Genomic DNA, 55563 nt, shown 5'->3' with positions numbered 1-55563 from the left:
GAGCGACGATCCGGGGGAGAAGCCGCAGGCCCGCCTCCTGACCTCGGATGCCGAAGCCGCGGACGGTGCCCGATGAGCGCCGCCCGCACCCTCTGGGTTGCCCTGGCAACCGGACTGGTCCTCGCAGGCCCGGCGCTGGCCGAGAAGCCGGCCCGCAAGGACTCGCCCTTCGGCAATATCGGCGGCGGCGGCAAGGACCCGATCAAGATCGACGCCGACCGGCTCGACGTATTCGACCGCGAGAACAAGGCGGTCTTCGCCGGCAACGTCGTGGCCGTGCAGGGCGACAGCACCATCCGCTGCTCGACCATGACGGTGACCTACAAGCGCGGCAAGGACGCGCCCGGCAAGGGCGCGAAAGGCGACGCCAAGGGTGAGGCGAAGGACGAGGGTGCCGACGCGGCCCCGCGCAACCCCGCCGAGAACGGGATCCAGAAGGTCGACTGCGCCGGGCCGGTGACGGTGGTGCAGAAGGATCAGGTCGCCACCGGCGATCACGCGGTGTTCGACCAGGATGCCAAGCGGATCGTGCTGACCGGCAACGTCGTCCTGAGCCAGTGCCAGAACGTCACCCGCGGCCAGCGCCTCGTCTACGACATGAACACCGGGCGCGCGAACATGGACCCGGTGGCGGGCGGCCGAGTCTCCGCCCTGTTCGTGCCCGGCGAGAAGTCCGACGCCAAGGACGGCAAGGCGAAGGGCTGCACGCAGCCGCCGCCCAGGCCGAAGGCGCAGGTCGATTGAGCGGCGCCGTGGCGTTCCAGGCGGGCCCGCAGGAGCCGGCCCGGACGGGCTGGCTCGGCCGCCTGTTCGGCCGGCGCGCGCCCCGTCCCGAGGCCGCCGACGGCTGGTCGGCGGCGGAGGAGGGCGGCCTCGGCATCCTCAGCGTGCGCGGCCTGCGCAAGAGCTACGGTGCCCGCACGGTCGTGCACGAGGCGGGGCTGACGGTCCGCACCGGCGAGGCCGTGGGGCTGCTCGGACCGAACGGCGCCGGCAAGACCACGATCTTCTACATGATCACCGGGCTGGTGGCGGCCGATCGCGGCCACATCACCCTGGACGGACTGCCCATCACGCACCTGCCCATGTACCAGCGGGCCCGGCTCGGGATCGGCTATCTGCCGCAGGAGGCCTCGATCTTCCGCGGGCTCACCGTGGAGGACAACATCCGCGCGGTGCTGGAAGTGGTCGAGCCGGACCGCAAGACGCGCGCCCGCAAGCTCGACTCGCTGCTGGAGGAGTTCGACATCGCGCGCCTGCGCAAGTCGCCCTCGATCGCGCTCTCCGGCGGCGAGCGGCGGCGCTGCGAGATCGCCCGCGCGCTCGCCTCGTCGCCGACATTCATGCTGCTGGACGAGCCTTTCGCGGGCATCGACCCGATCGCGGTCGGCGACATCCAGGACCTGGTGAAGCACCTGAAGCAGCGCGGCATCGGCGTGCTGATCACCGACCACAATGTCCGCGAGACGCTGGGCCTGATCGACCGCGCCTACATCGCCCATTCCGGCCGCATCCTGACGGAGGGCACGCCCGAGGAGATCGTGGCGAACCCGGACGCGCGGCGGCTGTATCTCGGCGAGGATTTCCGGCTCTAGGGCCGTTGCCGAACGGGTTGGGCGACGGGCGAGCGCTCACCCCTTCCAGTTCTTCAAAGCCGCGAACGGGCTGTCCGAGCCGGCCGGCTTCTCCGGGTTCAGCACCGGCTCCACCTGGGCGATCGCGTCCGCCATCGAGAAGGCCGAGCCGCTCTGGAGCCGGCCGCCCGCCGCGTCGCGGTGGCCGCCGCCGCGGAACAGGCGGGCGCCGTCGAGGGCCGTGCCGTCGTTGGACCGGAACGACAGCGTGCCCATCCGCTGGACGTTGACCACGCGCTTGGCGCGGCCCGCGTCCATGATCAGGTCGGAGACCCGCTGGAAGGTGCCCGAATCGAGGGCGAAGGACAGGAGCGTGCCGTCCTTCAGCGGGCGGAACAGGGAATCCGAGCGGGCGAGCGCCCGGGCGAGCCGCATGCGCGTCGTCAGCGCCGGATCGTCGTCCGGCGCGTCGCGCAGCAGGGTGTCGACGACGCCGGCCCGGATCGCCGAGGCGCGTCGCTCCAGTTCGGCCGGGCTCGCACCGTCCCGGAGGGCCGCGGCGGCCGCGAGCAGGATCTCGGACACGAACCGGTCGTGCCAGGGATGTCCGACCGGCACGTAGCTCGACACGGCCTCCCAGAACAGCTCGTCCAGGGCGAGGCCGCCCCGGAAGGCCGGGCTCTCCTTGCGCCAGAGGTCGAGGGCATCGACCGCGGTCAGCAGGCTCGACAGGTCGGTCGCGGGCTCGTGCGCGGCGAACAGGGCCCGGTGCTCGAAGGTCATCCGCGTGGCGCAGATGTCGTCCTCGATCAGCACGGCGATCTCGGGGTCGCCCAGGTCGATCCGGTGGAGCGCCGGCCGCTCGGCGTTGGGCGCCGCCTCGAGGCCCAGGCGCCGCATCTGGTCGAGGGACGAGGCGTGGTGGTCGAGGACCACGAGGCGGTGCTTCTGACCGTCCGCGCGGCGCCGGTTCATCGCGGCGAACTTCTTCAGGCCCGCGATCGTCTGCTCCTCCAGGCCGAGGTCGGTCATCAGCAGCACCTCGCGCTCCGCCGCGCGGCTGAGGCGCTTGATCTCGTCCTCGAAGACCGGGCCGACATCGCTGTAGCGGGGCACGTGGACGACGCGCTCGACCGTGGCGCAGGCGGCGGCAACCGTCGAGGCGCCGTAGCCGTCGAGGTCGTGGTGGGTGATTTGGATCAGGCGCAACGGGCGGACTCGAAGGGTGACGGAGCGGCCCGTCTACGACGCCCGGCGCCGCGAGGCGAGGGGCGGCGGGCCTTCCGTCCGGCGGCGTTCGGTGCAGAATGGTCCCGGGCCGCCACGAGTCGCGAAGGACCGACCGGCCCCGGAGACCCCCAAGGGGCCCGTCATCCCGGGAGGACACGATGGCCCTGGCCGCAACGCCGCGCGTGCGCCGCATCCAGACGATCTCGCTCGCCCTGCTCGTGACGGCGGGCGTCGTCAACTACGTCGACCGGGCCACCCTGGCGGTGGCCAACCCGCTGATCCGCGAGGATCTCGGCCTCTCGATCCCCGACATGGGCCTGCTGCTCTCGGCCTTCCTCTGGGCCTACGCCTTCGCGCAGCTGCCCGCCGGCGCGCTCGCCGACCGGCTCGGCCCGCGCCTGACGCTGACGCTCGGCCTGACCTGCTGGTCGTTCGGCCAGATGCTCGGCGGCGCGGTGACGTCGTTCTGGCAGTTCGTGAGCGCGCGGATCGTGCTCGGGGTCGGCGAGGCGCCGCATTTCCCGACCTGCGCCCGCGTCTCCCGCGACTGGTTCAACATCCGCCAGCGCGGCACCGCCACGGGGATCTGGAACTGCGCCTCCTCGCTCGGCACCTTCCTCGCCCTGCCGCTGCTCACCTTCCTCATGGTGAGCTTCGGCTGGCGGGCGATGTTCGTCATCATGGGCGCGGCCGGCCTCGCGCTCGCCGCGGTCGTCTACCTCGTGTTCCGCAACCCGCAGGAGACCGACCTGACGCCGGGGGAGCGGGCCTTCCTGGAGGAGGGCGATGCCCCGAACGCCAGCCGCGCGGTCACCTGGGGCGCGTGGCGGCGGCTCTTCGGGTTCCGCACCAGCTGGGGGATGATCGTCGGCTATTTCGGCTGCATCTACATGACGTGGCTCTACACCGCGTGGCTGCCGAGCTACCTCGAGATCGAGCGGCACTTCACCCTGCAGAAGACCGGCCTCGTCGGCTCGATCCCCTTCGCGTTCGGCGTGCTGGGCGGGATCCTGGGCGGCCGCGTCGTCGATCTCCTCGTCCGCCGCGGCGTCGACCCGATCCGCAGCCGCAAGATCCCGATGGTCGGCTCCCTGGTGGCGACTGCCGCCTTCACGGTGGTGGCGGCCCTGACGCCGAGCGACACCCTCGCGATCGCCTGCATCTCGGCCTCGCTGTTCCTGGTCTACATGAGCTCGTCCTCGGCCTGGGCGATGGCCTCCGTGGCGGCGCCGGCCAGCTGCACGGCGTCGCTCGGCGCCATGCAGAATTTCGGTGGCTACATCGGCGGCGCCCTGGCGCCGACCGTGACCGGCTTCATCGTCGGCGGCACGGGCCACTTCTCCGTGGCCTTCATCACCGGCGCCGCGATCGCCCTGGTGGCGGCCCTGGGCTACTGGACGCTGATCCAGGATCCCATCGCCGACGAGGGGCCTGAGAGCCCGATCGTCGGCGCGCTCGGGGCCGCGCGCTAGGCGGGCCGATCGCGCCCTCTCGCGTCACCCCCGCAGGTTCGGCGCGGCCAGGATCAGGTCGCGCAGATGCGTGCGGGCCGTGAAGCTCCGGCGCATCAGGTCGACGAAGGTGGCGGCCGGCCCGTCCCAGTCGTGGCGCGCCGCGTGGGCCCGCGCGGCGTTCGCGTCGAAGGGCAGCCGCCCCTCGATCGCCGCCGCCATCAGCTCGGCGAGCCGCTCGACCCGGTCGGGTGCGTCCGGGTCGAAGTAGCTCGCCGCGCTGCCGCCGGCTTCCGGGATGGCCGTCAGGCTCGAGGCGATGACGGGGGTTCCCCGGGCGAGGCTGTCGAGCACCGGGATGCCCCAGCCCTCGCCGCGGCTCGGGAAGACCAGGGCGGCGGCCCGGGCGTAGAGGTCGGACAGGCCCCGGTCGTCGATGCCGGCGATGTGCACCGCGTCCGGCGTCCGGGCGAGGCGGTCGAGGGTCTCGGGCCGCTCGCCGTCGCCCTTGCCGACCACGATCAGCCGGGCCGCGCCCTGCGGCAGCCGCGCGAAGGCGTCGAGGACGAGGCCGAGATTCTTTCGCGGCTCCAGCCGGCCGACCATCAGCAGGTAGGGGCGCCCGTCGGCGAGCGGCGTCCGCTCCGTGACCGCCTGCGGCGGCGTGGAGCCGCAGCGCACCTCGGCGATGCGCTCCCGCGCGATGCCGTAGACGGTGGCGATGGAGTCCCGGCTGTAGTCGGAGATGGTCAGGACCAGCTTGGCGCGCCGCGCCGAGAGCCGGGTCAGGATCTTGTTCCGCCAGCGCATCGACCAGGGGAAGAACTCGGGATGCGTCTCGAACAGGATGTCGTGGACCACCACCACCTGCCGGTCGCCCGGCACCAGCGGCGGGGCGATGTAGGTGGTCAGGAGCGTGTCGAGCCGGTCGCGCAGGAACAGCCACGGCCAGACCAGGGTCAGCCGCACGGTCGCGGGCACGCGCGGCAGCCGTTGGTGCTCGATGTTGTCGCCCGAGACGATGCGGGCGCAGGCCTCCGGGTCGCCGGAATAGACCACGTAGGTGGCGTCCGGGTGGCGGGCGGCGGCCCGCCCGATAATGTTCACGAGCCAGGTCCGGCTGCCCTGCGGCTTGCCGGTGAGCACGTGCGCGTCGATGCCGATGCGAAGCATGTTACGGGCTCCTGTAGGCGCCGAAGGTCGGGGCCTCGCCGGGGGCGTAGGCCCGGCCGGCGATGTCGCGGGTGGCGCCGAGCGGGATGCCGGCGCGGGCCGGGGGCGCCGTCAGGGCGAGCCCGCCGGCCATGGGGTTGGCGGGATCGCGGAAGGCGGGCGTGCCGGTGAGGTCGGGACCCTGGCCGTTGAGCGGCAGGCTCGTCCCGTCGCCGGTGGCCTGCGTGCCCCAGCGGTAGAGCGGGGCGCCGACGGCGCTGCCGAGGAAGTTCGGCCCGATCGCGTTGTTGTTGTCGGTGGTGGTCGCCTCGACCACGATCGCGGCCACGTTCGGCCGGGTCGCGTAGGCGATGTTGTTGAGCACCCGGTTGCTCGACGTGCGGTCGACCCGCTTGGTGTAGTCGGAGGCCAGCACGATCTCGCCGCGATAGACGTGCTTGCCGCCGGAATCGCGCATGTTGCCGGTGGTCGTGTTGTTGACCACCGTGTTGGAGCCGGCGTCGAACAGGTTGATCCCGGCCCCGTCATTGTCGGCCGCGACGTTGAACTCGACGACGTTGCCGTCGCACCACTGGTCGATCTGGATGCCGTTGCCGTCCTGGCCGGTGGTCTCCTTCTGGCCGGTGACGATGTTGTACCGGATGATGTTGCGGTCGCCGGCGTCCTGGGCGGCATCCTTGGCGTAGACGTGGATGCCCGAGGTGCCCGACATGCCCACGCCGTTGCCCGAGACGCGGTTGCCCTCCACGACGTAGCCGGAGCCGTTGATCTCCATCCCGTGGATGCCGTTGCCGGTCACGGTGTTGTCGAGGATGTAGCTCGGATCCTCCGCGGGCGCGTTGATCACGTCGACGGCCACGCCGTGGGTCTGGTTGTCGGCGAGGGTGTTGCCGGTGATGCGGTGCCCCGCCCCGGCGCCGTCGCCGATCCAGATCCCCAGGCCGGAGCGGGACACGGTCGAGCCCGCGACCGTGACGTGGCTCGATCCCCGGCGGATGATGAAGCCGGAATTCGCCGCGCCCTGGACGGTGAGGCCCGTGACCGTGACGTAGGCGGCGTTCTCGAACACCACCGAGTTGGAGAGGCGCGGCTGCGTGCCGGGTTCGGCCGCCACCGTCACGGGCGCCGCCGCGGTCCCGCGGGACCCGACGAACACCACGTCGCCGTAGCTGCCGCCCCGGACCAGCACGCTCGAGCCGGGACCGAGCGCCGCGAAGGGCACGTCGGCGAGCCGCGCCACCGTGGTGTAGCCGGGTTTGGTGCCGCCGGCGGGGTCGACCAGGATGCTCTGCTGCACCTGCGCGTCGGCCGGCCCGCAGGCGGACAGGACCGGCAGGACCAGCGTCGACAGGGCGCCGCCGAGGACCGTGCTGGATCGCCTCATGCCGCGAGCGCCCGGGCGATGGCGAGGCGCTTGCGCCGCTGGAACAGCCGGCGCCACACGCTGCGACCGGCTTCGGGGCTGATCCGCGTCAGCGCGCGGGCCGCCATCTGCCAGCCGGGCAGGAGCGCCTGCGGCATGGCGAGGTCGGCGACCCGGTGGCGCGCCGCCGCGCCGAGCGGCGGCGGCCCGACGAGGCCGAGGCGGCCGAGATCCGCCACGAGGTCCGGGCGCTTGCGGTACCACAGCACCAGGGCCGCGCCCTCGCGCTCGGCGATCCGCAGGTAGGCCGCCTCGTCCAGGAGGTGGTGGTGGTAGCCCAGCGCCTCGGCGGCGTAGAACAGGCGCATGCCGCGCCGGGCCAGCCGCTCGCCGAGCTCGATGTCCTCGTGCCAGAACAGTTTCGGGTCGAAGCCGCCGGCCGCCTCCAGGAATTGCCGGTCGACGCTGACGTTGCAGGTCAGGAACGCGTCCCAGCCGACCTCGTCGCGGCCCGCAAGGGCGTCGTAGGACGCGTCGTGGTGCAGCGCCGAGAACGGCGAGAACGGCAGGGCGGGATCGATGGTCATCCGGCCGAGGATCGCGGTCTCCCGTCCGCCGCGCCGGGCGTGGGCGAGCCGGTGCGCCTCGACGAGGCTCGGCACCGGGATGGTGTCGTCGTTGACGATCAGGAGGCGATCGCCCCGGGCCGCCGCGATGGCGCGGTTGCGGGCGGCGTTCGCCCCGGCATTCTCCTGGCGCAGGTGCACCACCGGGACCCGCGCGGTGGCGACCGCGCGGCTGACGACCGTCCCGGTGTGGTCGGTCGAGCCGTCGTCGCAGACGACGATCTCGAAGGGCGCCTCCGTCTCCTGCCGGTCGAAGGCCCGCAGGCACAGCCGCAGCGTGTCGGCGCGGTTGTAGGTCGGGATGATGACCGAGAGCACGGGTCGATCGCTCATGACGAGGCTTCCGGAAGCGGGAGGGGGAGGGGATCGGTCGGGGCACGGCGCAGGCACAGCCACCCCGCGAAGGCGCTCGCGAGCACCGCGACGGCGGGCACCGCCACGGGCGCCAGGGCGGCGGGACCGGCCCCCCAGGCGAGAGCGGTGAGGAGGGCGGGCGCGGCGAGGGTCGGCATGTCGGCCAGGGCGAGGGGCGGCCCGATCTCCCGCCAGAAGGCGTGGGCCAGGACGAGGAGCATCGCGGCCTCGGCGAGCAGCGCCGCGAGGCCCGCGCCGAGGAGCGGATTCCAGGGGATCAGCAGCGCGCAGACGATGAGGTTGGTAGCGCAGGCCGCAGCGCTCCCGCGCACCGCGAAGCCGGTCCGCCCCAGGGGGACGAGGCCCGCGAACAGGATCGTGGCGGCGATCAGCAGGACGCTCATCGCGGTGGCGACGCGCAGCACCGGGACGGCGCCGCCGAAATCCGGGCCGAAGGCGAGGCGTACCAGGGACTCCGCCAGGGCGCAGGCCGCCACCGCGCCGGCGCAGGACGCGGCGAGAATCGGGACCAGCGCGCCGCGGACCCGCGCGCGCAGGGCGGTCGTGCCNGGCCCCTGGGCGACGGACGGTCGCGCGCAGGGCGGTCGTGCCGGCGCGCGACCGTCCGTCGACCAGGGGCCCGACGGCGCGCCCGAAGACCGGCACCAGCGGCGCGCACAGGGTGATCGCCACCGCGGCGCCCAGCTCGAAGAACCGGAACCCGGCCGTGAACTGGCCGAGCTCGGCCGCACCCGCGAAGGCGGCCAGCATCATCAGGCTGATCCGGCCGTTGAGCGAGCCGAGGGCGTTCGAGACGCCTACCCCCGCCGCGGCACGGATCGTCGCGAGCGCGTGCGGCAGCGATGCGGGACGGGCGGGCACGAGGCGCAGCGCCAGCGCCAGCCCGACCGCGCCGTACGCGATGCCGGCGGCCACCGCCACGAGGCTGAGCGCCGCCTCCGGAAGCTGCCACCACAGCGCGAGTGCCGTCCCGCCGATCAGCAGGGCGGCGTTGGCGAGCGACGGCCAGACGGACCAGGCCGGCCGCCCGCAGACCTGGAACAGGGCGTCGAGGAAGCGGGCGGCCGCGAGCGGCATCAGCGCGGCGGCGAGCGCCAGCGCGGGCCGGATCGCGTCCGGCAGCACCGGCAGGACGCAGAGCAGTACCGCACCCGTGCCGAGGCCGAGGACGAGGCGCGCCGACAGCATCCGGCCGAACTCGGCCGCGCGCATCTCCGGCCCGAGCGCGCCGATCCGCGCCCCGAAGGTCAGCGTGGTGCCGAAATCCGCCGCGATCAGCGCCACTGCGAGGATCGCCAGGGCGAGGCCGTAGCGGCCCAGCGCCGCCGGGCCGGCGAAGTGGCCGACCATCACGAAGGCCGCGAAGCCCGCCGCGAGGTAGACGGCGCGTCCCGCCGCCTGCCCGAGCAGGTTCGCGCCGTAGCGCAACCCGCCGGCGCGCCTCCGTCCCGACAATCGGTTTACCAAGCGAAGCATCTCTCGGTGAAGCCTGACTGAAAACTGCGACCTACGATTGCATCGTGGCAGGCTGCGTATGGCTTGCAACCGCAGTCTCAATTTATGGTTGCAGAGTTATCGCGTTTGCAAAACCGGAGGACTGCGTATGGGCGAGACCGCCGCTGGGCCGGAGCTGTGTCTCTCGCGCGGAACGGACGCCGAGCCGGGGCGGCGCCCGAGGTGGGGGGAGGTTCGGACTGCCCTGGCCGCCGACCGGGCTCACTGGCGCCGGCGCGGGGGCGGGCCGGCGATCCTCCGCCGGGGCTATCACGCGGTCTGGCTCTATCGCCTGTCCCGCTACGCCCACGAGCGCGGGTGGCGGATGGCGGCGTGGCTTCTGTGGCTGGTGAACGGCTGGTGGACGGGCGCCGACATCCCGCCCTCCAGCCGCATCGCCGGCGGCCTGTTCCTGCCGCAGCCCTACGGGACGGTCATCGCCGGCGCCGTGGGCCGCGACGCCGCCTTCGGGATCCAGGCCTCCATCGGCGGCCTGCTGAAGGAGCCGGATCAGGATATCGGCGGCGGTCCCGGCCTGCCGGTGCTGGGCGACGACGTCGTTCTGGAGGCCGGCGCGATCGTGCTCGGCGCCGTCGCGATCGGTGACCGGGCCCGGATCGGCCCGCGGACGACCATCCTCAAGGCCGTCCGGGCCGACGAGGAAGTCATGCCGCAGCCCTGGCGACCGCTCCCCGGCCGGGGCGTCGCGGCGTGAGCGGCGCGATGACGGATCACGTGACCCTGTCGGGGCTGCGGCGCCTCCTGGCGGCCGACTTCGCCCGCGTCCTGCACCAGACCACGGGCGGCAAGCCGACCTCCCGGCTGCGCCGCCTGATGCACCTCACCCTGCCGGCCATGCAGGTGGCGATCCTCCACAGGACCGCCCACCTGCTCCACGGCCGGGGCTGGCGCCGCTGCGCCGCCCTGGTGGCCGACCTGTCCCTGCGGCTGACCGGCGCCTGCCTGCATCCGGGTTCGCGCGTGGGACCCGGGCTGTTCGTACCCCACCCGGCCCGGGTCGCCTTCTGCGGGACCGGAGGCGCCGACCTCACGCTCCTGCCGGGTACCCTGGTCGGGCCGCGGGACTGGGTCTTCCCGAACCAGCCGTTCCCCGCCGACGGCCCCAGCCTCGGTGACCGCGCGGTGGTCGGCGCGCACGCCGCCGTGCAGGGGGCGGTCGCCATCGGCGCGGGCGCGACGGTCGGCATCGGGGTCTGCAGCCTCCGGGACGTCCCGGCCGGCACCGTGACGATGCTGGCCCAGCGGCAGGTGCGCAGCGGGGGGCTGGGCCCGGAGGCCGGCCATGGCCGCTAGGACCGGCCGCGCGCCGCAGGTGCCTGCCTCACGCGGGCCNAGGTGCCTGCCTCACGCGGGCCCGCGCTCCCGGCGGACGGCCCGCGGTGCCGGCCGGCCCGCCCCCTCGGGCGCGAGCTGGCGGCGCAGGACGCGCTCGTAGGCGTCGAAGATGCCGCGCCACGTGAACGCCTCGGCGTGGCGGCGACGGGACGCCTCGCCCATTGCGGCGAGACGGCGCGGCCCGGCCCGCACCAGGCCCAGGATGCCCTGCCGCAGCTCGGTCTCGTCGCCGAAGTACAGCGCCTGCGGCCCCGCCACCCAGCGGTTGAACGGGTTGTCGTGGGCGAGGATCGGCGAGCCCGCCCCCAGCGCCTCGACCAGCGACGGGTTGGTCCCGCCCACGGTGTGGCCGTGGATGTGGAAGCGGGCGTGGAAGCGGAGAGCGCCCACGCGCTCGGCCTCGTAGATCGCGCCGGCGAAGATCACGTCCGGCCCCCCCGCCGCCCGGACGGTGCGGTGGTACGGGTCGGATTCCGCGAGCTTGCCCAGCACGAGCAGCGGCAGGCCCGGCCGGACCTCGCTCCAGGCCCGGACGATCTGGAGGACGAGATTCTCGGGCACCACCCGGGCGATCAGCAGGCCGTAATCGCGCGGGCGCAGACCGAATTGGGCCAGCGGCTCGGTCGAGGCTTCCAGCACCGGGTCGGCACCGTACGCGATGGTGGTGATCCGGGTGGCCGACGTCCCGCGGGCGAGGTGCCGGGCGATCTCCGGGTGGTCCGCCACGAGGTGGGTCGAGAACAGGCTGCCGAGCCGCTCGTTCAGCCAGAACCAGGCCTTGGCGGGCCTCGACCAGCGGTCGCGCTTCCACTCGATGCCGTCCATGTTCATGACGCTGCGCTTGGCCGTCAGCCTGTAGAGCAGCGAGAACACGGCGGTGTTGTAGCCGAGCACGAGGGGCAGGGCCGGCCGGAACGCCGCCCGCAGGGTGCATTTCAGGTCGAACACGATCGTCGAGACGGCGCCGTCGCCCCGGACCGTGACCGGGATCAGCGTGATCCCGCGCCAGACCGTCGGCGGCGCCGGCTCGCGCACCTGACAGTAGACCTCGACCCGCCAGCCGCGCCCCACGAGCTCCAGCGCGAGGCGCTCCGCCAGCGTCTCGAACCCCCCGTGCGCCGCCGGCACCCCGCGGGTGCCGAGGATCGCCACCGCCGGGCGCCCGCCCGAGCCCCCGGATTTCACATGCGCCGTCGGCGCGGCACGTTCAGAGGAGCCTGAGGCATGGTCACGGTCGAACAGCGTCTGTTCCGGGAGATGGGCGCCGGGGGCTATTCCCGGCACGACCACCGGATGGAGTACATCGTGCGCGTCAACGCGCTGCTGCGCCCGGACATGCGGGTGATGGAGTTCGGCGCGGGGCGCGGCAAGTGGAGCGATGATCCGGTCCCACTGCGGCGGCACCTCGGCGACTTCCGGGGGCGCTGCGCCCAGGTCGTCGCCTGCGACGTCGACGAGGCGGTCCTCGGCAACCGGTCGGCCGACGAGGTCCGGCTGATCGGTCACGACGGGGTGCTGCCATTTCCGGACGGGAGCTTCGACCTGATCTCGGCCTTCTCGGTCCTCGAGCATATCGAGCATCCCGAGGTCACCGCGGCGGAGCTCGGCCGGGTGCTCGCCCCGGGCGGCTGGCTCTGCGCCTGGACGCCGAACCGCTGGGGCTATGTCGGGATCGGGGCGCGGCTCGTGCCGAAGCGGCTGCACGCGCGGGTGCTGCGCCTCGTCGAGCCGCGGCGGGTCGAGATCGACTCGTTCGTGCCGCTCTACACGATGAACACGGAGGCGGCGCGGAAGCGGCTTTTCCCAACTGACCGGTTCGAGCACTTCACCTACAGTTTCGACGGGCAGCCGTTCTATCATGGCGAGAACATCGTCCTGGGCAAGTTCTGGGAGCTGCTGTTCCGGCTCACGCCGGGTCCCTTCAAGGGCTACCACATGGTATTCATCCGCAAGCGCCCGTGACGCTTCATCGCGGTCAGAGACGAAGACTGCGCAGGTGGCCGGCGAACCTGCGCATGTCCTCGGCCTTGCGGGCGAGGTCCGGCTGCCGGCGCAGCCGGGCCGCGAGACCGTAGGCCAGGGCCCGCAGGATGAAGCCGAGCCGGAGCGGGGCCGCGAAGAAGGCCGGTGACGACAGGGGCCGGCCGGCATTCCGCAGGCTGTAGATGGCGGCCAGCCCGTCGAGCCAGCGGGCCGAGCGGGTGCTGCCCGAGCCGCCCTGGAGGTGGGTGACGGCGATGTCCGGGCGGTAGGCGACGCGCCAGCCGGCATCGCGCAGGCGGCAGCCCCAGTCCACGTCCTCGCCGTAGAGGAACATCGGGCTCTCCAGGCCGCCGATCGCGGCGATCGCCGTGCGGCGCAGGAGCAGGCAGGCCCCGCAGATCCAGTCGACGTCGCGGGCCCGCGCCCCCCTGGCCTGGCGGCCGGCGAGGTAGAGGCCGCGCAGTCCGAGGCGGCCCGACAGGCCGGCGGCGTGCACCAGGATCGCGCCCGGGCGCGGCTCGTAGCCGGCGTCCCCGACCTGGTGCGCCCCGTCCGGGAAGGTCAGGCGCGGGCCGACCGCCCCGACCTCCGGATGCGCGTCGAGATGGTCCAGGAGGCCGGAGAGCGCGTCCGGGTCGTGCAGGAACGCGTCGGGGTTGAGGAGCAGGATCGCGGTGCCCCGCGCGTGCTCCAGCGCGCGCGCGTTGCCGCCGGCGAAGCCGTGATTGGTCAACTCGGCGATGACCCGCACCCAGGGAAAGGCCCGCGCGACGCGCTCCGGCGTCCCGTCGGTCGAGGCGTTGTCGACGAGGATGACCTCGTAGGGGCGTCCGACCCGGCTCGCCGCCAGCAGGTCCAGGCAGGTCTCGATGTCCCGGCCGGCATTGTAGGTGACGATCAGGACACTGAGGCTGACGGCGCTCACGGACGCTCTCCGTACGCTGCGAGGGAGGGGCGACGCCCGGACGGCGCCGGGATCCGCTCCGGTCGGGCGGGCGCGGCGCCGGTCCGACCCGGGGACGCGACCGCCCGCGACGCGTCGACGGCGCCCTGCGCCGCTGCGCCGCCCGCACCCCGGCGATCAGCCCGAGGCCGGCGTAGAGCAGTTCGGCGATGCCGAGATTCAGGCGGAAGCCCGGATCGACCAGCCCGTGCAGCAGGTGCGCGATCAGGCCGACCGCGCAGGCGGCCGCGATCGCCGCGAGCGGATCGCCCACCGGCGCGCGGCGGGCGGCGCGGAAGCCCCGGGCGATGCCGGTGCCGAAGACCAGCGCGAAGGCCGCGTAGCCGACGACCCCGACCTCGGTGAGGATCAGGATGTGCAGGTTGTGCACCACGTGGTTCGACCGGTCGAACAGGCCGGCGAGCCGGGACAGGCCGGTCCTGTCGAGGACCGCGAACTGGTTGCCGAAATTGTTGAGGCCGACGCCGAAGATCGGGAACTGCTCGAACAGCGCGAGGGCTGCCGCGTTCAGCGGGCCGCGCTGGGCGGCCGAGCCGCCGTCGTCGGCGGTGAGCCGCTCCCAGATCAGCGGGCCGGCGTAGAGCGCCGCGACGGCGCCGGCGACCGCCAGCAGGCCGAAGACGATCAGGCTCGTCCGGGTGAACAGGCGGTCGCGGTAGACCAGCAGGATCAGGAGGGCGGCCGAGACCGGGAAGGTCAGCCAGGACGCGCGCGACAGGGTCAGGACCACCCCGACCAGCGCCGAGGCGGCGCCCGCCGCACCCGCGAGGCGCAGGAGGAGCGGCCCGCGCGACAGGGCCAGCGCCAGGGCGAGCGGCCAGACGAACTCGTAGTAGTAGCCGAGGATGTTCGGGTGAACCTTCAGCCCGCCGGCGCGGCGCTGGGCCGAGAAGTTGATGTTCTCCTCGACGATCTGCTCCTCGCCCAGCACCGACAGGCCGAGTTCCGAGCCCGAGACGTATTGCAGGCCCGCCACCGCGGTCTGGACGAGGCAGAGGGCGCAGATCGCCAGCGCCAGGGTCCGGATGTCGGACTCGGACAGGTTCGAGACCGCGACCGAGACCAGGAGGAGTCCGGCGAAGCGCCACGTGTCGAACCAGAGATAGGCCGGGTCGGTGGCGTTGGAGAGCGAGAGCAGCCCCGCGATCAGGAAGCCGAGCTGCGTCAGCACGAGGGGCCGGTCGAGCCGCAGGCCCGGGGAATCCTCCCCGAGGCCGGTGAGCTTGGCGACGATCAGCGCCAGCGCCACCAGCAGGGCGACGCTCACCGTCAGGCCTGCGCCGCCGCCGATGCTCGGCAGGTACTGCCCGACGGCCTCGAAATGCTGGAGGAAGCTGACGTCGAGCTTGACCGTCAGCCCGACCGCGAGGGCGACGAGCAGGAGCGGCGTGAGGCGATAGAGCCGCCCGACGATCAGGGCGCCGACCCCGCCGAAGGCCGCCGCGAGGCCGACGACGGCGAATTTCAGCGGCGCCGCGCTGAGGGCAACGGCGCCGGCCGCCGCCGCGAAGCCGATCCCGGCGAGCGGCAGGACCCGCAGCGCGCGGACCGGGGCCGCGCTCACCCGAGCCACCGGTAGAGCCATCGCGGGATCGGCCGCCGGGTGCGGTTGAGGACGACGCCGAGGGGCGCCCCGCCGGCGGCCTTGAGGTCCGCGAGGGCGCGCTGTGCCACCGCCCGGCGGGTGCGCTCGGCGCCGATCACCACGATGAAGCCGTCCACGAAGGGCGAGAGCGCGGCGGCGTCGCCGATCTCGGTGATCGGCTCGCAATCCACGATGGCGATGTCGAAGCGGTCGTCGACCAGCGCGAGGAAATCCTCGACGCGGCCGTCGTCGAGGGTCGCCTCGCGGATGGCCGACGGGCTGCCCGCCGGCACGACGCTCAGGTTCTCGGCGACCGCGTGGACGCCGCGGCTCGGGGCGACCGCGCCGGCGACGATGTCGGCGAAGCCCGGCCGGCCGACCAAGCCGTACGCCTGCGCCAGCGACGGGCGCGACCAGTTCGCCTCGATCAGCACGGCGCTGCGGCCCCGCCGGGCGCAGGCGCCGGTGAGTTCGCGGGCGAGGGTGCTCACGCCCTCGCCGGGCTGGACCGCGGTGAGGCCGACCCGGCGCACGCGCGCCTCGTGCCGGGTGAGCTGGACGAGGGCCGGCTCCAGGATCGCCGGATCGATCTTCGGCGCGATGGCGGCGGCGATCATGCGGCGGCTCCCGTCTGCAGCGGCACTGCGGCCAGCACCGGCACCCGCAGCGAGCGGGCGACCTCCGACGCGCTGCGGTAGGTCTGGGCCAGGATCTCCGCGAGGGCGACGTAGGCCAGGGCGGCCAGCAGGCCGAGGCCGGCCGCGAGCCCGAGGATCAGCGGCCGGTTCGGGCCGGAGGGCAGCCGCGGCGGCACGGCGCGCGCCACCAGGGCCGAGGAGGTGACGGCCTGCGCGTCGAGACCGGTGCCGGTCTTCAAAGCGTCGATCCGCTTCTGGGTCTCGGCGATCTCGTCGGTGAGCAGGCCCCTCTGCTGGGTCAGCCGGCCGTAGGCCAGGGCGGCGTCGCTCTGGCCGATGGCGGCCCGGCGGCGGGTCTGCTCGATCCCCGTGATGCTCTGGATCTTCTCGGCGAGGACGGCGAGCTTCGCCGCGTCGGCCGCGAGGAGCGCCTGGTACTTCTGCCGCGCCAGGGCGGCCAGGTCCCGATCGAGGCTGACGAATTCGGGGGCGGTCGGCCGGAACCGCACCGCCAGCTCGGCGCGCTTCGTCCGCAGGTCCGCCCAGCGCTGGTCGAAGGCCGTGACCGTCGGGTCCGCGTCGGGGGGCGTCGGCTGCCAGCGGTCCGGTCCGGCCTCGCGGGTGCGCTTGAGCCGGGTCTCGACAACCTCGCGCTCGATCTGCGCCGCCGATTTCTGCTTGGCGAGGTCGGCCAGGGTGCCGAGGTCGTTCTGCTGCTCGATCTCGAAGCTCGCGGTGTTGTTGCCCTTGAGGTAGGTCGAGAGCTGCGCGTCGATGGCGGCGAGGTCGGCCCGGGCGCGCTCCAGCTTGCTCTGGTAGAACGAGGCGGGAGTCTCGTCGGCGTAGACCTCGACGTGGCGGCGCTTGTAGGCGTCGAGCAGCCGGTTCAGCGCCTGGGCGGCGAAGTGCGGGTCCGTCCAGGTGAAGCCGGTGAGGATCACGTCCGTCTCCTTCACGAAGACGACCTTGAACGCCGCGAGATAGGCCTCGTAGAGCTTCTCGTCCGGGTTCAGGTGGCGCAGCAGGCCGACCGCCTCGAACGGGATCCGCGCCGTGTCGACCATCCAGGTCTTGATGGCCTTGGCGCCGCGCACGGCCTGGCGGCCCTGGTAGATCAGCCAATCGATCCAGTCCGCCGGCGGCGGTCCGAGGTCGCCGGTCGGGGTGATCGCCTTCAGCGCCGCGAACTCGTCGCGCACGATGCTGGGGTCGCGCAGGATCTCGATCTCGTTGTTCACGTTCTGCGCGCGCTCGGAGAACATGTAGTTCTGGTTGGCGCCGCCCTGCAGCGGGGCGCCCGCCTTCTCCCGGCCGAGACGGATGATCAGCTTGGCGTCGGCCGTGTACTCGGCCGGCGTCAGCAGGAGGTAGATCCCGGCGCCGAGGATCGCCGCGACCAGGATCAGCAGAGCCGGCCGGATGTGCCGGAACAGGGCCGCGAGGGCGTCGCGGAGGTCGAAGGCCGGGCCCTCGACCGCGTCGGCGGCGGTCAGGTCGCTCTGCCTCACGTGCCGGACCTCACGGTGGCGCTGGTGGAGGTGCTGGCGGACGGGCCGGTGATGTAGTTCACGCCGAAGCCGGTCCCGTTGAAGAGCAGGATCTGGCGCACCACGAGGTCCACCGCGCGGGCGGTCTTGGCCAGCAGCGAGGGCGGCACGTAGACGGTGGCGTTGGGCGGCACGACGATCGAGTCCGCGAGGCCCGGCTGGCCGATGTCGACGATGCGCACGCTGCCGGCCGCCTCGGCGTCGAAGCGGATGATGCGCACGGCCTCGCCGGCCGCGGTCGGCAGGACGCCGCCGGCCGAGCCCAGGACCTGCGCCAGCGTCCGCGGCCCCTGCAGGGTGACGGGACCCGGCGCGCGGACCTCGCCGAACACCATGGTGTTGGCCGGGACGAGGCTCGCGAGCCGGACGCTGGTCGTCACCGAGGCCAGCTGGTGCTTGTAGGCGGCGTTCAGGCTGCCCATGACCTCGTGGACGGTCCGGCCCGCCGCCTGCACCGGCGGCACCATCGGCAGGTTGATCTTGCCGTCCGGCTCGATCGCCAGGACCTTCACGCGGCCCATGTCGGCCCGCTGGGTGAGGTCGCGGAAATCGTCGGTCACGGTGCGGAACCGGCGCAGCATCAGGGTGACGACCGGATCGATCAGCACGTCGTCGTAGGTGCTCTTGATCAGCGCGGCGGCCGCCTCCGGCGACAGGCCCGCGACCTTGATGCCGTTCTTGCCCGGCAGCGAGATCCGGCCGTCCGGCCGGACGATCACCGTACGGTTGTATTCCGGGTGGGTGCGGAAATCGACGTCGAACTCGTCGTTCGGGTTCAGGCGGTAGGTCGGCTGGACCACGCTGGAATCGATCAGGAACGAGACTTCGAGATTATCGCCGACGTTGAGCCGGTAGTTCGCCAGCCCGAGGCGCATGGTCCGCCCGACCTCCTCCTGGGCGGCCGCGACCAAGGCGGCCGGGAGGCCCTCGGTGACCGAGCCGGTCTGCGTCACGTCGAGGCCGGAGCGCGAAGCGCTCTGCGGACGGCCGGAATTGCAGCCGGCAAGGAGCGGCGCGCAGGCGACGAGCGCGAGCGCCGCGGAACCGGACGGCCGGCCGGCACGCCGGCGCGAGACGCCGAGGAACGCAGACAGGGAAAACGCCATCGACCTTCAGCCGCATCCTGCTCGACTGCGCTCACCCCATCACAACTCGTGATCGAACCGCGCACCGCGATACAATCACCAAGCTTGGTTAACGAGGCTTGAACCCGGCTCCCGGCAACTCTATCAGAAGTTGTGATTGGCGAGCGGTGGCAAAGTGCTGAGCCGCGGGCGCTCTCGCCGTGATGCGCCAAGCTCCGGCGCGGGTCGAACGGCGTGCCCGGCCGCGGCGGCGTCGATCCCTGCACCGGTCGGTCAATGTCGGTATCCCGATGCGGCGGTGCCGTGTCCAGCAAGTCCCCCCGCAATCCTGTGCTGATCGAAATCTGTATAGGGCGGAGTGCTTGCCCGGATTTGAAAAATTGCCCTATAGTTCGACGGTATGGAGCCGTACGGATCGCGGGCGGACGTTCGGCGGGCCGGTGATGGGCGGCAGTATCCGTCACGGGGGCGGCGCGCGACATGGCGGGCGTGAGACCGGATCTCTTTGCCCGGCTGCACGACGACCTTGAGTCCGGCTTCCGGGAAGACCTTGAGGAAGCGGTGATCGACCCCGCGCGCTGGCCGGACCTGGCCGAGCGCGTCGTGCGGGCTTCTGGCAGCGAGGGCGCCCTGCTGCTGCGCTCCGACCGGACCGGCCTCGAGTCGCTCTGCACCGCCTCGCTCGCCGACGCCTCGCGCCGCTATTTCGACGAGGGCTGGCACCGTGACGACCATCGCCTCCGCGGCATACCACTGATGCGGACGCGCGGGATCGCGGTTGACCAGGACTTCACCACGCCGGAGGAGATCGCGCGCCTGCCCTTCTACCAGGATCTGCTGGCCTCCCGGGGCCTGCGCTGGTTCGCCGGCATCGGCTTCGCCGTGAACGGACGCCTGTGGTGCCTCTCGCTGCAGAGGACCGTGGAGCAGGGGCCCTATGAGCCGCACGAGCAGCGGCGCCTCGCGACCCTGTCGCCGCTCCTGCAGCGCGCGGGCCTGCTGACGTCGATCGTCGAGCGGGCCCGGCTCGCGGGGCTGACGCAGGCCTTCGAGCTGATCGACCGCGCAGCCCTGATCCTCGACGCCGAGGGGCGGGCGCTCCGCTGGAACGACGCGTTCGGCGCCCTCCTGGGCCGCGACCTGAAGCTCGCGGGCGGCCGCCTCACCGCGGAGGATCCGGAGGCGGCGCGGCAGCTCGATGCCCTCGCGCGGCCCTCCGGTCGACCGCCGATCTCCGCCGTCGTGGCCGCGCGCCGGGACGGGCCGCCGATCGTGATCCACGTCGTGCCGCTGGTCGGGCCGAGCCGCGGCCTGTTCGCCGGCGCGAGCACGCTGCTCCTCGGGAGCGTGCCCGGGACGCCGGCCGCGCCCGCGACCGCGATCCTCCAGGCGGCGTATCGGCTGACGCCGGCGGAGGCGCGCCTCGCCCAGGCGCTGTCGACCGGAACCTCCCTGGCGGAAGCCGCGTCGCGGTTCGCGATCACCGCGGCGACCGCGCGCTCGCAGCTGAAGGCGATCTTCGCCAAGACCGGGGCGACGCGCCAGTCAGACCTCGTGCGGCTCGTGGCCGGTCTCGCGCGCTGACGGGTCACGGTCCCGAGAGGCGCGCGGCGCCGGCCCGGCGGCGGCGGAACGGGTCGGCCGACCCGGCCGTTTCAGCAGCAACGACAGGAGAAATCTCGATGACGAACCGGATCGCACTCGTTTCCGCCCTGGCCGTCGCGGGCCTGCTCGCCGGTGCGCCCGCCGAGGCGAAGGGCTGCCTCAAGGGCGCCGTGGTCGGCGGCGTCGCCGGCCACATGGCCGGCCACGGCAAGATGGGCGCCGCCGCGGGCTGCGCGATCGGTCACCACAACGCCAGCAAGAAGGCCAAGCAGGGCTGAGCGATCCGAGGCCGTCGGCCGCGACGGCGATCGGATCGGTCCACAACGGCGATGACCGGATCATCGCCGCCTCTCCGGAGCCGGATCCCCCGCGGGGATCCGGCTCCGCTGCGTTCGAGGCCGAGCTCCTCCGCGACGCTCCGGAGTTTCAGAGCGGGAGGCCCGGATCCTGGTCCTGAGCCGGGGGCCGGCGGCGCGGCGGGCGCCGCCGCGGATCGCCGTCACGGCCCTGGTTCCCGTCGCGTCCGCACCCCGCACGGCGCTCCGCACCGGCCGCCGGGCAAGCTCCACGCAAGCCTTCCGTTGACCGCACTTTCGAGCTATTCTAATTAAGAACTGTGGAGGTGACGCCGCCGCTGCGGCCCCGCCACCCGACATTCCCGATGGAGAGACCCGATGGCCGGTTCCGCGAACGCCGCTTGCGAAAGCTGCCGCTTCTTCGACGATCACACGCTCAACGGCGCCCAGGCGAAGGGTGACGAGGGCCTCTGCCGCTTCAATCCGCCGGTCAGCCAGCCGGCGCCCGAGTCGAAGGGTCTCTGGCCGGTCGTCGCCTCGAAGGACTGGTGCGGCCACTTCACGGCCGAGATGACGGCCGCCGAGTAACGCATCGCATCCTCGAGGTTCGCGGGATCCGCGCCGAGGCGCGGATCCCGCGACGCTCCACCATCGACCGCGGGACCGGCCGGCCCGACTCGCGGAGGGCGCATTGCCGGAGCCGCGCGGCTTCGCGTAACCTGCGGCCGTGACAGACGTGATACGCCGGGCCGCGGAGGCCGATCTTCCCGCCATCGCGGCGATCTACGGCGATGCCGTCACCACCAGCACGGCCAGCTTCGAGACGGAGCCGCCGACGCTGGCCGAGATGACCCGCCGCTTCGAGGTCCTGCGCGCCGGCGGCTTTCCCTATCTGGTGGCCGAACGGGGCGGCGCGGTCGCGGGCTACGCCTATGCCGGGCCCTATCACCAGCGGGCCGCCTATCGCTCGACCCTGGAGGATTCGATCTACGTCGCCCGGACCGCCCGCGGCGGCGGTGTCGGCCGGCGCCTGCTCACCGCCCTGATCGCGGCGAGCGAGCAGATCGACTGCCGGACCCTGGTCGCCATCATCGCCGACAGCGGCTCACCCGCCTCGATCGCGCTGCACGCGAGCCTCGGCTTCACGCGCGTGGGGACCCTCGCGGGTGTCGGCCACAAGCACGGGCGGTGGCTCGACGTGACGCTGATGCAGCGCGCCCTCGGACCCGGACGCGGCCTCCCGCCGACGCGGATCTGACCATTGAGCGCACCGGTGCCAGTATCGCGGGAACGATGACCGTCCGAAACCCCGGCTGAGTTGTCATGATGCGGACAACTTCGCGCGGGAGAGGGCGGGCATGACGCGCACGCCGTCCGGTTCTCGGTGCGGCGCGGGCGCGATGACGCGGGGGGAGCGATCTGTCCGCGCGCGGAAGCGGTTTACGCGAGGGCGGGCGGTCAAGGCTCCATCACGACTCGCGAGGGATGGGAGTTCGGGTATGCGGTTTACATCGATCGGTCGCCGGGTTGCGCCGCTCGCGATCCTGGCGCTCTCGGCGCTGGCGGGCACGGCCCAGGCCAAGACGCCGACCGATCCCAGCGGCACCTATCTTACCGAGGACGGCCGCGCGCGCGTGCGCCTCGAGAAATGCGGGACCGCGGGCGACCGGCTCTGCGGCTACGTGGTGTGGCTGAAGGTCCCGCTGAACGACAAGGGCGAGCCGCGGATCGACTTCAAGAACCCCGATCCCAAGAAGCAGGCCCGGCCGTCCCTCGGACACCAGCTGATCCTGGGCCTGAAGCCGAATGCCGACGCCCATTACGAGGGCAAGATCTACAATTCCGAGGACGGCAAGTCCTACGACGTCACCATCTGGACCGAGACGCCCGGCGAGCTGACCGTGCGCGGCTGCCTGATCGCGTTCCTGTGCAAGTCGCAGACCTGGACGAAGGTGACCGATCTCGCCCCGGGCCAGCTTCCCGGCCCGACCAACGGTGCGAACGGCCCGCGCAGCGATCCCGAATACGCCACCGCCGCCCCGAAGCCGACCGCCAAGGCCGGCGCGAAGCCCGCTCAGAAGCCCGCCGCCACCGAGGCTCCCAAGGAGGAGTGAGCGGCGCGGGCCCGCGCGCGACGGGCCCTCAATCGTCCAGGGCCGCGTAGGTCAGGACGCGCAGCTCGCGCCGGATCGGCAGGGCCGAGGACGGCACGAGCTGCGTCATGAGCACCACCGACAGGTCCTCGGCGGGGTCGATCCAGAACGCCGTCGAGGCGAGACCGCCCCAGGCGACCTCGCCGGGCGTGCCGAGGATCTGGGCCCGCGCCGGGTCGAGCATCACCGAGAAGCCGAGGCCGAAGCCGATACCGGTGTAGGAGGTCTCGGCGAAGCGCGGCGTGCCCATCGCGGCGAGATCGCCCGGCAGGTGGTTCGCCAGCATCAGGTCGACCGTCTTGCGGCCCAGGAGGCGCGCGCCGTCGAGGGTCCCCCGGTTGAGGATCATCCGGCAGAAGCGCTGGTAATCCGCGGCCGTCGAGACGAGGCCGCCGCCGCCCGACGCGATGGCGGGCGGGCGCGCGAAGGCCGTCTCCACGGAATCGTCGAACAGGCGCAGCTGACGCGCGCGATCGTACGCGTAGGTGGCGCAGAAGCGCGCCATCAGTTCGGGCCGCACGTGGAAGTCGGTATCGACCATGCCGAGGGGCGCGATCACCGCCTCGCGGAGGTGGTCGGCGAACGGGCGGCCGGTCAGCGCGGCCACGTACTGGCCGAGCACGTCGGTGGCGACGCTGTAGTTCCAGGCGCTGCCCGGCTGGGCGAGGAGCGGCAGCTTGGCAACCCGCGCGGTCATCTCGGCGAGCGTGCCCGCGCGCGCCAGGAAGTCGACGCCCTGCTCGCGGTACTGCGCGTCGACCAGGGTCGCCTCCATGAAGCCGTAGGTCAGCCCGGCCGTGTGGGTCAGCAGGTCCCGCACGGTGATCGCCCGGCGGGCCGGCTCGGTCTCGAGCTTCGCCCGGTTGCCGCCCACGGCGACGCGCATCTCCGCGAACTCGGGCAGGACCCGGTGGATCGGATCGTCGAGCTGGAACAGGCCCTGCTCGTAGAGCTGCATCACCGCGACCGAGGTCAGCGGCTTGGTCATCGAGTAGATCCGGGTCACCGTATCGAGGGCGAACGGCGTCGCCCGGGCGAGGTCGGCCTGCCCGCAGGCGCGCGCGAAGGCGATGCGGCCGCGCCGTGCCACGGTGACCGACAGGCCGGCCAGCCGGCCGTCGTCGACGAGGCGGTCCATCCACGGCGCGATCCGGGCGAGGCCCTCCGGGCTGAACCCGGCGCCCCTCGGATCGGTCTCGGTCAGCGCGCTCATGCGGTCTCCTCGTCGTGGCGATCCGGAAGCGTAGAAGGGGAGGGGGACGAAATCACCAGCCCATCGTCCCGGGACCGCCCTTGAACGGCCCGACGATGCCGGGCGTGATCCAGCCGCCGTAGAAGCTTCCGGGCTGCGGCGTCACCTGGGCCGCCCCGACGTAGCAGGCGTCCATCGGGCCGGCGTAGAACGCGACGTGGCCGGCGATCGGGCGGAAATCCGGGGTCGGGTCCGGATAGGCCCAGGCGGCTCCCGGCACGAGGCGGTCGCCGGCGCGCACGTCGAACAGGACCGCCTGTCCCTTCCACTCGCAGATCCCGCCGCGCCGCCGGTTCACGAGCGTCCCGTCCGCGATGTCGGCGGGCGGCAGGTAGTAGGTCGGCGGGTGCGAGGTCTCGAGGACCCGGAACCCGGAGCCCGTCTCGGCGATGACGCGGCCGTCGAGCACGACCCGCAGCCGCTCCGGGACGGGTTCCAGCCGCGGCGGCCGCGGATAGTCCCAGACGCTCTCCTCGCCCGGCCTGACCGGATCGGGGACGGGCCGGAAGGGTGATCCGCGCATGGAAAACCTCGTGACGTGCGATTCCTGATCCAGATAGGGCGGTGCGGCCGGCGTTTGTCGTCCGGCGCGACCGTGCTAGCCCGTCGCCGACACTCGAGCCCGGGATCGCCCGCGATGGACATCGCCCTCTTCCTCGACTTCGACGGCACGCTCGCCGAGATCGCCCCGCGGCCGGACGCCGTGCGGGTCGAGCCGGGCCTCGTGGAGGATCTGGAACGGCTGCGGGCACGCCTCGACGGCGCCCTGGCCATCGTCACCGGCCGGCCGGTCACGGTGATCGACGGCTTCCTGACGCCCGCGCGCCTGGACGCGGCCGGTCTCCACGGCGTCGAGCGCCGGGTCAGCGGCGCGCTCACGGGCGGCCGCGCGGAGGATCACCCCGACCTGCGCCGGCAGGTCGCGCGCCTGCAGGCCGAGACCGCCGCGCTGGCGCAGGTCCTGATCGAGGACAAGGGCGCCTCGGTGGCGGTCCACTGGCGGCTCGCGAACCCGGACGATGCCCTGCGGGCCGAGACCCTGGTGAAGGGCGCGGCGGAGGCGCTGGGCGCCGGTTACCGCCTGCAACTCGGCAAGGCGGTCGGCGAGATCGTCCCCGCGCAGGCCACCAAGGCGCACGCGATCCGGGCCTTCATGGCGCAGACGCCCTACGCCGGACGGACACCCGTCTTCTTCGGCGACGACCGCACCGACGAGATCGCCTTCGCGTCGGTGAACGAGGACGGCGGCGTCGCGGTGCGCGTCGGGGACGGCGAGACCGTCGCCCGGCGACGCCTGCCCGACCCCGCCGCCGTCCGTGCCCTGCTGAGCAACTGGGCTGCCGGCGGCGCGATCGACCCGCACGCGCTGCCGCCGGCCTGACGCGCCGCGCCGTCCAGGGAGACCGCGATGTCGGGGCGTTCCGTCACGGGCTGGCCGCGCCTGCTGCTGCGGCTGGAAGGAGCGTGCATCCTCGTCGCCGCCCTGCTCGCCTATGGCTGGCTCGGGTCGTCGTGGTGGCTCTTCGCGGCGCTGCTCTTCGTCCCCGACCTGAGCATGCTGGGCTACGCGGCAGGCCCCCTGGTCGGCGCCGTCCTCTACAACGCGGCGCACACCCTCGCGCTGCCGCTCGTCGGCCTGTCCCTGGCGATCGCCCTGGGACGTCCCGAGGCCGCAGCAGCGATCCTGATCTGGCTGGCCCATATCGGTCTCGACCGCGCCCTCGGTTACGGTCTCAAATACGGGAGCGGATTCGGTGATACGCATCTTGGCGCGATCGGCCGGCCGCGTGACAAGACGATCGCGCCGTCCTGAGGGACGGGTGCAGCCGATTGGGACTTGCCCGCGCGGGGTCGCGGGGCCGATCAATCGCCGGAGCCGTGCCGGGCGCGAGTCCCGTCGCGGCGGGCCAGTGAGCAGGGGCTAGTTGCGATGTTCGAGTTTCCGGTTCTGGTCGGCGACATCGGCGGGACGAACGCGCGGTTCGGTCTGATCGAGAAGGCCGGCGACCAGCCCCGCCTCCTCGCGCACGAGGCCACCGCCGACCATCCCGACCCGTCGAGCGCCATCAGGGCGTCGCTGGCCAAGGGCGGCGGACCGGCGCCGCGCTCGGCCATCCTGGCGATCGCCGGCCGGGTCGACGGGCCGGAGATCCAGCTGACGAACGCGCACTGGAAGATCGCCGGCCAGCGCATCGCGGAGGATTTCGGCCTCTCCTCCGCGACGGTGGTCAACGACTACGTCCCGGTGGCGGCCGGCGCCGCCGATATCGAGCCCCACGACCTCACGCCGGTCGGGCCCTGTCCGCCCGTGCCCGGCGGCGCCCGGGTGGTGCTGGGCCCCGGGACCGGCTTCGGTGCGGCCGCGCTCGTCCCCTATTCGGCGCACCTCGCCATCGTCTCCACCGAGGTCGGCCACACCGATATCGGCCCGGCCGACGCCTTCGAGGAGAAGGTCTGGCACGCGCTGGAGCGGGTCGAGGACCGGATCACCGTGGAGACGGTGCTGTCGGGGCCGGGCCTGTCGCGGCTCCACGCGGCCGTCGCGCATGTCCGGACCGGGCAGCCGCACGAGAAGATCGAGCCGGCCGCAGTCACCGAGGCCGGCCTCAACGCCACCGATCCGCACGCGGCCGAGACGCTCGAACTGTTCGGCCGCGTGCTCGGACGCGTCTGCGGCGACCTCGCGCTGACCTTCCTGGCGACGAGCGGCGTCTATATCGGCGGGGGCATCGCGCCCCGGATCCTCAAGGTGCTGGAGGAGAGCGGCTTCCGCACCGCCTTCGAGAAGAAGGCGCCCTTCGCCGCCATGATGCGCCGGATCCCGACCAGCGTGATCACCGTCCACGACCCGGCCTTCCGGGGCCTGGCGGCCCTCGCGAACGAGGGTGCCAAGTTCGTCTACCACGGGCAGGTGTGGCGCAGGGAGGCGTGACGCATCGCGACCGCGCGGGGGCGCGACACGGGGCGAGGCCCGGCGGCCCTCAGGCCGCCGCCAGCGGCTTCGACACCTCCTCCAGGGACTTGCCCTCCGCGGCCGTGCCCCAGATGCCGCCGACGATCGCGGCGATGAGCATCAGCACCGCGCCGAGGCCGTAGCCGAACAGCACCCAGTCGCGCGATCCGGTCTCGACCAGGGTACCGAACAGGAGCGGGCCCGAGACGCCGCCGATGCCGGTGCCGACCGCGTAGAAGGCCGCGATGGCGAGCGCCCGGATCTCCAGCGGGAAGGTCTCGGAGACCGTGAGATAGGCCGAGCTCGCCGCCGCCGAGGCGAAGAAGAACACCACCATCCAGGCCGCCGTCTGGCCGACCGGCCCGAGCACGTCGAGGCGGAACAGCAGGCCGACCCCGGCGAGCAGCAGCGCCGAGATGCCGTACGTGAAGGCGATCATCTTGCGGCGGCCGATCGTGTCGAACAGGCGCCCGAGGAGCAGCGGGCCGAGGAACGAGCCGAGCGCGAAGGGCAGCAGGTACCAACCGACATGGTTGCCGGGCACTTGGTAGAAGCGCTCCAGCACCAGCGCGTAGGTGAAGAACAGCGCGTTGTAGAAGAAGGCCTGCGCGATCATCAGCGCGAGACCGACCATGGTCTCCTTGCGGCTCGTCACGAACAGCGCCTTGAACACCTCGGAGAGCGGGGTGTGGTCGCGGGTGCGGACCTTCATGCGCTTGCTCTCGTCCACCGGCGGCAGGGTCACGCCCTCGTCGGTGAAGCGCTTCTCGATGCCGGTGACCACGCGGTCGGCCTCCGCCGCGTAGCCGTGGGTCGCGAGCCAGCGCGGGCTCTCGGGGATCCAGGTGCGCAGCAGCAGGATCACGAGGCCGATGGCGCCGCCGGTGAAGAAGGCGACGCGCCAGCCCCAGGCCGGGTCGATCACCTCGGGCTTCAGGAGCACGATCGACATGAACGAACCGAGCGCCGCGCCGATCCAGAACGAGCCGTTGATGACGAGGTTGGTCCAGCCGCGGACCCGCGCCGGGACCAGCTCCTGGATGGTCGAGTTGATCGCCGTGTACTCGCCGCCGATCCCCGCGCCCGTGAGGAAGCGGAAGAGGCAGAAGCTCCAGATGTTCCACGACAGGCCGGTGGCCGCCGTGGCGACGAGGTAGAGGGCGAGCGTGATGAAGAACAGCTTCTTCCGGCCGATCCGGTCGGTGAGCCAGCCGAAGCCGATCGCGCCGGTGACGGCGCCGATGAGGTAACAGGAGGCCGCCAGCCCGACGTCGAATTCCGAGAACGACATGGGCGGCTGGCGCAGGGCGCCGACCAGGGAGCCGGCGAGCGTCACCTCGAGGCCGTCGAGCACCCAGGTGATGCCGAGCGCCACGATCACCAGGACGTGGAACCGGCCCCAGGGCAGCCGGTCCAGGCGCGCGGAGATGTCGGTGTCGATCACGCGGCCGATCTCCGCACGCTCCGGTGTCCCGGATCCCCCCTCGACCTTGCTCGCCATGTCCGCGTGTTCTCCCGTTCCACCCGTTTACCGTGCCTGGACAGCGGGCATTTACCGCGACCGTAGGCAGGTGTTGGGAACAGGTTGGAAATCGATTCGGTTCGATTTCGTCTTCACGCGCGCCGCGCAGAACAGGGAGGTCCACGCGGTGCCCCTCCCATGTCCTCCTGTCCCGCCCGTTCCGGCCGATCCTGGCCACGCTACGCCCTGCTGGCCGCCATGACGCTCGGCGGGCTCGCCACCGCACCCACCGAGGGGGCGGACCGGCACCTCGAGCGGCCCAAGCCCCGCGTGGCGATGCAGGCAGCCGAGCGCTGGCGCCTGCGGCCGACCGAGCCCGTCGTCGCGACGACGACCGGCAGCATCCGCGCGCGGACCGAGACCTCGATCCCCGCGGACCGCCGCAACGTCCGCCTCGTCTACCCGGCGCTGATCGAGGCGCGCTGACGGCGCCGACGCCCGAACCATCTCGACGGACCGGATCCCGTCAGGCACAGCGCCTGCTTCGTCCGCGCGTGGACGAGTTCAGCGGTACGGTGCGGAGGACGCGGATGGCGGAGGCGATCGCCCTGGTCGGGTGCAAGGGACCGGACCAGGAGGCGGAGTACCTGCGAATCCTGTCGACGGCCATGCCGGAGGAGCGCCTGATCCCGTTCCGGGCGATGGACGACGCGGCGCGGACGGCGGCCCGGGTCGCCGTCGTGGCCAACCCCGATCCGGCCGAGGTCGCGGCGCTGCCGGGGCTCGTCTGGGTGCAGAGCCTGTGGGCCGGGGTCGAGAAGCTCGTCGGCGCCTTCGACCGGCCGCTGCCGATCGTCCGCCTCGTCGACCGCGAGATGGCCCGCACCATGGCCGAGGCCGTGCTGGCCTGGACCTACTATCTCCAGCGCGACATGCCGGCCTACGCCCGGCAGCAGCGGGACCGGGTCTGGCGCCCCCACGCCTACCGCAAGCCGTCCGACACCACGGTCGGCCTGCTCGGCCTCGGCGCGCTCGGGACCGCGGCGGCGGAGCGGCTCACCGGCGCGGGCTTCCGCGTCGTCGGCTGGAGCCGCAGCCCCAAGGCGGTGCCGGGCCTCGACACGTTCCACGGCGCCGACAGCCTCCCGGCCTTGCTCGGCCGGTGCGACATCCTCGTCTGCCTCGTGCCGCTGACGCCGGAGACGCGGGGCCTCGTGAACGCCGAGCGCCTCGCCGCCCTGAAGCCGGGCGCCGCGCTGATCAACTTCGCCCGCGGTCCGATCGTCGTCTCCGAGGATCTGATCGCCGCCCTCGAAGACGGCCACCTCGCCCACGCGGTGCTCGACGTCTTCGCGGTCGAGCCCCTGCCGGCGGAATCGCCGCTCTGGGCCCATCCCGGGGTGACGGTGCTGCCGCACGTCTCGGGACCGACCGACATGGATTCGGCGGCCGCCACGGTGGCGGCCAACCTGCGGGCCTACCGGCGGACCGGTCGGGTGCCGGACGGCGTCGACGCGGCGCGCGGGTACTAGGGCGCGCGGCTCACAGCTGCGGGAATGTCGCCGCGAGCTGGTCGATCGGCACGCGCACGGCCGGCGGCAACCCGCGCCGGGTCGTGAAGGCGATGTGCACGATCCCGGGCTGCCCCTGCCAGTCCGGATAGACGGGCACGAGCCGGCCGGGACGCGACACCCGGTCCCGGCCGGCGGGGTGAACCCTGGCAGTGCCCGGCGGTTAATGGCCCGGCCCTCCGGTCCCGCTTCCCCGCGGGCGGGCGCCGGGAAGGACATCCGCGTCTCATGGGCTGGCCGCGCCGCATCCTGATCACTGCCGGACTCGTGACCGTCGCGGCCGGCGCGACGCTGAGCCTCGGTCGCTTCAGCTACGCGCCGATGCCCGACCGAGGGGACCTGCTCAACCCGGACCGCTACCCGATCCAGACCGCCTTCGACATCCTCGGCCGCCGCGTCTCGCGCGCGGAAGCCGACAGGCTCAACGGCACCGAGGCCGGACGGAAGGAACTCTCACCCAGGAGCGGCGCGGTCGCGATCGATCCGGCCATGGTCGAGCGCGGTCGGCAGGCCTTCTATCAGGAGACGTTCGGCAACGAGGTCTTCCTCACCGACGTCATGGGCATGCTCGACGGCGGCCTGACGCCCGGCGCCGTCGCCCTGGCGGTGGCGAAGCTCGGCGGGCAGGGCACCACCAATCTCCAGGTTGCCATGGCCAGGGATGTGCGGGTCGGCGACCGCGTCTACCGAACGGGCGAGCTGGTCCCGACCGGTCTCGACGTTCCGAAGGGCGGCGCCTTCATCATCGGGATCAAGACCTTCTCCGACCGCGGCCACCTGCGCATGGGCATCACCTGCGCCCTGTGCCACGCGGCGGTCGATCCCGGCACCGGCAAGGTGGTCGAGGGCGCGCCCAACACCGACCTCAATGCCGGGCTGCTGATGGCGCTCGCCAAGAACTCCTCGGCCTACTTCATGCACGCCAGCGTTCCGGAGGCGGACACCCGGCCCTCCGCCGATCCGCAGCACACCGGCTCGACCGGCACGGGGCCGGCGCTTCCCGACGCCGCTTCCGTCGAGGCGGCCACCAAGGTGCAGGTGGCGAGCTGGCCGCCGGGCAGCTTCGACTCGTCCGCCGACCGCGTCACCAACCCGACCTCGATCCCGTCGAGCTTCTCCGCCCATGGCGAGCCCTACAGCTGGAGCGGGCGCGAGGCGATCGGGCCGTTCGCCGGCCTGTCCTCGCTCAACAACAACGTCCACGCGGCCAATTCCGACACGACCCAGCTCGCCGCCGCCGCGCCCTGGTTGTTCGGCATGGATCCGGAGACGTATCTCGGCATCGTGCTGCGCGGGTCGGCCACCGAGGCGTTCCGCTACCGGCCGGACGGGGGCCGGAGCCCGTCGGAGGTGCTGCGCAGCGTCGATCCGACCCCGGCCTCGCCGGGCCTGAACAGCTACGCGGTGCTGCCGACCTATCCGGCGACCAACTACGTCACCGACAACGGCCTGTTCACCTCGGTCCCCGGGGAGCCGGTCAACCACGCCAACAACGCCATGTCGGCCTTCCAGAACCTGCTGCACCCGCCGGCCGCCGGTCAGGATCCGGATCGGATCCGCGCGGGCCGCGCGGTGTTCGAGAAGGCCGGCTGCGGGACCTGCCATTCCGGGCCGGCACTCACCAACCACCGGGTCGTCCCGGAGGCCGAGATCGGCACCGAGCCGACCCGGGCGCGGGCAGGCGCCAAGATGGAGGCGCGCCTGTCGGCGCCGGCGATGTTCGCCACCGACACGCCGTTCCCGGTCCCGGCCGAACCGGTCATCGTCCCGGTGCCGCTCTCGGGCGCGGCGCTCGCGCAGGTGCAACTCGCCTGGGGACAGGGTGGCACCAAGGGCGGCTACAAGGTGCCGAACCTCGTGGGTCTGGCCTGGACGGCGCCGTATCTGCACGATTCCGGCGTCGCGGTCGGGCCCGATGCCGAGGGTCAGCTCGGCGTCCCGGGCACGCTGTACCGGGGCGTCGCTCCCGATCCCGCCAACAGCCTGCGCGCCCTGGTCGACCGGGATCTGCGGGCCAAGGTGATCGCCGCCAACGCCGCCTCGGATACCGCGCGGATCGCCCGCGTTACCGGTAAGGGGCACGCCTTCTGGGCGGATGCCGGATCCGGTGTGACGGCCGAGGAGCAGACGGCGCTGATCGCCTACCTGCTCTCGGTCGATCGCCTCACGGAGCCGGCCGCGACGCCCTGATCCCGCCACACGCGTTCAGGACACGCCATGACGCAGAACAGCGTTCCGGTCTGGTTCATCACCGGCTGCTCGACCGGCTTCGGCCTGGAACTCGCCAAACTCGTCATCGGGCGCGGCTGGAAGGCCGTCGTGACCGCACGGGACCGCGCCAAAGTCGCCGACCTCGCGCGGGGGGCCGAGGACCGGGTCCTGGCCCTGTCCCTGGACGTGACCGAGGCCGGCCAGATCGCCGATTCCGTGCGTGCTGCCATGGACACGTTCGGCCGGATCGACGTGCTCGTGAACAATGCCGGCTACGGCTATCAATCCTCCATCGAGGAGGGCGAGGAGGACAAGATCCGCGCCCAGTTCGACGCCAACGTGTTCGGGCTGTTCGCCCTGACCCGGGCGGTACTTCCGGTGATGCGGGCGCAGCGCGCCGGCCACATCCTCAACGTCACCTCCGTGGCGGGCTTCGTGGGCTTCCCGGCCTCGGGATACTACGCCGCCACCAAGCACGCCGTCGAAGGGTTTTCGGATTCCCTCGCTGCCGAGGCCGGACCGCTCGGCATCCGCGTCACCTGCATCGAGCCGGGGCCGTTCCGCACCGACTGGGCCGGACGCTCCCTGGTCCAGACACCGAATGCGATCGCGGACTACGCCGAGACCGCCGGCGCCCGCCTCAAGGCGACGTCTGAGAAGAGCGGCACCCAGGCCGGTGATCCCGTGCGGGCCGGAGAGGCGATGATCCGGGTGACCGAGACGGCGGAGCCGCCACGCCACCTCGTGCTGGGCGGCTGGGGCTACGACGCGGTGACGACGCGCCTGAAGCAGCGGATCACCGAGATCGAGGCGTGGCGCGAGACGAGCCTCCGGGCCGATTACCCGGAGGGGTAACGGCTCACCGTCTTCGCGAGCGGAGCGAAGCAATCCAGCGGCGCCACGCGCGCCGATGTCGCGCGTCCCTGGATTGCTTGCCTGAGTCCGCGAGGACGCGGCTCAGATGACCGCCTCGATCAGGCCGCGCCGCTTGGCCTCCTCGGCCTCCAGGTACCAGTTGGCCGGCGCCTTCTCGAGCACCTCGTCGAGGGTGACGTCCGAGCCCGCAACGAGATTGGCAAACCCCTCGTTCTGGATCTCGATCGAGCACAGGATCTCGTTGAGCGTCGCCTTCACGGAGGCGATGCAGGTGGTGAGCGGACCCTGGACGTGGAGCTGCTTGTTCATCTTGCGCTCGTGGATCATCAGCCGCGTGCCGCAGGTCAGGTAGCGGTTCGGCCTCGCGAAGAAGCTCATGAAGGTGGTGCCGGCCGAGTAGATCGCCGCCTTGCCGAGGAACACGAACCGCCGGTTCGGGTCCATCGCGCTGTTGAATCGGATGTCCTCACCCATCATCCGCGCGACCTCCGGATCGCCGCCGAGCGTCGTCAGCTCGATCACGACGATCTCGCGGTCCGCCGCCGCGTCGAGCTGGCGGCGGAAGTCCTTGTACATGTCGTAGTCGACCGGGCCGGAGAGCAGCACCGCGGGGGCCCTGAAGGCGGTGGGGCCGAGGGGAGTCGTGTCCATGGTTCTCCTGGTCCAATGTCCGGCCCAGGGCCGCGCCCGCGGCGCCTGGCCGTCGATCAGCGCGCCGGGTCGGGCGCGCCCGCGCCCTTGCCCACGAACGGGATGCCCTCGATCGGGCACTCCTCCGTGCCGACGCTCTGACGGGTAATGGCCCGGACGGCGTCGCGGGTTCCGTCGGGATCCTCGATCCAGCGCCGGTAGAAGTCGTAGGGGCATTCCGACATTCCGTGCCGGTTCTCCTTCGAGTTGATCATGCCCGTGTAGCCGCGGTGCAGGAGCTTGAAGAGGTGGTTCTCCGACTGGCCGTGGGCGCGGAAGTCGCGGATCAGGAACTTGGAGAGGGCGGCGTACTGGATGCCCATCTCCTCCTCGCCGCACTCACCGAGGGTCCGCCCGTCGAAGCCGATGATCGCCGAGTGGCCGAAATACGTGTAGACGCCGTCGAAGCCCGCCGCGTTGGCCACCGCCACGTAGGTGTTGTTGGCGAAGGCCATCGCCTTCGAGATGACGACCTGCTGCTCCTTGGCCGGGTACATGTAGCCCTGGCAGCGGATGATCAGCTCGGCGCCCCGCATGGCGCAGTCGCGCCAGATCTCCGGATAATTGCCGTCGTCGCAGATGATCAGGCTGATCTTCAGGCCCTTCGGTCCGTCCGACACATAGGTGCGGTCGCCCGGGTACCAGCCCTCGATCGGCGTCCAGGGCATGATCTTGCGATACTTCTGAACGATCTCGCCCTGGTCGTTCATCAGGATCAGGGTGTTGTAGGGCGCCTTGTTCGGGTGCTCCTCGTGGCGCTCGCCGGTCAGCGAGAACACGCCCCAGACCTTGGCCTCGCGGCAGGCTGCGGCGAACACCTCGGTCTCGGCGCCCGGGACCGTCGAGGCGGTCTCGTACATCTCGGCGGCGTCGTACATGATGCCGTGGGTCGAGTATTCGGGGAAGATCACGAGATCGAGGCCGGGCAGGCCGGACTTCATGCCGACGATCATCTTGCCGATCGCCTTGGCATTCTCCAGCACCTCCGCGCGGGTATGCAGGCGCGGCATCTTATAGTTCACGACGGCGACGCCGACGCTGTCCTGGCTGGACGAGATGTCTCCGTGCATCATGGCGTGTTGTCCTCCTGACCTTGATTATCCCTGGGACGCTCGGCTCAGTGGCTGATCATCCAGGGCCGCGCCTTCGGGAAGCTCTTGGCGGCGGCAGGCGCTGCGGCCGCCTTCTTGGGCGAGCAGCAGCCGCAGCCCGCTCCGTGACTGCCCGAGCGCTTGGGCGCGTGGCGGCTGCGCTCATTGGTGGCGTGGGCGGCCCGCAGCCCCGCATCCATGCCGGCGATGCGCGGCGCGGTGAGGAAGGCCCGCTGGCTCGTGGTCCCGCAATCCGGACAGTCATGCGGCTCGCGGAATTCCGCCATCGGCCGCATCACCGTGAAGGGCCCGCAGGCCTCGCAGGCGTAGTCGTAGACGGGCATGGGGTGCTCTCAGGAAGGCCGCCGGTTCAGAAAGCGGTCGGGTCTAGCGCGGGTCCCCTCTCCCGCGCGGGAGAGGAGGCAGGTCGCGTCCGGTGAGCACGGCGTGCCCACCGGGCGATCAGAGCGTCACAGATCCGGCGAGAGCGGCATCTGGATCGAGCCGTCGAGGAACTTGGTCGGTCCGTCGGCGCCCGGGTTGATGTCGAACTCGAAGATCTTGGTCGGTATCCAGAGCGTCGCGCAGGCGTTCGGGATGTCGACGACGCCCGAGATGTGGCCCTGGACCGGCGCCGTGCCGAGGATCGAGTAGGCCTGCGCGCCCGAGTAGCCGAACTTCTTCAGGTATTCGATCGCGTTCAGGCAGGCCTGCCGGTAGGCGATGTGGACGTCGAGGTAGTGCTGGCCACCGCTTTCGTCGACCGAGATGCCCTCGAAGATCAGGTGATCGTCGTATTTCGGCGTGATCGGTGACGGTTTGAAGATCGGGTTCTTGATCCCGTACTTGGCCATGCCGTCCTTGATCAGCTCGACCTTGAGGTGCACCCAGCCGGCCATCTCGATGGCGCCGCAGAAGGTGATCTCGCCGTCGCCCTGGCTGAAGTGCAGGTCGCCCATGGAGAGGCCGGCGCCGGGCACGTAGACCGGGAAGTAGATCTTCGAGCCGCGCGACAGATCCTTGATGTCGCAATTGCCGCCATGCTCGCGGGGCGGGACCGTGCGGGCGCCGGTGGCGGCGGCCGCGTCCTTCGCGTCGCCCTTGAGCCGCCCCATATGGGCGGTCGGGCCGAAGGGCAGGGTGGCGAGCGCCGGCACGCGCTCCGGGTCGGTGTCGTAGAGCGCCTTCTCGCGGGTGTTCCAGGTCTCCAGCATCTTGGGATCGGGCAGGCAGCCGATCAGGCCGGGATGGATCAGGCCCGGGAAGCGCACGCCCGGGACGTGGCGGGATTTCGTGAACATGCCCTCGAAGTCCCAGATGGATTTCTGGGCCTGCGGGAAGTGCTCGGTGAGGAAGCCGCCGCCGTTCTTCTTCGAGAAGAAGCCGTTGAAGCCCCACTGGCTCTCGGGCTTGGCGCCGATGTCGAGGAGGTCGACCACCAGCAGGTCGCCGGGCTCGGCGCCCTCGACGCCGATGGGCCCCGAGAGGAAGTGCACGATCGACAGGTCGATGTCGCGCACGTCGTCGGCGGAGTCGTTGTTCTTGATGAAGCCGCCGGTCCAGTCGTAGGTCTCGACGATGAAGTCCGCGCCCGGCTTCACATAGGCGACCATCGGGATGTCGGGGTGCCAGCGGTTGTGCACCATGTCGTTGTCGTAGGCCGATTGCGTGAGATCGACCTTGATCAGCGTCTCGGGCATCTCGTGTCTCCAGCTCCCTGACTCTACCGGGGCAGGCCCCGTCCGCGCGCCGCTGCGCGTCTCTCACCCGCTCGCGAGCAGCTCTTTGAGCGCGTCGTCGAGGACCTTGATGTCGTCCGGGCTGGTGCCGGGCCCGCCCGCGAAGTGGCCCCACCACGTGTCGATCACGCGCAGCTCCGCGTTCGGCATGGCGGCCGCCTCAATGGCGTTGTCCTCGGGCGGGAAATACAGGTCGGTCGAGGCGGGCATCAGGATCGCCTTCGCGCGGATGGCGCCGAGCGCGGCCTTGAAGTCGCCCTTGAAGGTGTCGTTGGCGCTGATGTCGCCGTGCTGCCACGTCCACAGCATGGCGAGCAGGTTGTTGGCGTCGCGCTCGTAGAACAAGCCTTCCCAGAACCCGATCAGGAAGTCCTCCAGCGAGGCGTAGCCCATGTGGGTAATGTCGGCTTCGAGCCGGTAGAAGGTCTGCGAGAGACCCCAGCCCGCGTAGACCCGGCCGAAGGCGCGCAGGCCCCGGGTCGGCGGGCTCGTGTACCAGCCCTCCGCCCAGGCGGCGTCGGCCTGGAGCGCCGCCTTGGCGCCCTCCAGGAAAACGTAATTGTGCCGGGAGCACTTGGCCGAGCCCTGAAACGGCAGGATCTTCGGCACCATGTCGGGATACATCGACGCCCAGTGGTAGGTCTGGAGTGCGCCCATCGACCAGCCGGTGACGAGGACGAGCTTTTCGATGCCGAAATGCTCGGTGACGAGGCGGTGCTGGGCGCGAACGTTGTCGTAGGCGGTGACGTTGGGAAAGCGCGGCCCGTTCCAGGGCGCGGGCGTGTTGCTCGGCGATGACGAGAGCCCGTTGCCGAACATGTTCGGGATGATGATGAAGTACTTGTCCGGGTCGAGCGCCTTGCCGGGGCCGATCAGCCATTCGTTCTCGGTGTGCTGGCCGGAGTACCAGGTCGGGTAGACGATCGCGTTGTCCTTGGCCGGGCTCAGCGTCCCGAAGGTCTTGTAGGCGAGCTTGGCCGCGCGCAGCGTCTTGCCGCACTGGAGGACGAAGTCGCCGAGTTCGAAGATCTCGTGATCGGCCATGCTGTGCCCCTAGACCGACAGGAATCGGGCGACGGCGGCCTCGTCGATCCCGTCGCGCGGGGCCTCGTGGACGATGGACCCGTTCTCCAGCACGATCACCCGGTCGGCGACGTCGAGGGCGAAGCTCAGGACCTGCTCGGACACCACGATGGAGAGGCCGCGCGCGTCGCGGATCTTCTTGAGGGTCCGGCCCATCTCGCGGATGATCGAGGGCTGGATGCCCTCGGTGGGCTCGTCGAGGAGCAGGACCTTCGGCCGGCTCGCCAGCGCCCGGGCGATGGCGAGCTGCTGCTGCTGCCCACCCGAGAGGTTGCCGCCGCGCCGTCCCTTCATCTCCAGGAGCACCGGGAACATGTCATAGAGATCCTGCGGCACCTTGCGGGCGCCGGTGACCGTCAGGCCGGTCTCGATGTTCTCTTGGACCGTCATGGTCGAGAAGATCATGCGGCCCTGCGGCACGTAGGCGAGGCCCTTGGCGACCCGAGCGTGGCTCTTCAGCCCGGCGACGTCCGCGCCCTCGACCTGGATCGAGCCGGCCTTGACCGGCACGAGGCCCATCAGAGTCTTCATGAGCGTGGTCTTGCCCATGCCGTTGCGGCCCATCACGGCGACGATCTCGCCGGGCGCCACCGAGAAGGTGAGCCCGTGCAGGACCTCGCTCTGGCCGTAGGCGGCGTGCAGGTCCTCGACGGCGAGCGCCGGCGCGGCGGATGGAATCGTAGCGAGCGGGGGCGCCTGGGCGGGGCTTACGTGCGCGGTCTGAAGCGACGCCATGGCTAATGTCCCAAATAAACTTCGATGACCTTCGGGTCATTCTTGACCCGCTCCATCGAACCCTCGGAGAGCACCTTGCCCTGGTGCAGCACGGTCACCCGGTGGGCGATGTCCTCGACGAACTTCATGTCGTGCTCGATCACCAGCACCGAGCGGCCCTTGATGATCTGGTTGAGCAGCTCGGCGGTCTTGATCCGTTCGCCGACGCTCATCCCGGCCACCGGCTCGTCGAGCATCAGCAGCTCCGGGTCCTGGATCAGCAGCATGCCGATCTCCAGCCACTGCTTCTGGCCGTGGCTCAGGAACTCGGCCCGCTCCTTCAGCTGGTCCTTCAGGAAGATCGTCTCGGCGATGGCGTGGATCCGGTCGCGGACTTCCGCGTCCCGCTTGAACGTCAGCGCGCCGAAGACCGAGCGGCCGCGGGGGAACGAGATCTCCAGGTTCTCGAACACCGTCAGGTCGTCGTAGATCGACGGCGTCTGGAACTTGCGGCCGACGCCGGCCTGCACGATGGCGCTCTCGGAGAGCTTGGTCAGCTCCTGGCCCTTGTACTTGATGGAGCCGGCGCTGGCCCGGGTGCGCCCGCAGATCAGATCGAGGACCGTGGTCTTGCCGGCGCCGTTCGGCCCGATGATCACCCGGATCTCGTCCGGATCGACGTAGAACGACACGTCGTTCACCGCCTTGAACCCGTCGAACGAGACCGTCAGCGCCTCGACGGCGAGGAGATAGTCGGGCGGGGCGGCCTCGGCGCCGACCACGGGGGAGGAGAGGATCGCGGCGTTCATGGGAAACTCACTCGGCCGGGGCGCCATGGGGGGCGATGGCGGGCGCGGGCGCCTGCAGGCTCTTGGCGCGGCGCGTGAGGCGGGGCTCGATGTGCTCCCGCCAGATCCCCGCGAGGCCGTTCGGGAAGGCCAGCACCACGGCGATGAACAGGGCGCCGAGGCCGAACAGCCAGAGGTCCGGAAAGCTCTCGGAGAAGCTGGTCTTGGCCCAGTTGACGAGCAGCGTACCCCAGACCGCGCCGAACAGGGACAGCCGCCCGCCGACCGCGGCGTAGATCACCATCTCGATCGAGGGGACGATGCCGACGAAGGATGGGGACATGAACCCCACTTGCAGGGTGAACATCGCGCCGCCGATGGCCGCCAACCCGGCCGCGAAGCAGAAGGCGAAGACCTTGAACCCCGCCACCGAGTAGCCGGAGAAGCGGACCCGGTCCTCCTTGTCGCGCATGGCGACGAGGATGCGGCCGAGCTTCGACTTCTTGACGTATTGCGCCGCCAGGATGCAGGCGATCAGCAGGCCACCGTTGACGAAATACAGGATGGTCTTGGCGCCGTCGGTGCGGATGTCCCAGCCGTGGAGGGTGCGCAGGTCGGTGATGCCGTTGATGCCGCCGGTGTAGCCCTGCTGGCCGACGATCAGGATCGTCAGGATCGCGGCGATCGCCTGGGTGATGATCGCGAAGTAGGTGCCGCCGACCCGGCGCTTGAACATCGCGAAGGAGATCAGCATCGCGAACAGGACCGGGACGGCGACCGCCAGGATCAGCGTCAGCGGCAGGCTCTTGAACGGCTGCCAGAACCAGGGCAGCGCCGTGATCTGGTTCCAGTCCATGAAGTCCGGGATGCCGGGCGTGGACTGGATCTTGGTGTTCTCGATGCTGGAAGCCTCCAGCTTCAAGTACATCGCCATGCAGTAGCCGCCGAGGCCGAAGAACACGCCCTGGCCGAGCGACAGGATGCCCGCGTAGCCCCAGCAGATCACCAGCCCGAGGGCCACGAAGGCGTAGGTCAGGTACTTGCCGACGAGGTTGAGGCGGAAGGCGTCAAGGGCCAGCGGCAGGACCACCAGGATCACCCCGGCCAGCAGAGCCAAGCTCAGCCACTCGACCGGCTTCATGAACGGGTTGTCGTTGACGGTGACCGACTTGGTGAGCGTCTGGACCGGGTTCGTCATCGGGAAAATATCCTCAGCGCCGGACCTTGAGGGTGAAGAGGCCCTGCGGCCTCAGCATCAGGATGCCGACCACCGCCAGCAGGGTGATCACCTTGGCCATCGAGCCGGAGAGGAAGAACTCCAGGGTCGACTGCGTCTGGGAGATCGAAAAGGCCGACGCGATGGTGCCGAGCAGGCTCGCGGCGCCGCCGAACACCACGATCAGGAAGGTGTCGACGATGTAGAGCTGGCCCGAGGTCGGTCCGGTCGAGCCGATCATCGTGAAGGCCGAGCCGGCGATGCCCGCGATGCCGCAGCCGAGTCCGAACGTGTAGCGGTCGACCTTCTCGGTATCGATGCCGACCGCCCCCGCCATGGCGCGGTTCGACATGACGGCGCGGACCTGCTGACCGAAGCGCGAGCGGAAGATCAGCAGCGCGACGCTGACGGTGATCAGAATGGTGACGGCCATGACGAACAGGCCGTTGATCGGGATCTCGATCGTGTCGGTGACCTGCACGGAACCGATCAGCCAGGACGGCAGCTCGACGCCGACCTCGCGGGCCCCGAAGATCGACCGGTAAGCCTGCTGGAGGATCAGCGACAGGCCCCAGGTGGCCAGCAGCGTGTCGAGGGGGCGCTTGTAGAGGAACCGGATCAGGCCCCATTCCACCAGCATCCCCAAGGCCCCGGAGGCGAGGAACGCCAGGCCCATCGCGATGAAGAAATAGATCGGGAAGAGCGCCGGCAGGTAGGTCTGAAAGAAGGTCGAGCAGAGATAGGTGACGTAGGCGCCGAGGATCATGAACTCCCCGTGCGCCATGTTGATCACGCCCATCTGGCCGAAGATGATCGCGAGCCCCAGCGCCATCAGCAGGTAGACGGAGAACAGGATCAGGCCGGCAAAACCCTGCATGGCGAAGATCGCGCCGAGGTCGCCGAGGGAATAGTCGCCGAGCATGTCTTTCGGCCTTCTGCGAGAGAGACTACGCGACTGAAGCCCGCGCCGCTCTCCCTCCCCCGCAGAGGGGGGAGGGAAGAACCGGTGCGCTTACTGATATCCCTTCGGGAAAGGATCCGGCTTGATCAGCTCCGGGCTGGTGTAGACGATCTCGAATTGACCATCGGTCTTCGCCCGGCCGACCCGCGTCTTCGACCAGAGGTGATGGTTCTCGTCGATCTTGACGTAGCCTTCCGGCGCGCCCTTGAACTCGATCCCCGGCGAGGCCGCCACCACCTTGTCCACGTCGAACGAGCCGGCCTTCTCGCAGGCCATCTTCCACAGGAACGGTCCGAGATAGGCCGCCTGCGTCACGTCGCCGATGACGGTCTTCTCGCCCCACATCTTCTTGAACGCGGCCACGAAGGCCTTGTTGTTCTCGTTGTCGATCGACTGGAAGTACTTCATGCAGGCATAGGCCCCGGCGATATTCTCGCCGCCGATGCCGTCGATCTCGTCCTCGGTGACCGAGATCGTCATCAGCACCTGCTTCGACAGGTCGATGCCCGCCGCCTTCAGCTGTTTGTAGAACGCCACGTTCGAGCCGCCGACGACGTCGGCGAAGATCACCTTCGGCTTTGTCAGCTTGATCTTGTTGATCACCGAGTTGAACTGGGTGTGGCCGAGCGGGAAGTACTCCTCGCCGACGACCTTGCCCTTGAGCACGTTCTCGACGTGCTTGCGGGCGATCTTGTTGGAGGTGCGCGGCCAGATGTAGTCCGAGCCGATGAAGTAGAAGCTGTCGCCGCCCTTCTCCTTGTGGACCCAGTCGAGGCCGGCGAGGATCTGCTGCGTCGCCTCCTGGCCGGTGTAGAAGACGTTCTTCGACTGCTCCAGGCCCTCGTAGAAGGTCGGGTAGTACAGGAGGCCGTTATACTGCTCGAACACCGGCAGCACCGCCTTGCGCGAGGCCGAGGTCCAGCAGCCCATCACGGCGGCGCAGTGGTCGTTGACCAGCAGCTTCTTGGCCTTCTCGGCGAAGGTCGGCCAGTCGGAGGCGCCGTCCTCCTGGATGATCTTGATCTTGCGGCCGAGCACGCCGCCGGCGTCGTTGATCTGCTGGATCGCGAGCTTCTCCGCTTCCTGCGCGCCCGTCTCGGAGATCGCCATGGTGCCGGTGATCGAGTGCAGGATCCCGACCGTCACCTCGCTGTCGGTCACCGCGAGGCCCGTGGTGTTCACCGCCGAGGTCGGCGGCGCCGCCCACGCGGTGCGCGGCAACAGCGCCAGTGCCGGGGCGCCCGCCAACCCCATGAGCAGCCTGCGCCGCAGCGGGGAGCGCAAGCCGTGATCGGCGCCGGTCTCGGTGTCGTCTGCCATGTGCCTGACCCTGTTCGCGTCCGGGTCTTGAGAGGCGGCCCGGATCGACGAGCGCAGGCTAGGTCCTGGGTTGCGGTGCGGCCTATACGCGATTTTGCGTATGGCCGTGCTCTTGCATGCGCTGCACCATCGCGACGGAATACTTCGAGGTCGGGGTGGCTGAGAGCGCGCAGGGTGAGGGCACCGCACCGGTGTCCGGTGTTTCGCGCGCGCGCGCGTCGCGCGGCCGCCCGTGCGTGACCGAGCCGAGAGTGACGCCGGGGCGCGGCGGCCGCATCGTGCCGGCCGGGGCCCGATGAGCGGTCCGCAGCGCATCATCCCCATCCGTCGGGACTACAACCGCTTCGTCGCCGACGAGACGCTGGAGGATTACGCCCTCCGGTTCACCGCCAAGAAGGCGCGGCGCTGGTCGAGCCTCGAGGTGGCGCAGACCGCCCTCGGCTCGATCTCGTTCCTGGCGCTGGAGGCGATCGGCGGGACGCTGGCGCTCACCGCGGGCTTTCCCAACACGGTTGCCGCCGTGCTGGTCGTCGGGCTGATCATCTTCGCCACGGCGGCACCGATCACGGTCTACGCCGCCCGCTACGGCGTCGACATGGACCTGCTCACCCGGGGCGCGGGCTTCGGCTATCTCGGCTCGACCGTCACGTCGCTGATCTACGCGAGCTTCACCTTCCTGTTCTTCGCCATCGAGGCGGCGATCATGGCGCTGGCGCTGCAGCTCTGCTTCGGGCTGCCGCTCGGCGTCGGCTACCTGCTCTGCGCCGGGGCGGTGATTCCCCTGGTCGTCTACGGGATCCGGCTGATCAGTCGGTTCCAGATCTGGACCCAGCCGATCTGGCTCGGCCTGAGCCTGCTGCCGCTGATCTTCGTGGCGGCGCAGGGCGCGGCGCCGCTGCGGGCGCTCGCTGGCTTCCCGGGCCTCGACGGCGGCGGGGGCGGTTTCGATCTCGCGCGCTTCGGCCTGGCCACCGGCGTCCTGCTGGCGCTGCTCGCTCAGGTCGGCGAGCAGGTCGACTTCCTGCGCTTCGTTCCGGAGCCGGAGGGCCCGCGCGACCGCCGCTGGTGGCTCGCCGTCCTGGCGGGGGGCGCCGGCTGGATCCTGCCGGGGATGCTGAAGATCCTGCTCGGCGCCGCACTGGCGGTCCTGGCGCTGGGCCACGGCGTCCCCGCCGAGCACGCCGCCGAGCCGACCCGCATGTACGCGGTCGCGTTCGGTTACCTGACGGGGGAGGGGACCCGGGCGGCCCTGCTGCTCACCGGGCTGTTCGTTCTCGTCTCTCAGCTCAAGATCAATCTCACCAACGCCTATGCCGGCTCGATCGCGTGGTCGAACTTCTTCTCGCGCCTGACCCACAGCCATCCGGGGCGGGTGGTCTGGCTCGTGTTCAACGTCGCCATCGCGGTGCTCCTGATGGAGCTCGGTATCGACAAGACCATCGAGAGCACGCTGCCGCTCTACGCCTCCGTGGTCTCGGCCTGGGTCGGGGCGCTGGCCGCCGACCTCGCGGTCAACAAGCCGCTCGGCCTCTCGCCCCCCGGCATCGAGTTCAAGCGCGCCCATCTCTACGCGGTGAACCCGGTGGGGACCGGCGCCATGGCGCTGGCCCTCGCGGCCGGAGGCGCGGCCTATGTCGGCTGGCTCGGCGCGACCCTGCAGCCCTTCGCGCCGCTGCTCACCCTCGCCATCGCGTTCTGCGCGGCCCCGGCGATCGCCTGGGCCACCGCCGGGCGCTGGTATCTCGCCCGGACGCCGAAGCGGGATTGGGGCGCGGCCGAGGTGGTCTGCCGGGTCTGCGAACTGCCCTTCGAGGGCGAGGACATGGCCCATTGTCCGGCCTACGACGCGCCGATCTGCTCCCTCTGCTGCTCGCTCGACGCCCGCTGCGGCGACCTGTGCAAGCCCCACGGACGCCTGGAGGTGCAGGCGCAGGCCGCCGTCGCGCGGATCCTGCCGGGCCGCACCGCTGCCTGGATCGGCGCCCCGCTCGGCCGCTACCTCGCGGTGATGCTGACGCTCTGCGCGGTGATCGGGCTGATTCTCGGCATCGTGCACGCGGGCGCGACGATCGCCCACCCGGAGAATCGCGAGTTCCTGCGCACGGCGCTGACCAGCGTGTTCTTCACCCTGGTGGTGATCCTCGGCGTCGTGGCGTGGCTGTTCGTGCTCGCGCAGGAGAGCCGGCGCGTCGCCCAGGCCGAGACGATGCGCCAGACCGCGCTCTACCAGGCCGAGATCGCCGCCCATAAGGTCACCGACGCCAAGCTGCAGGAGGCCAAGGAGCGGGCCGAGGCCGCCAATCAGGCCAAGAGCCGCTACGTGGTCGGGATCAGCCACGAGCTGCGCACGCCGCTCTCCACCGTGCTCGGCTACGCGCAGCTCCTCGAATCCGACCCGGCGATCCCGGCTCACCGTGTCAACGGCCTGCGGGTGATCCGGCGCAGTGCCCAGCACCTGTCGGGCCTGATCGACGGCCTCCTCGACATCTCGCGCATGGAGGCCGGGCGCCTCCAGATCCACCGCGACGAGGTCCGGCTGACCGACTTCCTGGACCAGCTGGTCGATATGGTCCGCCTCCAGGCCCGGGAGGCCGGGCTCGAGTTCCGGTTCTCACGGCCCGAGATCCTGCCCGCGGTGGTCGCCACCGACGAGAAGCGCCTGCGGCAGGTGCTGCTCAACCTGCTGTCGAACGCCATCAAGTTCACGGAAGCCGGCACGGTGTCGCTGGACCTGAGTTACCGGAGCCAGATCGCGGTGTTCACGATCCGCGACACCGGGCCGGGCATCCCGGAGGCGGACCTCGCGCGGATCTTCGAGCCGTTCGAGCGCGGCTCGACCCCGGCCGCCCGCAGCACGCCGGGGACCGGACTCGGGCTGACCATCGCCAACCTGCTGGCGCAGCTCCTGGGCGGCGAGATCACCGTGACCGCCGCCCCCGGCGGCGGCACGCAGGCGCGGCTGCGCCTGATGCTGGCCTCCGTGGCCCAGCCCGCGCCGATCGCGCCGCCCGCGCNACGATCCGACGACCCGGGCCGCGACGCGGCTCCACCTCGCCCGCGTGATCCTCGGCCGCGTGGCGGCCCGGTTGCGCGCCGGCACCGCGCAGGAGGGCGGCCCCGATGGCGTCTGAGAGCCCGGACCGCGCGCACGCGGTCGCCTTCACGCTGAACGGCGAGGCCGTGCGGGCGCATGTCCCGGCCCGGATGCATCTCGGCGACCTGCTGCGCCAGTCCTTCGGCCTCACCGGCGTGCATCTCGGCTGCGAGCACGGCGTGTGCGGCGCCTGCACGGTCCTGGTCGACGGCCGGGCGGTGCGGTCCTGCCTGATGCTCGGCGTCCAGGCCGACGGCGCCACGGTCGAGACCGTGGAGGGCCTGACCGAGAGCGGGCGCATCCGCGACCTGCAGGACGCCTTCCACGCCCGCAACGCCCTGCAGTGCGGCTACTGCACCCCCGGCATGCTGGTGACGGCCGCCGAGTTCCTGGACGACGCGGAGGCGCCAACCTCGCGCGACGCCATCCGCGCGGCGATCGCGGGCAATTACTGCCGCTGCACCGGCTACCACGCCATCGTCGACGCCATCGCGTCGACCGCCGAGGCGCGCCGGCAAGGTCGCCGGGATCCCGGCCGGGAGGCCGCCGAATGAGCGCGGATCCGGGCGGCCTCACTTTCCTCGACCGGCCGAACAGCTATATCGGCCGCTCGGTCCCGCGGCCGAACGCGCGGCGCCTCCTCGAGGGCCGGGGCGTCTACGTGGACGACGTGGCCATCGCCCGCCTGGGCCATGTCGCCTTCCTGCGCAGCCCCCACGCCCACGCCCGCATCGTCGCGCTGGACTCCGCGGACGCCAGGGCGATGCCCGGCGTCATCGCCGTGGTGACGGGCCCCGAACTCGCGGAGGTCTGCACGCCCTGGGTCGGCGTGCTCGGGCACTTCAAGGGGCTGCGCTCGGCGCCCCAGCACGCCCTGGCCCTCGACCGGGTGACCTGGGTCGGCGAGCCGTTCTGCGCGGTCGTCGCCCGCAGCCGGGCCGAGGCCGAGGACGCGCTGGCCGCCATCATGGTCGAGTTCGATCCCCTCCCCGCCGTGGTCGACATGGAGACGGCGCTCGATCCGGCGACGCCCGCGATCCACGCCGAGCTCGGCGACAACCTCGCCTTCGAGCGCGTCCTCGACGTCGGCGACGTCGAGGGGGCCTTCCGCGACGCGGCCCTGGTGGTCGAGGAGACCTTCCAGTTCGGCCGGCACACGGGGGTGTGCCTGGAGCCGCGGGCGATCCTGGCCGACTGGGCGGCGGCGGACGGGATGCTGACCGTCCACCACTCCTTCCAGGCGCCGCACATGATGCAGGACATCCTGTGCAAGCACCTCGCCCTCCCCGAGGGGGCGGTGCGGGTCATCTGCAAGGATGTCGGCGGCTCCTTCGGGATCAAGGTCCACATCTACCCCGACGAGATGGCGACCTGCGCGCTGGCGCTGATGCTCAAGCGCCCGGTCAAGTTCGTCGCCGACCGGCTGGAGAGCTTCCAGAGCGACATCCACGCCCGGGACCACCGGGTCACGGCCCGGATGGCCTTCTCGGCCGCGGGCGACATCCTCGCCCTCGACATGGACGACCTCACGGGCATCGGGCCCTACTCGGTCTACCCGCGCACCAGCGCGGTCGAGGCCAACCAGGTCGTCAACCTGACCGGCGGCCCTTATCGCCATCAGCACTACAGGGCCCGCGCCCGCGTCGTGCTCCAGAACAAGGCGCCCACCTGCCAGTACCGGGCGGTGGGCCACCCGATCGCCACGATGGTCGCCGAGGGGCTCGTCGACCTGGGCGCCGCCCGGCTCGGCCTCGATCCCCTGGCCGTGCGCGAGCGGAACGTCATCCCCGACGACGCCTATCCCTGCGCGGGCGTCTCGGGGATCAAGCTGGAGAAGCTGTCCCACCAGGCGGCGCTCGCCAAGCTCAGGGCGATGATGGACTATGACGGCCTGCGCGCCGAGCAGGCGGACCTCCGGAAGCGGGGGATCTACCGGGGCATCGGCCTCGCGGCCTTCATCGAGATCACCAACCCGTCGGCGGCCTTCTACGGGGTCGGCGGCGCGCGCATCTCGTCCCAGGACGGCTGCACGATCCGGCTCGATCCCCAGGGGGGCGTCGTCGCGTCGGTCAGCGTCACCGAGCAGGGCCAGGGCACCGAGGGCATCATCGCGCAGATCGTGGCCACCGCCACGGGCGTGCCGATGGACAGGGTCCGGGTGATCTCGGGCGACACGCAGGCGACGCCCTACGGCGGCGGCACCTGGGCGTCGCGCGGGGCCGGCATCGGCGGCGAGGCCGCGTGGCAGGCCGGCAAGGCGCTGCGCGGCAACGTCCTGGCGGTGGCGGGCGCGATCCTGCAGGCCGACCCCGGAAACCTCGACGTGCGCGACGGCGCCGTGGTGGATGCAGGCACCGGGACCGAGCGCATGCCGCTCGCGGAACTCGGCCGCATCGTCTACTTCCGCCCCGACACGCTGCCGCCGGGGGTGCAGCCGGAATTCGTGGCGACCCGGCACTACGTGCCCAAGGACTACCCCTTCGCCTTCACCAACGGCGTGCAGGCCTCCTACGTCGAGGTCGACACCGAGACCGGCTTCGTGCGGCTGCTCAAGCACTGGTGCGTGGAGGATTGCGGGACGGTGCTCAACCCGCTCCTCGTCGACGAGCAGATCCGCGGCGGGATCGTCCAGGGGATCGGCGGCGCCCTGTTCGAGCACTGCCTCTACGACGGCGCCGGCCAGCTGCTGAACGGGTCGATGGCCGACTACCTCGTCCCGATGGCCGGCGAGATGCCCGACATCGCGGTCGCCCACGTGGTCTCGGCCACCGCGTCGTCCGAGATCGGCGCCAAGGGCGCGGGCGAGGCCGGCACCGCCGGCGCGCCGGCGGCGGTCGTCAACGCCATCAACGACGCGCTCCGGCCGTTCGAGGCGCGTGTCTCCCGTCAGCCGGTGACGCCCGAGGTGGTGCTGGAGACGCTGGGACTGATTTGAAACCGGCTGCGGGCTTCCCCGTCCTTGCGAGCGCAGCGAAGCAACCCAGGGCAGCGGGACGCTGCCGAACGTGGCGAATCCCTGGATCGCTTCGCTGCGCTCGCGAGGACGGATGACCCTGTCGGGTCAGGACACATCGACCACCACGGGGCACGGTCCGCTCAAGAGACCGGTCCCGACGAGGACACGCCAACGGAGGGACGGGAATGGGAACGGGCTTCGACAGGCGCCGGCTGCTCCGGGGCAGCGCCGCCGCATCCGCGCTGGCACTCGCCGCCCCGGCGCTCCTGCGCTCCGCTGTCGCGCAAGATGGCCCGATCCGCATCGGCTTCCCCGTCCCGCTCACCGGCGCCTTCGGGGCCGAGGCGAACGATCAGGTCCGCGCCGCCCAGCTCGCCGTCCAGGCGTTCAACGCGGCCGGCGGCTTCCAGGGCCGCAACGCCGAACTCCTCGTGCGCGACGACAAGCTCAACCCCGGCGAGGCCGCGACTCGGACCCTCGAGCTGATCGAGAAGGACAAGGTCAACTTCCTGGTCGGCGGCCTCTCGGCGGCGGTCACGCTGTCGATCAACAACGTCGCCCGCGAGCGCGGCGTGATCTACAACTCGATCAGCCAGTCCGACGCGATCAACGAGGCCAAGGATTTCGGCCGCACCACCTTCCACGAGGCCCTGAACCCGCACATGACCGCGGGCGCGGTCGGCCGCTACGTCTTCCCGAAATCGGGCAAGCGCGTCGCCTTCCTCAGCGCCGACTACGCCTACGGCCACGAGATGGTGCGCGGCTTCAAGCGTGCCGGCGAGGCCTCGGGCATCGAGGTCGTGGCCGACATCCGCCACCCGATCGGCGCCTCCGACTACTCGGCCTTCCTGCCCCGGATCGCCGCGCTCAAGCCCGACGTGCTCTGCCTGTGCAATTTCGGCCGGGACCAGGTCGTCTCGATCCAGCAGGCGACCGAGTTCGGCCTGAAGCGCACCACCAAGCTCGTCGCGCCGGTCCTGCTCTTCACCGCCCGCAAGGCCGGCGGCGACGCCTTCGACGGCGTGATCGGCGGCACCTCCTACTACTGGCGCCTGGAGGACAGCGTGCCCTCCGCGAAGGCGTTCAACGACCGGTTCCGCGCGGCCTACAACGGTGCCGTGCCGTCGGATTACGGGGCGCTGGGCTATGCCGGCGTCCGCTCGGTGCTGGAGGGCGTGAAGGCCGCCGGGTCGGTCGAGACCGACAAGGTCGTGGCCGCCATGGAGGCCCTGAAGGCCGACTTCTACAAGGGTCCGCAGAGCTTCCGGAAATGCGACCACCAGTCGGTGCAGTCGGTCCTGATCGTCGAGGCGAAGTCGAAGGACATGAAGACTGCGGACGACGTCTTCACGATCCTGGGTACGGAGGGGCCCGACGAGCGCTTCCTGCGCGGCTGCGACGAGCTGGGCCACAAGGCGTGAGGCGCGCCCTGCGAACCCGCGGGAGGACGCGGCCTTGAGCGACCTCACGATCGGCGGCTTCCCCCTCGATCTCCTCGCCCTCCAGCTCGTGACCGGCGTCGCGCTGGGGGCGATCTACGTGCTCGTCGGCATCGGCCTGTCGCTGATCTTCGGGCTGATGAACGTCGTCAATTTCGCCCACGGCGCGTTCTTCATGGTCGGCGCCTATGTCGGCGTCTTCCTGTACGGCTACACCGGCAGCTTCTGGCTCAGCCTCGTCGCGGCGCCGCTGGCGATGGGGCTCCTCGGGCTCGCCGTGGAGCGCGTGCTCGTGCGCCCCCTCTACGGGCGCGGCATCGACGATCCGCTGCTCCTCACCTTCGGCCTGTCCTACGTGATGGTCGAGAGCGTGCGCATCGCCTTCGGGCTGACCGGGCTGCCCTTCGGCGCGCCGCCCGAGCTGCGCGGCGCGGTCGATATCGGCATCGGCTACTTCCCCCTCTACCGGCTGTTCCTGATCGGCTTCGCGCTGGTGGTGGTCGGTGCCCTGTGGCTGTTCATCGAGCGCACGCCCTTCGGCCTCGTGATCCGGGCCGGCGCCCGCGACCCGCAGATCGTGCAGGTGCTCGGGATCGAGATCACCAAGGTCTGGCTCGCGGTCTTCGCCCTGGGCTGCGCGCTCGCCGGGCTCGCCGGCATCCTCGCCGCGCCCCTGCAGGGCGTCACGCCCGAGATGGGGGTTCCGGTTCTGGCCGAGGCCTTCGTGGTCACGGTGGTCGGCGGCATGGGCTCGCTGGCCGGGGCCGTGCTCGCCGGGCTGATCGTCGGGATCGTGGTGGCGATGACGTCGCTCGTCGCCCCCGACATGACCAAGATGGCGATCTTCGCCCTCATGGCCCTGGTGCTGCTCGTGCGGCCCCGGGGCCTCCTCGGCCGGGCCGGAGCCCTCGGATGAGCGCCCGCGCCCCTGCCCCCGCCGTCACGGAGGGAGGCGCCCTTCCGGCGGCCCAGCCGGCTGGCGTGGTGCGGCCGGCACCGCGTCGCCCTGACGCTCGCCGTCCTGCTCGTGTTCCCCTGGATCGCCCCCTACCAGGCCCTCGCGGTGAACATCCTGGTGCTCGGGCTCTACGCCCTCGGGTTCAACCTGCTGTTCGGCTATACCGGGCTCCTGTCCTTCGGCCACGCCGCCTTCCTGGGCGGCGGGGCCTACGGCTGCGGCATCGCCATCGTCCATTACGGGCTGCATCCGGCCCTGGCGCTCGTCGCCGGCACGCTGCTCGCCACCCTGATCGCGGCCGTCATGGGCGTGCTGGCGATCCGCACCCGCGGCATCTACTTCGCGATGACGACGCTCGCGCTGTCGATGTGCGTCTACTACGCGTTCTACCAGGCGGAGCCCTTCACCGGCGGCGAGAACGGCCTGCGCGGCATCAACGTGCCGGCGCTCGCCCTGCCGGGCTTCAGCCTCAATCTCCTCGACCCGGTGGTGAAGTACTACGCCGCGCTGGCCGTCGTCGGCGTCGCGGTCTGGCTGTTCTCGCGCCTCCTGTCGTCGCCCTTCGGGGCCGCCCTCGAGGCGATCCGCGAGAACGAGGGCCGGGCGCAGGCCTGCGGCTACGACGTGCGCCGCATGAAGCTCGCGGCCTTCGTGATCTCCGGGGCCCTGTGCGGCCTCGCGGGCGGGCTCCAGGCAATCCACCTCTCGATCGTGCCGATCGAGACGATGCACTATTCGACCTCCGGCCAGGCCGTGATGATGGCGCTGCTCGGCGGTATGGGGACCTTCTTCGGACCCTTCGTGGGGGCGGCCACCTTCGCGCTCCTGCAGGACGGGCTCGCCACCGTGACGAGCCACTGGCAGCTCATCGTCGGCGCCGTCTTCATCGCCTTCGTGCTGTTCCTGCCGCTCGGCATCTGGGGCGAGGTGCTGGCCCGCCTGAGGAGGGCCGGATGGTGAGCGTCGCCCCGGTCATCGCCGCGCCGGCCATGGCGTCCGCTGCGGCCTCCAGTGCGGCGTCCAGTGCGGCGCCGCCGATCCTCGCCACCGAGGGACTCGGCAAGCGGTTCGGGCATTTCCGCGCCCTGTCCGACGTCACCGTCGCGTTTCCGGAGGGCGGCATCACCGCGATCATCGGGCCGAACGGGGCGGGCAAGTCGACCTTCTTCAACCTGATCTCGGGCGCCTTCCCGCCAAGCGAGGGACGGGTCCTGTTCCGCGGGCGCGACATCACCGGCGCGGCCCCGCACGCCTTCGCCCGGATGGGCATCGCCAAGTCGTTCCAGATCACCAACGTCTTCCCGAACCTCACGGTGCGCGAGAACGTGCGGGTGGCCGCCCAGGCCCGGCGGGTCCGCTTCGCGCTCTTCCGGGATCGCGCGGCCTATCCCGAACTGGCGGAGCGGGCCGGGGAACTCCTCGGCGAGGTCGGGCTCGGCGCCCGGATGGATCGCCTCGCCCGCGAACTCGCCCACGGCGAGCAGCGCGCCCTGGAGATCGCGGTGGCGCTGGCCGCCGAGCCGAGCCTCCTCCTCCTCGACGAGCCGACCGCCGGGATGAGCCCCGAGGAGACGCGCGAGATGATGGACCTCGTGCAGCGCCTCGCCGAGACCCGGACGCTGATCCTCGTCGAGCACAAGATGAAGCTCGTCATGGGCCTGTGCCGGCGCCTCGTCGTCCTCCACCAGGGCCAGCTCCTGGCCGAGGGCAGCCCCGACGACATCCGGGGGCATCCCGAGGTGCGCCGCGTCTACCTGGGCAACACGGCGGGCAAGATCACGGGCGGGACCGCATGAGCACCGCCGTCACGCAGCCGCTCCTGGCGGTCGAGGACCTGCGGGCGTGGTACGGCCACTCCCACATCCTGCAGGGCCTGTCGCTGGTGGTGCGCCCGGGCGAGATCGTCACGCTGGTCGGCCGCAACGGCGCCGGCAAGACCACCACGCTGAAGGCGATCATGGGCCTCGTGGCGAAGCGCGAGGGGCGCGTGACCTTCGCGGGCGCCGACATCCTCCACCGGCCGCCCCACGAGCGCTTCCACCGGGGCCTCGCCTACGTGCCGGAGGAGCGGCGCATCGTGCCGGGGCTGACCGTGGAGGAGAACCTGCGCCTCGGCATCCTGGCCGCCAAGGGGGCAGGACGGGGCGCGCGCGCGACGCGCCGCGACGAGGCGCGGCGCATCGAGGTGATCGCCGAGACCTTCCCGCGGCTGAAGCAGCGCCTGAAGCAGGAGGCCATCACGATGTCGGGCGGCGAGCAGCAGATGCTCGCCATCGCCCGGGCGCTCATGGCCGAGCCCGTGATGGTGCTCCTCGACGAGCCCTCGGAGGGGATCATGCCGATCCTGGTCGAGGAGATGTTCGCGCAGTTCGTCGCGATGAAGCGGGCCGGCACCACGATCCTGCTCGTGGAGCAGAACGTCGAGCTCGCCCTCGACGTGTCCGACCGCGTCTACATCGTCGACGGCGGCGCCGTCGTCTACCACGCCCCCGCGCCCGCGCTGCGGGACGATCCCGAGATCCAGGCGCGCTACTGCGCGGTCTGAGTGCCCGCACCGGCCGGTGGGCGGCGCAGAGTCAGGAGGAGATCAGGATGGACATCGCTGGCGCGTATCGGATCCCGGTCGCGCGGGAGGCCGTCTGGGCGGCGCTGAACGATCCGGAGGTGCTCGCCCGCTGCATCCCCGGCTGCAAGGAGCTGGTGCAGGTCTCCCCGGAGGAGATGACCGCCAAGGTCGCCCTCAAGATCGGGCCGGTCTCGGCGACCTTCGCGGGCACGGTCCGCCTGGAGGATCTGCGCCCCCCCGAGGGCTACAGCCTCGTCGGTCAGGGCAACGGCGGCATGGCGGGCTTCGCCAAGGGCCGCGCCGCGGTCAGCCTCGCGGCCGAGGGCGGCGAGACGCTCCTGACCTACACCGCCAAGGCGGAGGTCGGCGGCAAGATCGCGACGCTGGGTGGCCGACTCATGCAGGCGACCGCCCGCAAGCTCGCCGACGAGTTCTTCGGCAAGTTCGCCGCCGCGCTCGGGGCGCCCGGCGACCCGGTCGCGCCGCGGGCGGCCGAGGCCTAGATCCGCCGACCCGGTCTCCGGGTCGATCTCGGGGTCGAGATTCGGCGCAGGAACTTGAGGACGCCCTGCTGGGCGGAGTTGACCGTCTTGCCGGGCGCGAGCCGGTTCTGGGTGGTCGCCATCAGCTGGGCGTTGTCCTGAAGCGAGAGCAGGTTCTCCGGCGCGTCGCGGCCGACAGGGGGATACCGGAGGACATGGAGCACTCATCTCATGGCATGGTCGGCTCGGTCTTGGGCCAGTAGATATCGGCGATCTTCGCGTTATATATTGTCTAATATCTGAGCGTATGGCGTCAATATGCGCGCAAGTATGTAAATCGTGAATTTAATTTCCGTAAATATATACAATTATGCTTATCGTGGCCGGACAGGATTGCCGGATCGAAAATCTTCATCTCTGGATGCAGCACCGCCGGCCGCCGGCCCGCCGTGAAGGGCGGATCGTCGTCGCGCGAATGGTCGATGCGGGGATGTGTCCGGCCTCCCGGGCTCTGTAGACTACTACTCCCGACCGAACACACCGGCCCGTTCAGAGCCCTGTCAGACCTGACAGTAGGCAGGCCCACCGCGTCCGATCAACATTGGTGAGCGCCAATCACCTAGCTGATATATTGACAGCCTTCCAATAAATCCCGTATGATCTGTATTCGATACATTTCGTAACAAATATTAGCTCTGTGATCCGGTTTTTGCCATCATTCTTTGAGAAAATGATTTTATATCCTGAGTCCGTTCGGGTTCTCGAGTATGAAATCCATGGCGAATAGGCGTATCGTAGCCGAGCGATTCGACTGCACACTCATCGCGATCGCCCGCGACGAGGCGTTCTACATCGCGGAATGGCTGGCCTTCCATCGCGCCGTCGGTTTCAGCCGGATCCTCGTCTTCGATCACGGCAGCACCGATGACACGCCCGCGATCGTGGCCCGCGCGGCGGCCGCCGATCCGGCCATTTCCCTTCACGCGGTCGCAGCTCTCGACGGCGTGTCACCGCAGATCGCGGCCTACACGGCCGGCATGGCCCTGGTGGCCACGCCGTGGGTGGCGTTCCTCGATATCGACGAGTTCCTCGTGCCCTGGCAGGACGGCGCGCTACCCCGGTATCTCGCCCGGGTGCCGGACGATGTCTCGGCCGTCCACGTCAACTGGCGCTCGTTCGGCTCATCCGGCGTGACCGCGCGGGGATACGGGTTCGTGACGGAGGCTTTCCAGCGCTGCGCTCCGTCCGACTGGGCCTATCAGGCCCATTACAAGACGCTCGCGCGGTCCGAGCACGTCCGGGGCGTGCAGGTGCACGAGGTGGTTCTGGCGGCCGGACGACGCACGCTCTCGGACTTCACCGATGTCGCGGCCGGCACGACCGGAATGGCGGACCGGATCGCCTACGGCGGCATCCAGCTCAACCACTATCAGTGCAAGACCTGGGGCGAGTTCTCGGCCCGGATGCGCCTGCCGAGCGCGGGCAGCCCGCGCGGTCCCCGGCTCGACGCCCTGGCGCTGCGCTTCGATCTGCTCGACCGCAACGAGATCGAGGACCGCTCGGCGTCCCTGTTCAGCCGGGCCATGCGCGCGCGATGGGCGGTCCTGGCGACCGGGCGCGCGCCGCGCGCGCGGGCCGCGGCC

At 71.2% G+C, this 55563-nt stretch carries 53 protein-coding genes and 2 pseudogenes (1 of these 55 only partly in view); 29 read left to right on the top strand and 26 right to left on the bottom strand.

Features of this window, described 5'->3' with window-relative positions; translation table 11 throughout:
• The 3 genes in view from lptC to lptB are tightly spaced (at most 8 nt apart) and all read left to right on the top strand, a layout consistent with a single transcriptional unit that may run on beyond the window.
• Positions 1-76 carry the end of an LPS export ABC transporter periplasmic protein LptC gene (gene lptC / locus MMR14E_RS03295; protein WP_331312796.1) on the top strand. 644 nt of this gene lie to the left of the window's left edge, so only the last 76 of its 720 coding nucleotides appear in the window; the start codon falls outside the window, past its left edge; the stop codon is at positions 74-76.
• On the top strand, positions 73-744 hold the full coding sequence (locus MMR14E_RS03290; protein ID WP_331312795.1) for an LptA/OstA family protein: 672 nt from the start codon (positions 73-75) through the stop codon (positions 742-744). Before lptC ends, MMR14E_RS03290 begins: the two co-directional genes overlap by 4 nt.
• An 8-nt stretch (positions 745-752) precedes the next feature.
• Positions 753-1595, top strand: a complete 843-nt coding sequence (gene lptB, locus MMR14E_RS03285; RefSeq protein WP_419539296.1) for an LPS export ABC transporter ATP-binding protein — start codon at positions 753-755, stop codon at positions 1593-1595.
• 36 nt (positions 1596-1631) lie between these two features.
• Here lptB and MMR14E_RS03280 read toward each other — a convergent pair whose 3' ends face one another.
• The gene (locus MMR14E_RS03280; protein WP_331312794.1) at positions 1632-2783 is read right to left on the bottom strand and encodes a dimethylmenaquinone methyltransferase; all 1152 of its coding nucleotides are present in this window, start codon (positions 2781-2783) and stop codon (positions 1632-1634) included.
• A gap of 179 nt (positions 2784-2962) precedes the next feature.
• Here MMR14E_RS03280 and MMR14E_RS03275 point away from each other — a divergent pair, with 179 nt between their 5' ends.
• The gene (locus MMR14E_RS03275) at positions 2963-4276 is read left to right on the top strand and encodes an MFS transporter (protein WP_331312793.1); all 1314 of its coding nucleotides are present in this window, start codon (positions 2963-2965) and stop codon (positions 4274-4276) included.
• Positions 4277-4300: 24 nt separating this feature from the next.
• Here the strand turns inward: MMR14E_RS03275 and MMR14E_RS03270 are convergent, their stop codons facing one another.
• The 4 genes from MMR14E_RS03270 to MMR14E_RS03255 are packed head-to-tail and all read right to left on the bottom strand — an operon-like array spanning position 4301 to position 8268.
• Positions 4301-5428, bottom strand: a complete 1128-nt coding sequence (locus MMR14E_RS03270; protein WP_331312792.1) for a glycosyltransferase family 1 protein — start codon at positions 5426-5428, stop codon at positions 4301-4303.
• Position 5429: 1 nt separating this feature from the next.
• Positions 5430-6812: a right-handed parallel beta-helix repeat-containing protein gene (locus tag MMR14E_RS03265; RefSeq protein WP_331312791.1), complete on the bottom strand. Its 1383-nt coding sequence runs from the start codon at positions 6810-6812 to the stop codon at positions 5430-5432.
• Positions 6809-7750 (bottom strand): glycosyltransferase, encoded by a 942-nt coding sequence (locus MMR14E_RS03260; RefSeq protein WP_331312790.1) that lies wholly within the window; start codon positions 7748-7750, stop codon positions 6809-6811. The genes MMR14E_RS03265 and MMR14E_RS03260 overlap by 4 nt, the downstream gene beginning before the upstream one ends.
• Positions 7747-8268 (bottom strand): polysaccharide biosynthesis C-terminal domain-containing protein, encoded by a 522-nt coding sequence (locus tag MMR14E_RS03255; RefSeq protein WP_331312789.1) that lies wholly within the window; start codon positions 8266-8268, stop codon positions 7747-7749. Before MMR14E_RS03255 ends, MMR14E_RS03260 begins: the two co-directional genes overlap by 4 nt.
• 1127 nt (positions 8269-9395) lie before the next feature.
• Here MMR14E_RS03255 and MMR14E_RS03250 point away from each other — a divergent pair.
• Positions 9396-10001: a serine acetyltransferase gene (locus tag MMR14E_RS03250; protein WP_331312788.1), complete on the top strand. Its 606-nt coding sequence runs from the start codon at positions 9396-9398 to the stop codon at positions 9999-10001.
• 8 nt (positions 10002-10009) lie between these two features.
• Positions 10010-10600, top strand: coding sequence for a serine acetyltransferase (locus MMR14E_RS03245; protein WP_331312787.1), 591 nt, complete (start codon positions 10010-10012; stop codon positions 10598-10600).
• A gap of 51 nt (positions 10601-10651) precedes the next feature.
• Here the strand turns inward: MMR14E_RS03245 and MMR14E_RS03240 are convergent, their stop codons facing one another.
• Entirely contained in the window at positions 10652-11794 is a 1143-nt protein-coding gene (locus MMR14E_RS03240) for a DUF1972 domain-containing protein (protein WP_331312786.1), read from the bottom strand.
• A 72-nt stretch (positions 11795-11866) separates the two neighbouring features.
• Between MMR14E_RS03240 and MMR14E_RS03235 the strand changes: the two genes are divergently transcribed.
• A complete protein-coding gene (locus tag MMR14E_RS03235; protein WP_331312785.1) occupies positions 11867-12604 on the top strand; it encodes a class I SAM-dependent methyltransferase in 738 nt (245 codons plus the stop codon).
• Positions 12605-12617: 13 nt separating this feature from the next.
• On the opposite strand, the gene MMR14E_RS03230 is transcribed toward MMR14E_RS03235, so the two are convergent.
• From MMR14E_RS03230 to MMR14E_RS03210, 5 genes and pseudogenes are all read right to left on the bottom strand, one after another.
• Complete coding sequence (locus MMR14E_RS03230; RefSeq protein WP_331312784.1) at positions 12618-13550, bottom strand: glycosyltransferase family 2 protein; 933 nt, start codon at positions 13548-13550, stop codon at positions 12618-12620.
• 409 nt (positions 13551-13959) lie between these two features.
• Positions 13960-15174, bottom strand: a pseudogene (locus tag MMR14E_RS03225) (O-antigen ligase family protein); the annotation flags it as partial.
• Entirely contained in the window at positions 15150-15791 is a 642-nt protein-coding gene (locus MMR14E_RS03220; protein WP_331312783.1) for a CpsD/CapB family tyrosine-protein kinase, read from the bottom strand. The gene MMR14E_RS03220 and the pseudogene MMR14E_RS03225, both read right to left, overlap by 25 nt.
• The gene (locus tag MMR14E_RS03215; protein ID WP_331312782.1) at positions 15788-17320 is read right to left on the bottom strand and encodes a GumC family protein; all 1533 of its coding nucleotides are present in this window, start codon (positions 17318-17320) and stop codon (positions 15788-15790) included. Before MMR14E_RS03215 ends, MMR14E_RS03220 begins: the two co-directional genes overlap by 4 nt.
• Positions 17317-18465, bottom strand: coding sequence for a polysaccharide biosynthesis/export family protein (locus tag MMR14E_RS03210; RefSeq protein WP_331312781.1), 1149 nt, complete (start codon positions 18463-18465; stop codon positions 17317-17319). The genes MMR14E_RS03215 and MMR14E_RS03210 overlap by 4 nt, the downstream gene beginning before the upstream one ends.
• 459 nt (positions 18466-18924) lie before the next feature.
• Between MMR14E_RS03210 and MMR14E_RS03205 the strand changes: the two genes are divergently transcribed.
• The 5 genes from MMR14E_RS03205 (at position 18925) to MMR14E_RS03185 (ending at position 22459) form a co-directional block, all read left to right on the top strand.
• The gene (locus MMR14E_RS03205) at positions 18925-20028 is read left to right on the top strand and encodes a helix-turn-helix transcriptional regulator (protein WP_331312780.1); all 1104 of its coding nucleotides are present in this window, start codon (positions 18925-18927) and stop codon (positions 20026-20028) included.
• Positions 20029-20126: 98 nt separating this feature from the next.
• A complete protein-coding gene (locus tag MMR14E_RS03200) occupies positions 20127-20327 on the top strand; it encodes a hypothetical protein (RefSeq protein WP_331312779.1) in 201 nt (66 codons plus the stop codon).
• Between the two features lie 396 nt (positions 20328-20723).
• Positions 20724-20933, top strand: a complete 210-nt coding sequence (locus MMR14E_RS03195; RefSeq protein WP_331312778.1) for a hypothetical protein — start codon at positions 20724-20726, stop codon at positions 20931-20933.
• A 139-nt stretch (positions 20934-21072) separates the two neighbouring features.
• Positions 21073-21603: an N-acetyltransferase family protein gene (locus MMR14E_RS03190; protein ID WP_331312777.1), complete on the top strand. Its 531-nt coding sequence runs from the start codon at positions 21073-21075 to the stop codon at positions 21601-21603.
• Positions 21604-21844: 241 nt separating this feature from the next.
• A complete protein-coding gene (locus MMR14E_RS03185) occupies positions 21845-22459 on the top strand; it encodes a DUF2147 domain-containing protein (RefSeq protein ID WP_331312776.1) in 615 nt (204 codons plus the stop codon).
• Between the two features lie 28 nt (positions 22460-22487).
• On the opposite strand, the gene MMR14E_RS03180 is transcribed toward MMR14E_RS03185, so the two are convergent.
• A complete protein-coding gene (locus tag MMR14E_RS03180) occupies positions 22488-23711 on the bottom strand; it encodes a serine hydrolase domain-containing protein (RefSeq protein WP_331312775.1) in 1224 nt (407 codons plus the stop codon).
• 52 nt (positions 23712-23763) lie between these two features.
• Complete coding sequence (locus MMR14E_RS03175) at positions 23764-24273, bottom strand: DUF427 domain-containing protein (RefSeq protein WP_331312774.1); 510 nt, start codon at positions 24271-24273, stop codon at positions 23764-23766.
• A gap of 114 nt (positions 24274-24387) precedes the next feature.
• Between MMR14E_RS03175 and otsB the strand changes: the two genes are divergently transcribed.
• The 3 genes from otsB (at position 24388) to MMR14E_RS03160 (ending at position 26682) form a co-directional block, all read left to right on the top strand.
• A complete protein-coding gene (gene otsB, locus MMR14E_RS03170) occupies positions 24388-25131 on the top strand; it encodes a trehalose-phosphatase (RefSeq protein ID WP_331312773.1) in 744 nt (247 codons plus the stop codon).
• A gap of 27 nt (positions 25132-25158) precedes the next feature.
• Positions 25159-25563 carry a DUF4260 domain-containing protein gene (locus MMR14E_RS03165; RefSeq protein WP_331312772.1) on the top strand — a complete coding sequence of 135 codons (405 nt, stop codon included), beginning with the start codon at positions 25159-25161 and terminating at the stop codon, positions 25561-25563.
• A 117-nt stretch (positions 25564-25680) separates the two neighbouring features.
• The gene (locus MMR14E_RS03160; RefSeq protein ID WP_331312771.1) at positions 25681-26682 is read left to right on the top strand and encodes a glucokinase; all 1002 of its coding nucleotides are present in this window, start codon (positions 25681-25683) and stop codon (positions 26680-26682) included.
• A 49-nt stretch (positions 26683-26731) separates the two neighbouring features.
• On the opposite strand, the gene MMR14E_RS03155 is transcribed toward MMR14E_RS03160, so the two are convergent.
• Positions 26732-28204, bottom strand: coding sequence for an MFS transporter (locus MMR14E_RS03155; RefSeq protein ID WP_331312770.1), 1473 nt, complete (start codon positions 28202-28204; stop codon positions 26732-26734).
• 159 nt (positions 28205-28363) lie between these two features.
• On the opposite strand from MMR14E_RS03155, the gene MMR14E_RS03150 reads away from it, so the two are divergent.
• Both MMR14E_RS03150 and MMR14E_RS03145 read left to right on the top strand, forming a co-directional pair.
• The gene (locus MMR14E_RS03150; protein ID WP_331312769.1) at positions 28364-28651 is read left to right on the top strand and encodes a hypothetical protein; all 288 of its coding nucleotides are present in this window, start codon (positions 28364-28366) and stop codon (positions 28649-28651) included.
• A 104-nt stretch (positions 28652-28755) separates the two neighbouring features.
• A complete protein-coding gene (locus tag MMR14E_RS03145) occupies positions 28756-29697 on the top strand; it encodes a glyoxylate/hydroxypyruvate reductase A (protein WP_331312768.1) in 942 nt (313 codons plus the stop codon).
• A 10-nt stretch (positions 29698-29707) separates the two neighbouring features.
• Here MMR14E_RS03145 and MMR14E_RS03140 read toward each other — a convergent pair.
• Positions 29708-29845 (bottom strand): annotated as a pseudogene (locus MMR14E_RS03140) (LysR family transcriptional regulator); the annotation flags it as partial.
• A 119-nt stretch (positions 29846-29964) separates the two neighbouring features.
• On the opposite strand from MMR14E_RS03140, the gene MMR14E_RS03135 reads away from it, so the two are divergent.
• Positions 29965-31926 carry a cytochrome C oxidase Cbb3 gene (locus MMR14E_RS03135; protein ID WP_331312767.1) on the top strand — a complete coding sequence of 654 codons (1962 nt, stop codon included), beginning with the start codon at positions 29965-29967 and terminating at the stop codon, positions 31924-31926.
• Between the two features lie 27 nt (positions 31927-31953).
• Positions 31954-32802: an oxidoreductase gene (locus MMR14E_RS03130; RefSeq protein ID WP_331312766.1), complete on the top strand. Its 849-nt coding sequence runs from the start codon at positions 31954-31956 to the stop codon at positions 32800-32802.
• A gap of 102 nt (positions 32803-32904) precedes the next feature.
• On the opposite strand, the gene MMR14E_RS03125 is transcribed toward MMR14E_RS03130, so the two are convergent.
• The 10 genes from MMR14E_RS03125 to urtA form a co-directional block, all read right to left on the bottom strand.
• Positions 32905-33474, bottom strand: coding sequence for a ClpP family protease (locus MMR14E_RS03125; RefSeq protein ID WP_331312765.1), 570 nt, complete (start codon positions 33472-33474; stop codon positions 32905-32907).
• A 56-nt stretch (positions 33475-33530) separates the two neighbouring features.
• A complete protein-coding gene (locus tag MMR14E_RS03120) occupies positions 33531-34586 on the bottom strand; it encodes an aliphatic amidase (protein ID WP_331312764.1) in 1056 nt (351 codons plus the stop codon).
• A 44-nt stretch (positions 34587-34630) separates the two neighbouring features.
• Positions 34631-34948 carry a zinc ribbon domain-containing protein gene (locus MMR14E_RS03115; protein ID WP_331312763.1) on the bottom strand — a complete coding sequence of 106 codons (318 nt, stop codon included), beginning with the start codon at positions 34946-34948 and terminating at the stop codon, positions 34631-34633.
• A 126-nt stretch (positions 34949-35074) separates the two neighbouring features.
• On the bottom strand, positions 35075-36304 hold the full coding sequence (gene fmdA, locus MMR14E_RS03110) for a formamidase (protein WP_012322394.1): 1230 nt from the start codon (positions 36302-36304) through the stop codon (positions 35075-35077).
• Positions 36305-36367: 63 nt separating this feature from the next.
• Positions 36368-37387, bottom strand: a complete 1020-nt coding sequence (locus tag MMR14E_RS03105) for an alpha/beta fold hydrolase (RefSeq protein ID WP_331312762.1) — start codon at positions 37385-37387, stop codon at positions 36368-36370.
• Between the two features lie 9 nt (positions 37388-37396).
• Positions 37397-38161: an urea ABC transporter ATP-binding subunit UrtE gene (gene urtE / locus MMR14E_RS03100; RefSeq protein WP_331312761.1), complete on the bottom strand. Its 765-nt coding sequence runs from the start codon at positions 38159-38161 to the stop codon at positions 37397-37399.
• A 2-nt stretch (positions 38162-38163) separates the two neighbouring features.
• Entirely contained in the window at positions 38164-38949 is a 786-nt protein-coding gene (gene urtD / locus MMR14E_RS03095) for an urea ABC transporter ATP-binding protein UrtD (protein WP_020090547.1), read from the bottom strand.
• A gap of 7 nt (positions 38950-38956) precedes the next feature.
• Entirely contained in the window at positions 38957-40126 is a 1170-nt protein-coding gene (urtC, locus tag MMR14E_RS03090; protein WP_331312760.1) for an urea ABC transporter permease subunit UrtC, read from the bottom strand.
• Positions 40127-40139: 13 nt separating this feature from the next.
• Positions 40140-41066: an urea ABC transporter permease subunit UrtB gene (gene urtB, locus MMR14E_RS03085; RefSeq protein WP_012322399.1), complete on the bottom strand. Its 927-nt coding sequence runs from the start codon at positions 41064-41066 to the stop codon at positions 40140-40142.
• A 90-nt stretch (positions 41067-41156) separates the two neighbouring features.
• On the bottom strand, positions 41157-42425 hold the full coding sequence (gene urtA / locus MMR14E_RS03080; RefSeq protein ID WP_331312759.1) for an urea ABC transporter substrate-binding protein: 1269 nt from the start codon (positions 42423-42425) through the stop codon (positions 41157-41159).
• A 295-nt stretch (positions 42426-42720) separates the two neighbouring features.
• Between urtA and MMR14E_RS03075 the strand changes: the two genes are divergently transcribed.
• From MMR14E_RS03075 to MMR14E_RS03035, 9 genes are all read left to right on the top strand, one after another.
• Positions 42721-45594 (top strand): ATP-binding protein, encoded by a 2874-nt coding sequence (locus MMR14E_RS03075; RefSeq protein ID WP_331312758.1) that lies wholly within the window; start codon positions 42721-42723, stop codon positions 45592-45594.
• Positions 45546-46073 carry a (2Fe-2S)-binding protein gene (locus MMR14E_RS03070; protein WP_331312757.1) on the top strand — a complete coding sequence of 176 codons (528 nt, stop codon included), beginning with the start codon at positions 45546-45548 and terminating at the stop codon, positions 46071-46073. Before MMR14E_RS03075 ends, MMR14E_RS03070 begins: the two co-directional genes overlap by 49 nt.
• Entirely contained in the window at positions 46070-48454 is a 2385-nt protein-coding gene (locus MMR14E_RS03065; RefSeq protein ID WP_331312756.1) for a xanthine dehydrogenase family protein molybdopterin-binding subunit, read from the top strand. The genes MMR14E_RS03070 and MMR14E_RS03065 overlap by 4 nt, the downstream gene beginning before the upstream one ends.
• A gap of 206 nt (positions 48455-48660) precedes the next feature.
• Positions 48661-49896 carry an ABC transporter substrate-binding protein gene (locus MMR14E_RS03060; RefSeq protein WP_331312755.1) on the top strand — a complete coding sequence of 412 codons (1236 nt, stop codon included), beginning with the start codon at positions 48661-48663 and terminating at the stop codon, positions 49894-49896.
• A gap of 34 nt (positions 49897-49930) precedes the next feature.
• Positions 49931-50830, top strand: a complete 900-nt coding sequence (locus tag MMR14E_RS03055; RefSeq protein ID WP_331312754.1) for a branched-chain amino acid ABC transporter permease — start codon at positions 49931-49933, stop codon at positions 50828-50830.
• A 60-nt stretch (positions 50831-50890) separates the two neighbouring features.
• On the top strand, positions 50891-51832 hold the full coding sequence (locus MMR14E_RS03050) for a branched-chain amino acid ABC transporter permease (RefSeq protein WP_419539299.1): 942 nt from the start codon (positions 50891-50893) through the stop codon (positions 51830-51832).
• A 29-nt stretch (positions 51833-51861) separates the two neighbouring features.
• The gene (locus MMR14E_RS03045; RefSeq protein WP_331312985.1) at positions 51862-52668 is read left to right on the top strand and encodes an ABC transporter ATP-binding protein; all 807 of its coding nucleotides are present in this window, start codon (positions 51862-51864) and stop codon (positions 52666-52668) included.
• The gene (locus MMR14E_RS03040; protein WP_331312752.1) at positions 52665-53417 is read left to right on the top strand and encodes an ABC transporter ATP-binding protein; all 753 of its coding nucleotides are present in this window, start codon (positions 52665-52667) and stop codon (positions 53415-53417) included. Before MMR14E_RS03045 ends, MMR14E_RS03040 begins: the two co-directional genes overlap by 4 nt.
• A gap of 47 nt (positions 53418-53464) precedes the next feature.
• The gene (locus tag MMR14E_RS03035) at positions 53465-53941 is read left to right on the top strand and encodes a carbon monoxide dehydrogenase subunit G (protein WP_331312751.1); all 477 of its coding nucleotides are present in this window, start codon (positions 53465-53467) and stop codon (positions 53939-53941) included.
• Here MMR14E_RS03035 and MMR14E_RS29145 read toward each other — a convergent pair.
• Positions 53938-54144, bottom strand: coding sequence for a hypothetical protein (locus MMR14E_RS29145; protein ID WP_419539295.1), 207 nt, complete (start codon positions 54142-54144; stop codon positions 53938-53940). The two genes, MMR14E_RS03035 and MMR14E_RS29145, sit on opposite strands and share 4 nt — an antisense overlap.
• Before the next feature lie 552 nt (positions 54145-54696).
• On the opposite strand from MMR14E_RS29145, the gene MMR14E_RS03025 reads away from it, so the two are divergent.
• On the top strand, positions 54697-55563 hold an 867-nt coding region (locus tag MMR14E_RS03025; protein ID WP_331312750.1), incomplete at its 3' end, for a glycosyltransferase family 2 protein.

This window comes from Methylobacterium mesophilicum, assembly GCF_036441335.1.
In the GTDB taxonomy this organism is placed as follows: domain Bacteria; phylum Pseudomonadota; class Alphaproteobacteria; order Rhizobiales; family Beijerinckiaceae; genus Methylobacterium; species Methylobacterium mesophilicum_B.
The sequence above is the reverse complement of the archived record's forward strand: the minus strand, read 5'-3'. Positions and strand labels throughout refer to the sequence as shown.

What these genes read in the sequence shown, in the direction of transcription:
- MMR14E_RS03290 (WP_331312795.1), top strand. Translation starts at nt 73, where the DNA reads ATGAGCGCCGCCCGCACCCTCTGGGTTGCCCTGGCAACCGGACTGGTC.
- MMR14E_RS03275 (WP_331312793.1), top strand. Translation starts at nt 2,963, where the DNA reads ATGGCCCTGGCCGCAACGCCGCGCGTGCGCCGCATCCAGACGATCTCG.
- MMR14E_RS03270 (WP_331312792.1), bottom strand. Translation starts at nt 5,428, where the DNA reads ATGCTTCGCATCGGCATCGACGCGCACGTGCTCACCGGCAAGCCGCAG.
- MMR14E_RS03265 (WP_331312791.1), bottom strand. Translation starts at nt 6,812, where the DNA reads ATGAGGCGATCCAGCACGGTCCTCGGCGGCGCCCTGTCGACGCTGGTC.
- MMR14E_RS03260 (WP_331312790.1), bottom strand. Translation starts at nt 7,750, where the DNA reads ATGAGCGATCGACCCGTGCTCTCGGTCATCATCCCGACCTACAACCGC.
- MMR14E_RS03250 (WP_331312788.1), top strand. Translation starts at nt 9,396, where the DNA reads ATGGGCGAGACCGCCGCTGGGCCGGAGCTGTGTCTCTCGCGCGGAACG.
- MMR14E_RS03245 (WP_331312787.1), top strand. Translation starts at nt 10,010, where the DNA reads ATGACGGATCACGTGACCCTGTCGGGGCTGCGGCGCCTCCTGGCGGCC.
- MMR14E_RS03235 (WP_331312785.1), top strand. Translation starts at nt 11,867, where the DNA reads ATGGTCACGGTCGAACAGCGTCTGTTCCGGGAGATGGGCGCCGGGGGC.
- MMR14E_RS03220 (WP_331312783.1), bottom strand. Translation starts at nt 15,791, where the DNA reads ATGATCGCCGCCGCCATCGCGCCGAAGATCGATCCGGCGATCCTGGAG.
- MMR14E_RS03210 (WP_331312781.1), bottom strand. Translation starts at nt 18,465, where the DNA reads ATGGCGTTTTCCCTGTCTGCGTTCCTCGGCGTCTCGCGCCGGCGTGCC.
- MMR14E_RS03205 (WP_331312780.1), top strand. Translation starts at nt 18,925, where the DNA reads ATGGCGGGCGTGAGACCGGATCTCTTTGCCCGGCTGCACGACGACCTT.
- MMR14E_RS03200 (WP_331312779.1), top strand. Translation starts at nt 20,127, where the DNA reads ATGACGAACCGGATCGCACTCGTTTCCGCCCTGGCCGTCGCGGGCCTG.
- MMR14E_RS03195 (WP_331312778.1), top strand. Translation starts at nt 20,724, where the DNA reads ATGGCCGGTTCCGCGAACGCCGCTTGCGAAAGCTGCCGCTTCTTCGAC.
- MMR14E_RS03185 (WP_331312776.1), top strand. Translation starts at nt 21,845, where the DNA reads ATGCGGTTTACATCGATCGGTCGCCGGGTTGCGCCGCTCGCGATCCTG.
- MMR14E_RS03180 (WP_331312775.1), bottom strand. Translation starts at nt 23,711, where the DNA reads ATGAGCGCGCTGACCGAGACCGATCCGAGGGGCGCCGGGTTCAGCCCG.
- MMR14E_RS03175 (WP_331312774.1), bottom strand. Translation starts at nt 24,273, where the DNA reads ATGCGCGGATCACCCTTCCGGCCCGTCCCCGATCCGGTCAGGCCGGGC.
- otsB (WP_331312773.1), top strand. Translation starts at nt 24,388, where the DNA reads ATGGACATCGCCCTCTTCCTCGACTTCGACGGCACGCTCGCCGAGATC.
- MMR14E_RS03165 (WP_331312772.1), top strand. Translation starts at nt 25,159, where the DNA reads ATGTCGGGGCGTTCCGTCACGGGCTGGCCGCGCCTGCTGCTGCGGCTG.
- MMR14E_RS03160 (WP_331312771.1), top strand. Translation starts at nt 25,681, where the DNA reads ATGTTCGAGTTTCCGGTTCTGGTCGGCGACATCGGCGGGACGAACGCG.
- MMR14E_RS03155 (WP_331312770.1), bottom strand. Translation starts at nt 28,204, where the DNA reads ATGGCGAGCAAGGTCGAGGGGGGATCCGGGACACCGGAGCGTGCGGAG.
- MMR14E_RS03150 (WP_331312769.1), top strand. Translation starts at nt 28,364, where the DNA reads ATGTCCTCCTGTCCCGCCCGTTCCGGCCGATCCTGGCCACGCTACGCC.
- MMR14E_RS03145 (WP_331312768.1), top strand. Translation starts at nt 28,756, where the DNA reads ATGGCGGAGGCGATCGCCCTGGTCGGGTGCAAGGGACCGGACCAGGAG.
- MMR14E_RS03135 (WP_331312767.1), top strand. Translation starts at nt 29,965, where the DNA reads ATGGGCTGGCCGCGCCGCATCCTGATCACTGCCGGACTCGTGACCGTC.
- MMR14E_RS03130 (WP_331312766.1), top strand. Translation starts at nt 31,954, where the DNA reads ATGACGCAGAACAGCGTTCCGGTCTGGTTCATCACCGGCTGCTCGACC.
- MMR14E_RS03125 (WP_331312765.1), bottom strand. Translation starts at nt 33,474, where the DNA reads ATGGACACGACTCCCCTCGGCCCCACCGCCTTCAGGGCCCCCGCGGTG.
- MMR14E_RS03120 (WP_331312764.1), bottom strand. Translation starts at nt 34,586, where the DNA reads ATGATGCACGGAGACATCTCGTCCAGCCAGGACAGCGTCGGCGTCGCC.
- MMR14E_RS03115 (WP_331312763.1), bottom strand. Translation starts at nt 34,948, where the DNA reads ATGCCCGTCTACGACTACGCCTGCGAGGCCTGCGGGCCCTTCACGGTG.
- fmdA (WP_012322394.1), bottom strand. Translation starts at nt 36,304, where the DNA reads ATGCCCGAGACGCTGATCAAGGTCGATCTCACGCAATCGGCCTACGAC.
- MMR14E_RS03105 (WP_331312762.1), bottom strand. Translation starts at nt 37,387, where the DNA reads ATGGCCGATCACGAGATCTTCGAACTCGGCGACTTCGTCCTCCAGTGC.
- urtE (WP_331312761.1), bottom strand. Translation starts at nt 38,161, where the DNA reads ATGGCGTCGCTTCAGACCGCGCACGTAAGCCCCGCCCAGGCGCCCCCG.
- urtD (WP_020090547.1), bottom strand. Translation starts at nt 38,949, where the DNA reads ATGAACGCCGCGATCCTCTCCTCCCCCGTGGTCGGCGCCGAGGCCGCC.
- urtC (WP_331312760.1), bottom strand. Translation starts at nt 40,126, where the DNA reads ATGACGAACCCGGTCCAGACGCTCACCAAGTCGGTCACCGTCAACGAC.
- urtB (WP_012322399.1), bottom strand. Translation starts at nt 41,066, where the DNA reads ATGCTCGGCGACTATTCCCTCGGCGACCTCGGCGCGATCTTCGCCATG.
- urtA (WP_331312759.1), bottom strand. Translation starts at nt 42,425, where the DNA reads ATGGCAGACGACACCGAGACCGGCGCCGATCACGGCTTGCGCTCCCCG.
- MMR14E_RS03070 (WP_331312757.1), top strand. Translation starts at nt 45,546, where the DNA reads ATGGCGTCTGAGAGCCCGGACCGCGCGCACGCGGTCGCCTTCACGCTG.
- MMR14E_RS03065 (WP_331312756.1), top strand. Translation starts at nt 46,070, where the DNA reads ATGAGCGCGGATCCGGGCGGCCTCACTTTCCTCGACCGGCCGAACAGC.
- MMR14E_RS03060 (WP_331312755.1), top strand. Translation starts at nt 48,661, where the DNA reads ATGGGAACGGGCTTCGACAGGCGCCGGCTGCTCCGGGGCAGCGCCGCC.
- MMR14E_RS03045 (WP_331312985.1), top strand. Translation starts at nt 51,862, where the DNA reads ATGGCGTCCGCTGCGGCCTCCAGTGCGGCGTCCAGTGCGGCGCCGCCG.
- MMR14E_RS03040 (WP_331312752.1), top strand. Translation starts at nt 52,665, where the DNA reads ATGAGCACCGCCGTCACGCAGCCGCTCCTGGCGGTCGAGGACCTGCGG.
- MMR14E_RS03035 (WP_331312751.1), top strand. Translation starts at nt 53,465, where the DNA reads ATGGACATCGCTGGCGCGTATCGGATCCCGGTCGCGCGGGAGGCCGTC.